This window comes from Desulfitibacter alkalitolerans DSM 16504 (genome assembly GCF_000620305.1).
Lineage (GTDB): Bacteria > Bacillota > DSM-16504 > Desulfitibacterales > Desulfitibacteraceae > Desulfitibacter > Desulfitibacter alkalitolerans.
The window spans coordinates 207,533-265,203 of record NZ_KK211104.1 but is presented as its reverse complement, the minus strand read 5'-3'; the positions used below and the strand labels follow the sequence as shown (position 1 = coordinate 265,203).

Sequence of the window (57,671 nt, the reverse complement as noted above, 5' to 3'; positions counted from 1 at the left end):
AATCAATGCAATGGTAGACACGATTGTTATGTTTTACGACTATCTTCTCCGACATGAAGGCATGGAAAACCAGCTATCAGAAAAACTAGCGAAGTTTGTTAGGGATCCAGGCAGAAATTACAGGAGTTTCCTACATGGAATAGCGGAGAACAGGAGGATAAAAAGCCATATCCTAAAGCTGCCGGTACCAAGGATGCAGCTCCGAACCATTAGCAAGGAAAATGCCACAGTACTTCTCAATTCCTGCACAAACTTAAGAGACTACCTCCTGCTGTATCTACTGTTTGAGACAGGAATGCGGATTGGTGAAGCCCTTTCCCTATGGCTTGAAGATTTCGATATGGCAGGACTGACCATTACTCTGCATGATAGGGGAGAACTGGAGAACCAGGCAGAGATCAAGACAGTATCAAGCCCACGAAGGCTAGATTGTACACAGGAATTGATGGATTTATTCACAGAGTATATCTGTGAGCACCATACCGCTGAAATCCATACCAATCATGTATTCCTCAAACTTAAGGGAGCCATGAAAGGAAGCGCAATGGATTACACAGATGTGGATAATCTCTTTCGAAGTCTGCGCAAAAAGACCAGCATCAGAGTGACGCCTCATATGTTTCGCCACACATCGCTTAGCCTGCTTTATTCGGCGGGATGGGAACCGGAAATGCTCAAGCACCGTGCAGGACATAAAAACATTTACACAACATTAGATACCTATGTCCATCCTTCAGAAGAGGAAGTGGCAGAAGCGTTTAGGAAAGTAACAGAGAGCCTCAAAATCCCCTCCATGGGAAGGGAGGCTGGTCAGTAATGAAAACAGCAACTCGTACCCAATATGAGTTATTTGATGAAAGATACTATCGGATGATTCAATATCTGTCATCAGAAGGAGATTACTGGAAAGATAATGATAGATGGTACATGGATGCCGAAAGTTTCAAGGAGGCTTTAATACCCGTGATAAAGTCAGGTCACTGGCTTCTTTGTGACTTCAGTTCATACAAAAATGAGCGATTAAAAGTAGAAATGAAATACTTCCTACTCTACTCTATGAAGGATGGGATTATCGAAGCTATCAGTGTCTATAAGAACTACCGGCAGGCGATAGCAAACATAGGAAAACTGCTGTCATCAATAAGGAATGTAACAAGCTTTAATGGGCTGAACACTTATGACAGGGAATTAGAAAATGCAGGACTGAATGACACAGAAAGCTACAGATATCTGCAATTAAAGCATGGAGCTGCCAAGTTCATCACGGATTACTATGGTGACCGTGATGAGCTAGAAAAGGATGTCTGGCGTGCCGCCCGTATTCCAGGCACAAAAGTATCAGCGGCAGGAAAACGCGAGAAGGTCAGCATAAGCTTCGAGAATATACCAACCTATTACCGTGAAATGACAAAGCGCTTTATGAGCCGCCTTGTCATCAAACGAAGCTGGTCCTATTGCACAGAAATGATGATGTATATCCGATACTTTTTTAGGACTTTTTATGCCCATAGATATACAGATGGCTTCCTTGAGAGACTTGCAAGGCAGGACATTGAAAAATACTTAGGCTGGGTTGCCGGTGACTATGAAGGTAAAAACGCTACATTTCGCAGCAAGGCAGTCTCGTTTATCCGGCAGTTTATTGACTATATACAGCTTGCTGAGTACCCACAAGCACCGAAGAAGGATGTAAACCGACTGATATTTGAAGATGATATACCAAAGCGTGAGCGGTCAGCAGATACCATGGGAAAAGTAAAATATGTGCCAGAACCAATCAGATGGCAACTAGATGTCTGCATTGGCGAGATAGAACCTGTAGAAATGATGCCAGTATATGTCCTGCTCCGGGAGACAGGATGGCGTGGGACAGATGTTCTGAACCTCAGATATGACAGTTGTCTAGAGCATCTGTGGAATAGCCATGACAAAGAATACATTCCTTATCTGTGTGCAGAGATCACAAAGACAGGGATACCACTTTTAAAGATTCCAATCCGTAAAGAAGTAGCAGATATGGTAAAAAAGATTGTGGATGATGCAGTGAAGCGCAGCACAGATGACAATAATCCAGATAAATACCTGTTCAATACCTATGAAGGGCGCTGTAAAGGGCTTCCATTAAGCAAACCAGCATTCTCAGCAGCCGTACAGCAATTGATAGACAAGAAAGGAATCCTTGACGGGGATGAAAAGCCATACCATTTCAAGGCTCATGCCCTAAGACATACGAGGGCATTAGAATATACAGAGCAGGGAATGCCCATAGGAATCATTCAGCAGATTCTAGGACATTGCAGCCTTCAAATGACGTTGCACTATTCGAAGGTCACTGAAAACATGCTGTATAGGAAATGGAAAGAGACAGAGAAACTAAACCTTCTGCATCTTGAAAGTACGCCGCCTAATGGGCATAAGGAAAAGCTAAAAGAAGAAATCCGATATGAATTTATCCGCAAGAATCTGGATGCTGTGAGAGTCCCATTCGGATTGTGCTTTAAACCAGCAAAACTGCCATGCCGCCAACAGATAAACCAATGCCTTGACTGTGCTAACTTCTGTACTAGCCGTGACAATATTGCAGAGTATGAGAAAGAGATTGAAAAAGTGAAAGAGCATCTAAAAATCAGCAAAACACTTGGGAGAAGCGAATGGGAAGAAAAGAACCGGAATTATCTTGAAATCCTTGAAAAGATGCTCTCACGAATCCAGAAGGAAGGGCTGATCCATAAAAATGGCATTCATCGGGAGGAGTGTGATGGCTGATAAAATGAAAGGATTACTCGAAAGCGATAGAAAAAGAACACAAGAAGCAAAAGCAAAGGCACTGGTTGCAATCAACCAGTTGGTTGTATCTGGGAAGAAAGTGAATTTTAATAGTGTCTATAGGTATAGTGGTATTTCAAAAAGCTTTTTATATGAAGATGTGGATATACGAAAAAGAATTGAAGAACAACGGGCATGTGATGTGAATAACGAAATGAACAAACGTGCTAAATATGACAAAACATCGCGTTCAAAGGACGTGATTATTGAAACAAAAGATAAGCGCATAGCAAAACTGGAAGAAGAAAATCGGAAGCTTCGCATAGAACTGGAACATCTTCGAGGGTTGCTATATGAATAAAAAAGTACGTTGACTACATGTAGTCGACGATATAATACCGTAGTTTCGGGGCTTTCTGCCCCGTGACCACGAGTTTTTTCTAGGAGGAATTTTCCAATGAACAGAAAGAACGGCAGCCCGCTCTATACCCCGAAGCGGGAGCCGTTAGGATATAACGATGACCGTATATACTGCACGGAACAGGAAACGCTCTGTGAAGGCTGCCCCTATCCAAACCACGGTTTTCTCTGCCGGTTCAGCGACGGCACCTGCCTGAAAACCGAAATGAACCGTATTGCCAGAATGGAGACGCCGCCATGCCGTGGGTGACGGAGGAACAGATTGCGCGGGCTAAGCAGGTGGATCTTCTGGATTACCTGCTTGCCAATGAGCCCCATAACCTAAAAAAAACCGGCCATGAATACCGCCTGCGCGACCATGACAGCCTGACCGTCTCCAACGGCAAATGGCACTGGCACAGCCGTGGCTTTGGGGGCACAACGGCGCTGAATTACCTCGTCAAGGTGCGGGGCATGGAATTTACGGAAGCGGTGCAGACCCTAGCTTATGACGTCCGTGCCGGGCCGCCGCCTCCTATTCCAGCCAGCACGGCGAAGCCACTGCCGCCGAAAAAAGCCAAGCCATTTGCCCTGCCTGCAAAAAACGTCAACAATGACCGCGCCATTGCTTACCTGTTAGGCCGGGGTATTGACCGGGATATTCTTAAACGGTGCGTGGAAGCCGGTACACTGTATGAGGGGCGCAAATATCACAACTGTGTGTTTGTCGGACAGAAAGATAAACACGGCAAGGTGCGCTTCGCCTGTGTGCGCGGGACAACCAGCGGCTTACGGCAGGATATGGAGGGCAGCGACAAGCGGTTTGGCTTTCTGCTTCCGGCCTGCGCTCCACCCGGAGAAATTGTAATGGTGGCCGAGGCTCCCATTGACACCCTCTCTATGGCGACACTGCAAAAGAGAAAGGATGCCGGCTGGGAAGGCCGCCACTACCTTTCATTAGGCGGTGTGTCGCCTCTGGCGCTGCTGCAATTCTTACAGCAGCATCCGCAGGTAAACCATATCGTGTTGGGGCTGGATAATGACAAAGCCGGTCTGGAAGCCATTGAAAAAATCAAGGCGGCGGTCTATGAAGATGAAATGCTCCGTGACCGGACGCTTTGCATCACCGTTTCCCCTCCGCCTGCAGGCAAGGATTACAACGATACGCTGCTGGTAGCAATACGGGAGCAAAAGGAACAGGAGCAAAGAAGCCGTCCGAACAGGGCGGCGCTTTCTATTTAATAAGGAAAGGAGCGCAGAAAAATGGAAAACAAGCTGCAAGTGTTTGAAAACGAAGAATTTGGAAAAGTCCGAGTTCTGGAAATCGACGGTCAGCCGTGGTTCGTGGGCAAGGATGTAGCGGACATTTTGAATTACCAAAATACCCGCGACGCATTAAAGAAGCATGTTGATGAGGAAGATAAAGCTGACGTCGCGATTCACGACGGCAGACAAAACCGCAACATGACCATCATCAACGAATCCGGTCTGTACAGCCTTATCCTCTCCAGCAAGCTTCCCCAGGCAAAAAAGTTCAAACGCTGGGTGACAAGCGAAGTGCTTCCCTCCATCCGCAGGCACGGGGCCTACATCACCGAGGAAATCCTTGGAAAAATGTTCCAGAGCTCCGAGTTTACCTCCGAGCTTTTAGACAGGCTGCTTGCGGAACGGGAGCAAAACACTGTTTTAAGAGAGCATATCGAAGCCCTTGCGCCCAAGGCGCGGTATTACGACCTCATCCTGCAAAGCAAAAATGCCGTGCAGGTCAGCGTCATTGCCAAGGATTACGGCATGACGGCGGTATCCTTCAACCAGCTTCTGCATGAGCTGGGCATCCAGTTCAAGCTGGGCGGCACCTGGCTTTTGTATCAGGGCCTTGTCGGAAAGGGATACACCTGTTCAAGAACCTATCATGTCAACGAAGAAAGAAGCGTCATGCACACCTACTGGACACAGGCAGGACGCCTGTTTTTGTACAAAACACTGAAAGAAAACGGCATTATTCCCCTGATGGAGGATTTTAATGCTGCCGGCCTGTAATGCAGAAATTTTAAAGGAAAGGAGTTTGAGAGATGCAGGAACAAGTCAATGAGAAAACCGTGGCGCTGACAGTAAAAGGCACAAAGCTGACTGGCAGGCTGTTGGCCAGGGCCATGAATGCCGCGCTGCGCAGAATGAAGCAGGCCAGGGACGCACCCCCACAGGGCAAACAAACGCTAAAACAGCTTGCCAAGCAGAATGCGGGGCTATCCAATATCGAGATTACCGATCAGAATATCAAAAGCTTTGAGCCCTACGCCCGCAAATACGGCATTGACTATGCGCTGAAAAGGGACACTGTCTCAACGCCCCCCAAATGGCTGGTATTCTTCAAAGCCCGCGATGCTGACGCCATGACCGCCGCTTTTTCGGAGTTCAGTGCCAAAACGCTGAAACGAAATGCTGCCAAACCCTCCGTGCTGGCACAGCTGAACAGGTTCAAAGAGCTTGTCAAGAACACGGTGATTGACCGTGTGAAAAACAAAGACCGGGGAGGGCCGGAGCGATGAATACCGACAATTTGCGAAAATATGTCCTTCCCAATCTTCCCTATGTGCCGGTATTCTGGTTCGCGGATAAGCTGGGTGAAGCCTGGCGGCTGGCTCCCGACACAAATGTTTTAGATCAACTGGTCGGCAGCATCAGCATACTGGACTCCGTAATGGCAAGACCGCTGCCCTCTCTCCATCCCCATGACCTGCTGGCAGGCGTCATTGGCACCGCTGCTGTCTCTGCCACGGTATATTTTAAAAAGAAAAATGCCAAAAAGTGGCGCAGGGACAGGGAATACGGCTCCGCCCGCTGGGGAACGCCCACCGACATCAAGCCCTACATGGATGAAAAGCCGGAGCAGAACATCATTTTAACAGCCACCGAGGGGCTGACCATGAACAACCGACCGAAAAAGCCCAAGTACGCCCGGAATAAAAACGTGCTGATTGTGGGCGGTTCCGGCTCTGGCAAGACGAGATTCTGGTTGAAGCCGAATCTCATGCAGCTCCACAGTTCCTACGTCATTACCGACCCCAAGGGCACCCTCATTCTGGAGTGTGGGAAGCTCCTGCAAAAAAGCGGCTACCGCATCAAAATCCTCAATACCATCGACTTTAAAAAGTCCATGCACTACAACCCCTTTGCCTACATCCGTTCCGAAAAGGACATTTTGAAGCTGGTCACAGCCCTCATTGCCAACACCAAGGGCGAAGGTAAAGCTGGGGATGATTTCTGGGTGAAAGCCGAAACCTTGCTGTATTGTGCCTTAATCGGCTACATCCACTATGAGGCACCCGACGAGGAACGCAACCTCAATACGCTTGTGGAGATGATCAACGCCATGGAGGTCAGGGAGGATGACGAATCGTTTAAAAATGCCGTGGATTTCATATTTGACGCGCTGGAGGAACGGGAGCCCCAGCATTTCGCCGTAAGGCAATATAAAAAGTATAAATTGGCGGCGGGAAAGACGGCAAAATCCATTCTCATTTCCTGCGGTGCACGCCTTGCTCCCTTCGACATCAAGGAAATGCGGGAGCTGATTGCCTATGATGAAATGGAACTGGACACCCTGGGCGACCGCAAGACCGCACTGTTCGTCATTATTTCCGACACCGACGACAGCTTTTCCTTTATCGCCGCCCTCCTGTACAGCCAGATGTTCAATCTCCTGTGCGACAAGGCGGATAACGAATACGGCGGGCGCTTGCCGGTGCATGTACGCTGCCTCCTGGATGAGTTTGCCAACATCGGCCAAATTCCAAAGTTTGAAAAGCTCATTGCCACCATCCGAAGCCGGGAGATTTCCGCCTGCGTCATTTTACAGGCGCAGAGCCAGCTAAAAGCCATCTATAAGGACAATGCCGAAACCATTATCGGCAACATGGATACCCGGATTTTCCTCGGCGGCTCGGAAAAAACCACTCTGAAAGACCTCACCGAAAGTCTTGGGAAAGAGACTATCGACATGCTCAACAGCAGCATTACCAAAGGGAACTCGCCCTCCTACGGCCAGAACTACCAGAAGCTGGGCCGGGAGCTTATGGCCATGGATGAGCTGGCGGTGATGGACGGTTCCAAATGTATCCTGCAATTGCGCGGTGTCCGGCCCTTTTTCTCGGACAAATACGACATCACTCAGCACAGGAACTATAAATACCTGTCTGACGCCAATCCCAAAAACACCTTTTCCATCGAACGCTTTCTGTCCACCAGGCTAAAAGTTAAACCCGACGAGGAATACGAGGTTTACGAGTTTGAGCCGGATAAGGATGCAGAAGCCGTACTGTAGCCCTCTCTGTTCTGTGATTTTCATGCGCAGGGAGGGCTTTTTCGTTTCACAGCCTGTCAAGGTATTCCTCCCAGGCTACCCCTTTGTCCAGCCGGAGCTTTTGGCTCCGTTTCATATTGTTATCTTTTTCAATAAATTCAAACCAAAATAAAGGAGGCATACAATCTATGGAATTTTTCACAGAAGCCATCAATGTCTTGAAAGTCCTCGTTATCGCGCTTGGCGCAGGCCTTGCCGTGTGGGGCGTCATCAATCTTTTGGAGGGGTACGGCAACGATAATCCGGGTGCGAAATCCCAGGGCATGAAGCAGCTCATGGCGGGCGGCGGCGTGGTGCTCATCGGACTGAAGCTCATTCCCCTGCTGTCTGGCCTGTTTAGTTAAGGAGCCTGCCTATGAGCTTCCTTTTTGACAAAATTACCGAATGGATGAAGGAGGCTTTAATCGGCGGTATCACCGGCAACTATCAGGGTATGTTCAACGAAGTGAACACCCGGGTCGGTGAAATCGCAAGCCAGGTGGGGCAAACGCCGGAGGGCTGGAACTCCGGCATTTTCTCCATGATTAAGTCTCTTTCGGACACCGTAATCCTCCCCGTCGCCGGGATGATATTGACCTTTGTGCTGTGCTATGAGCTGATCCAGCTCATCATTGAGAAAAACAACATGCACGACTTTGACACCTGGATTTTCTTCAAATGGATTTTCAAGACCTTTGCAGCCACCTACATCCTCACCCATACCTTTGATATTGTCATGGGTGTATTCGATCTGGCCCAGCGGGCAGTGAACGGCAGTGCCGGAATCATATCCGGCAGCCTGAACATCAACCTTGCCATGGACAGCCTGCAGACCCAATTGGAGGCCATGGAATGGTATACGCTGATGGGGCTGTATATGGAATCCGCTATTCTCAGCCTGTGCATGAAAGCCCTGTCCATCTGCATCTTCCTGATCATCTACGGACGTATGCTGGAAATCTATCTTACCACCTCAGTGGCGGCCATTCCCTTTGCTACTATGGTCAACCGGGAATGGGGCAGCATGGGACAGAACTATTTAAAATCCCTGTTTGCCGTGGCATTCCAGGGCTTTCTCATCATGGTCTGTATTGCCATTTACGCAGTTTTATTAAACAGCACGGTCTTTTCCAGCAACATCCACACAGCGATTTGGGGTGTTGTGGGTTACACGGTGCTCTTATGCTTTTCCCTGTTTAAGACCGGGAGCCTGTCGAAGACCATTTTCGGCGCGCACTAAGGAGGGGGCCAATGAGTGCAATAAAGCCTATATCCCCAATATATTTATGGAGATGATGCTCATGAGCGAAGAAAAGAATACATCCCAGGACACTGATCAAGTTTATTATCCCCGGTCTTCCAGTAAGCAGCTGCCAAAAAACTATATAACGCGTGACGGATTTCTAATCAAAGGAAATACGCATGTATCCCTTGCAGCTTCAGGAATCATTGAAGCCGCCGTCCAGGGATTTCTCCATGTGGAAGAAACAGAGGAATACAGGACCGGATAAAATCTTGCAGGAAATACCCAAACACCGGAAAACCGCCGGTGTTTTTTACTGTCTGTACCGGAGGTGGTCATTACGGAAGAATTAAAGCTTGACCTGATCAGAGTTGACTGTCACCCGAATTCTCTTTTTAAGTATGAACTGATTTACAAGGCCGGAAACGCCACAGGCATGGTGGGAGTGTACAGCTTTGATGAGGATTGGTATTACCTGTATAAAGAGGACACGGAACGATACAGAGTAAAGCGGCGCAAGGAGCTTGAAGGCATTGCGCCAGCCTTTACCTACAAGCAGCGGAGAAACAGGCAGGCAGATAAACATGACAACCAGTCCAAGCATCTTAACACTGCCGATGAAGTACCGCATGAAGTTGCTGAAAAGCTGTCCATACGTTCCCAACTGCGCAGAGCGGCGAAGAAAACGAAAAGTGATATATCCTCTCCGACAAAGAAATCCGGCTTTGAGCGTTAGCTTTTTACCACCTCATATCAATGTGAAGAAAAGTAGGTGAATCCATGCCATTTGTACCTGTACCCAAAGACCTTTCCAAGGTCAAAACCAAGGTTGCGCTAAACCTTACCAAGCGCCAGCTCATCTGTTTCGGCGCGGCTGGGGCTATCGGCGTTCCTGCCTATCTTCTGACGCGCGGGACGCTGGGCAGTGAGGGCGCGATGCTTCTGATGATCGGGCTGATGCTGCCGTTGTTCTTTCTCGCCATGTACGAAAAGGATGGACAGCCCGCCGAAAAAATACTGCGCAACCTTCTCCGCACCCGGCTCTGGCCGGGCAGGCGTCCATATGTAACAGAAAACCTGTATGAAATCATCGAAAAGGAGGGAAAAGCCTTTGCCAACCAAGAAAAAACAGCCGACAAGGCAAAAAAAGCGCCTGCCGGGAAACGTCCGTCAAACCAAAAACAGAAAAGCCTTGCAGGGAAAAAAGACAGCGCCAAAGCCGTCCGGTAACACGGGCGGCTTTGCTGCTTCTGTAAGGATGAAGCTGTTTGGCCGCGCCGACGCACCGCAAACCGCCCAGCAGTCCATACCTTACAGGGAAATGTACCGGGACGGCGTCTGCCGCGTCACCGACCGGCTGTATACCAAGACCATTGTCTTTCAGGACATCACTTACCAGCTGGCCCAAAACGAGGATAAGACGCAGATATTCGAGAACTACTGCAATTTCCTCAGCTATTTTGATTCCTCGGTCAGCGTCCAACTTTCCTTTATCAACCAGTACGGTAACCTGAAAGAATTTCAGCAGTCCATCGACATTCCCGAGCAGGAGGACGAGTACAACTCCATCCGCCGCGAGTATGCCGATATGCTAAAAAACCAGCTTGCCAAGGGCAATAACGGGCTGGTCAAAACTAAATTCATCACCTTCGGAATCGAAGCGGATTCCCTCAAAGCCGCCAAGCCCCGCATGGAACGGGTGGAAGCGGATATTCTCGCCAATTTCAAAACCATGGGCGTCAAAGCCCGTACCTTGAGCGGCCTTGAGCGGCTGGAGGTGCTTCACGGCCAGTTCCACCCCGACGGTCAGGAAAAGCTGCGGTTTTCGTGGGAGGATATCCCCAAAACCGGACTTTCCACCAGGGACTATATCGCCCCCACCAGCTTTGATTTCCGGGACGGCAAGACCTTCCGCATGGGGGAACACTACGGCGCGGTCAGCTTTTTATCCATCCTGGCCCCGGAGCTTACCGACCGAATGCTGGTGGATTTTCTGGATTTGGATACGGCTGTCACCGTAAATCTGCACATCCGCAGCATTGACCAGGCGGAAGCCATCAAGACCGTCAAGCGCAAGCTGTCCGACCTCGATAAAATGAAAATTGAGGAACAGAAAAAAGCCGTAAGAAGCGGCTATGATATGGACATCATTCCTACTGACCTTGCCACCTACGGCAATGAAGCCAAAACACTTTTAGAGGATTTGCAGAACCGCAATGAACGTATGTTCCTTGTTACTGTCCTTGTACTCAACACGGCAAAAAAGAGACAGCAGTTGGAAAACGACATCTTTCAGGCGGCAGGCGTCGCACAGAAATACAACTGTGCCCTGAAACGCCTTGACTACCAGCAGGAGCAGGGACTGATGAGCAGTCTCCCAGTAGGACTGAACCAGATCGAGATCAAACGTGGACTCACCACCTCGTCGGTGGCGATTTTTGTACCCTTTACCACCCAGGAGCTGTTCCAGCAGGGAGAAGCCCTGTACTACGGTCTGAACGCCCTCTCCAATAACCTCATTATGGCCAGCCGCAAACGCCTGAAAAACCCCAACGGCTTGTTTTTAGGCACTCCCGGCTCCGGCAAGTCCTTTGCCGCCAAACGGGAAATTGTCAATGTGTTCCTCTTAACCAATGACGACATCATCATATCTGACCCGGAAGCCGAATATTTCCCTCTTGTCAACCGGCTGGGGGGCCAGGTGGTCAAGTTGTCGCCGGTATCGGCACAGTACATCAACCCCATGGATATCAACCCGGATTACAGTGATGATGAAGACCCTTTGACCCTGAAAAGTGACTTTATCCTCAGCCTGTGCGAACTGATTGTGGGCGGCAAGGAGGGCCTGCAGCCGGTGGAAAAAACCATCATTGACCGGTGTGTCCGCCTGGTCTACCGGGAATACCTTGCAGCCCCATCCCCGGAGAAAATGCCCATCTTGCAGGATTTGTACAACCTGCTCCGCAAGCAGACCGAACCGGAAGCCCAGCACATCGCCACTGCGCTGGAAATCTATGTTACAGGCTCTTTAAATGTGTTCAACCACCGTACCAACGTGGACATCACAAACCGGTTGGTGTGCTATGACATCAAGGAGCTGGGCAAGCAGCTGAAAAAGCTGGGAATGCTGATTTTGCAGGATCAGGTGTGGGGCCGTGTGACCGCCAACCGTGCCACTCACCGCACCACCTGGTTCTACCAGGACGAATTCCACCTGCTTTTGAAGGAAGAACAGACCGCCGCCTATTCGCTGGAAATCTGGAAGCGGTTCAGAAAATGGGGGGGCATCCCCTCGGCGCTCACGCAGAACGTCAAGGATTTACTGGCTTCCCGTGAAATCGAAAACATTCTGGAAAACTCCGACTTCATCTATATGCTGAACCAGGCAGGCGGCGACCGGCAGATACTCGCAAAGCAGCTGGGCATCTCCAACCACCAGCTGTCCTATGTGACCCATTCAGGAGCCGGTGAAGGCCTGCTGTTCTACGGCAATACCATCATACCCTTCATTGACCGCTTCCCCAAGGATACGGAGCTGTACCGCATCATGACCACAAAGCCGGATGAAGTGAAGGGCGCATGAGTCTGATCCTTCAAATATAAGCAACAGGAGGTGTTTTAATCTATGAACGATACTACAACCCAAAGCGCGCCGCTTTTGGAAAATGAGCATGTAAAGGAGCTTTTAGCCATCCTGAAAGAAAACAGCGTAAGCGCTAAGGATTTTCTGGACGTCATCGGTTATGTGGGCGCAATGGAACGTCAGCTTGACGCGGCAGTGGGCGAGCTTTCAGCCATGCGCCGGGAGCTTGCCGACATGCGGGAAGAAAAAAATCATCCGGTCAGGACTTCCCTGCAAAAGGCAATCCAGGCGCTGGAAAACAAAATTACCGAAACAAGGGAACGGCTGGAAGCAGTAAAAGCCGGCATCATTGAGGGCTGTAAAAATGCCGTGGCTGCTTTTAAGGAAAAAGGCATAGCGGCGCTGGACGGCCTTGCGTCCCTCTTTCACATCCGGCAAGGGCTGGAGAAGGTGCAGGAAAGCATGGACCGTAATATCCGTTATGATGAACAGTCCATGAAAAAGATTGCGGCTGTCAGCGCCGAGTACCATGAGATCGGCAGGCATGTGAAAAATATGGGCCGTGCGGTTCAGGGAAAAGAGGCGATCCAGGAAGCAAAGCCCATGGGCAAGCTGGCAAAGCTCATACAGGCTCCCTACCGGCTGGATCAAGCCTGCTCAACTGCTATCAAACGACAGGCAGCTTCGGCCCTTGACAGTCTCGGAAAGCTGGAACAACGCTCTGTCATGCATCGTGAAAACCAAAAAGAGACGGGAAAGAATGAGAAGAAGCCGTCCATCCTGAAAAATCTGCAAGCGCTCAAGGAGCAGGCGGCACAAACGGCGCAGAACACTCCTGCCCCCCAGCGGAAAAAGGCGGAGGTCAGCCTGTAAATCTGCATCAGGGCGTACCTGCCGCCCGGTGCCTTGCAACGGAGGTGAGAAAGCAAAGTGTCACGCAAAGACAGATTTCAGGCAAAGGATAAGATTACCCACAAAATGACCCGCGACGGGCTGGTGGAGGTCAACGCCGCCACTGGCGAAAAAAACCGCATCAGCCGGCGAGGGCAGGATTTTAATTTGCAAAAGGGCAAAGCACCGCAGCAGGAAGCACTTGCCCATGAGTCCGGCAGACCGGACATTGCGCGCCTCCGTCATTCCTCACAGCACAAAAATGTAGAGCAAATCAGACGTATGGAACCGACACCCGGTGCAGAGCATCCGGCAGGTACAGTCGGTCAGTCCAACACTTCCCTATATGCAGTTCAAGGAATACCGGGTGAGCGGATGCCCGACCGGACAGGGAAAAGTGGGTTGCATCCAAAAACTCAGGCTAAAGCGAACGGGAAGCAGCAGTCGCAGAATATTTACCAGACAGATACATTTTCTGAAAATCCGGCTGATGCTTCCCTTCATGGCCGGCTGCATTTTGAAAAGGAACAGACCGCTGCGACCGATAAGCCCGCACTGCAACAAGGAACGGCATATTACCAAAGGTTTAGCCAGGATGCGGCCCGTCCACCAGACGGACAGCCTGTGTCCCAAACAGGCGGCATCGGCGTGAAGGAGACTCCGCCGCCCATGCCGTCCCCACAGGACGTTCCGACTTCGCATCAGACAACCCCATCCGCTAAATCCTCCAGTAGAGCTCCAAAACCGGGCAAGCTCCAATTTTCCCCAGAGGAACAGTCCGCTTCCGGGAAAAAGCTCGCTAAGGCACTGCGAAAAGCTGAAAAAATCGACAAAAAAATGGAACAGGCGCGGTACAGGCTCCCAGAAAGGAAAAAAATCAGGGCAGAACGTGTTTTTGATGAAAAGCAGAAGAAGCACGGTCACAAAATCCGCTTTGAAGCTGAGGTCAAAGCCCGACAGTCCAATTTCAAAGGCGTGCTTCCGCTCCGCCCTGTAAGGGCCGGCGCGAATTTATCCATGAGTTATGCCCACAGCAAGCTGTTTCAGTCCGAACAGGAAAATACGGGCACAGAGGCCGCCCACAAGGGGGAACTGCTTGCCGAAGGCGGACTGCGCACAGCCTACCGCCTGCATAAGACCGCGCCCTATCGCCGTGTGGCGAAGCTGGAGCGGCTTTCGGCAAAACACAATGCCAAACTAGCCTATCAGAAGCTGCTGCATGAAAATCCCCGGCTTAGAACCAATCTGCTGTCCCGGTTTATACAGAAACAAAAAATCAAGCGCCGGTACGCAAAAGCGGCGCGAGAATCCAAACAAGCGGCACAGTTGATGAAACAAGCCGGTGCAGCGGGCGGTAAAATTATTAAACTTGCGTCGGGCTTTGTACGCAGTCATCCGATGGTGATCGGCGGGATCGCGCTGCTGCTCCTGATGGTATTTTCTTTTTCAACGCTCCTTACCTCCTGTACCAACATGGCAATGGGAGGGTTTTCGTCCGTCCTGATGTCCAGCTACACCGCCGAGGATGAGGATATCGACGATGCGGAGCTGACTTATACGGAATGGGAAACCAACCTGCTAATGCGGATTCAGAACGCGCAGGCGGAACACCCCGGCTATGACGAGTACCGGTACAATGTAGACGATATCAGCCACAATCTATTTGAACTGATGGCCTACCTCTCCGCGAAATACCAGGACTTCACTTTTGCCACCATAAAAACTGAGCTTCAGCGGATTTTCAACGAACAGTACCGGCTTGAATTTGTGGCGCAAACAGAAATCCGCTACCGCACCGAAACCCGAACCGACCCGGAAACCGGAGAGAGCTATACAGTGGAAGTGCCCTATGAATGGCATATCCTTAATATCAACCTTACCTCCAAATCCTTCACCGATGTGCTTCAGCCGAATATGAACGCCGACGAGCGGGAAATGTACGGCCTGAATATGCAGACAAAGGGCAACCGGCAGTATATTGCAAGTCCCTTTGACTTTGACTGGATACCCCATGTTACCTGTTATTACGGCTGGCGAATCCATCCTGTCACAGGCGCAAAGGATTATCACAAGGGCATCGACATCGGCGTTCCCGTAGGCACGGACATTTTGGCAGGGCATGACGGGAAGGTAATCCAGGCGGCCTTTGACGCAGGCGGCTACGGCTACTATATCGCCATCGAAGGCAAGGACGGGCTGGTTTCAAAGTATGCCCACTGTGACCGGCTGCTTGCAAGCGTCGGACAACAGGTAAAAAAAGGCGACGTAATTGCCAAGTCCGGCAACACCGGGCGCTCCACAGGGCCGCACCTGCACCTGGAGGTACTGAAAAACGGACGGTATCTCAATCCGCTGTTCTTTGCCGAAACTCCGGACAGCGCAAATGACCGTCAATAACCGATAAAAGGAGGAATTTTAGACTATGAACCCCAGAATACAAAAAGTGATGGGAGAAATCGAGAAAACGAAAACAAAAATCGCGGAATTCCAGGCCCGTTTACGGGAACTGGAGCGGCAGAAAACCGAGTTGGAAAACGCCGAAATCGTTGCCATATTCAGAAAGGAAAAAATGACGGAGGATGAGTTCGCGCGGTTTGTCAGCGCCATGAGTGCAAAATCCGTTCCCAACAAGGAGGACAACCATGAAGAATAAAATGCTTACCGTTTTAGCGCTCATGCTTTTTATGAGCGCATTTTTACTGCACATGACAGCATATGCCTCCGGCTCTGCCGATACTAAGGCCCCGACACTCACCGCCAGACTTTCCGGTGAAACCCTCCATATCGAAGCAAAAGATGAGGATTCCGGTGTAGAGGCAGTCTACATTGACGGCCACAAGGTCAGCTACCCCGCAAAGGGAGTGCTGGATACCCCTCTTTGGACCTATTCCGGAACCGGACAGTATGTTTCGGTCTATGCGGTGGACCTTGCGGGAAACCGGTCGGGAACCGTGCAGGTAGAGAACCCGTATTACAAGGCTTCGTCAGCTGCCACGAATACATCGGCGGCATCTACCCCGAAAACCACGGAATCCGCTGTTCCGGCACAGACTCATCCCTTTACGCCGGAGGGCACCGGTACGACGGTCGATAATGCCACGGATGGCGATGGCAAGGAGTTTTTCACCATCACTACACAAGACAAGAATGTCTTTTATCTCATCATAGACCGCCAGAGGCAAAGTGAAAATGTCTACTTTTTAAATGCTGTCACAGAGGATGATTTGCGCTCCCTTGCCAAAAAAGGGAACAGCAATAGTGGTGTGAGTGCCGTGCCTACGCCTCAGACCACCCCCAAACCGGAAACAACGTCCAAAACCGAACCCAAATCTCAGCCGGAAAAGGGCGGCGACAGTACGCTGATCTTTGTACTGCTGGCAGTTATAGCCGCAGGCGGCGCAGGATATTACTTCAAAATATATAAGCCGAAACACCAGGCTGTGGATACGGACGAAGATGAACCCGAATATGAGGAGGAAGATACGCCCTTGTCCGGCGAGACAGAGCCAGGGGACGATTTTCTGCTTTCTGATGATGATTTAGGAGAATTTTCAGGGGACGATCCGACCGCACCAAAAGAAGAATAACCCTACGGCGATACGCGAAGCTGCGGGCTGGAACTATTATCCTGAGTATGCTACAATATTTTAACAAGCAGGTGATGAAAATGAACAATGGAGATATTGTCGGCAAGATACATGATTCCATGTATAGTCAGCTTCAAAAGGACGGCGTGGCTTCGCCCGTTCAGGTGCTGATGGATTTAGGCGTATTATCCGCTGGAGATTATGAAAGCTGGCGTTTCGGACGTGTGGATTATCTGGAACGGGTATGCCGCGTGAACCTTCATAAGCTGACTTTCATTATGAAGGAAATCCGCGCCTATGCCCGAAAAAACAACCTGAAAGCGTCGTGGACTTTTTACAAGCAGTGGGGACGCAAGGGGAAAAAGCTGTTGGCCAAACTGCGTTTTTCCAAATCCGGTGACGAAAACATCGAGAAAATGTACGCCACCCATTATATTTCCCCAAAACGCATATCGGAGTGTCAGAGGAATGGCGCCAACGCCTGTGACATCACAACACTCCCCGATACCCAGACCGAATAGCGTATACCATAGGCGAAAGCGCCGGTAATTTGCAAAACAGGCAGATTACCGGCGCTTTTCTCATGCACAGAAAGAAACGGAGGGATTACATTTTGAAACTGATTATCGCGGAAAAAAGCAGCGTAGGTCAGGCCATCGCTTCCGTCCTTGGCGCAACGGAGCGCGGGGACGGTTATCTGGAGGGCGGCGGCTATCTTGTGTCCTGGTGCGCGGGCCATCTAGTGGAGCTTGCACAGGCAGAGACTTACGATGAAAAGTATGGCAAATGGCGCTATGAGGACTTGCCCATCCTGCCGGAACACTGGAAATATGCCGTGTCCCGTGAAAAGGCAAAGCAACTGAAAGTCCTGCGGGAACTGATGAAGCGTCCAGATGTGGACTGCATTGTCAATGCCTGCGACGCCGGACGGGAGGGTGAACTGATCTTCCGGCTGGTATACGAATACTGCGGCTGCAAAAAGCCCATACAAAGGCTCTGGATATCCTCCATGGAGGAAAGCGCCATTACCGGGGGCTTTCGCAACCTTCGTCCCGGCACGGATTACGACCGGCTCTACCGGGCTGCCCTGTGCCGCTTACAGGCCGACTGGCTGGTGGGCATCAATGCCACAAGGCTGTTTTCGGTGCTGTACCGCCAGACACTCAATGTGGGACGCGTCATGACGCCAACCCTGGCTCTGCTCGTACAGAGGGAACAGGAAATTGCCGCCTTTGTCAGGGAGCCCTTTTATACACCGGAATTAAATTGCGGTACATTTATTGTTTTGGGCGAAAAGTACAAGGACAGGAAGGCCGCTGAAAGCATCCATAGCGCCTGCAACGTCAAAACCGCCGTTGTAAAATCCGTGGAGCGGCAGGAAAAAACCGTTGTGCCGCCCAGGCTCTACGACCTCACCACACTCCAGCGGGAGGCAAACCGCCTGTTCGGATTCACCGCCCAGCAGACGCTGGACTATATGCAATCGCTCTATGAAAAGAAGCTGGCCACCTATCCCCGTACCGACAGCAGATATCTAACCGAGGATATGGCGGCGGGACTTCCCGCCCTTGTGGAAACTGCGGCGGCTGTACTGCCTTTTATGAAGGGTATCGTTCCTAACGTTGACGCCCGGCGTGTGGTGGACAACAGCAAAGTCACCGACCATCATGCCATTCTTCCCACCGGGCAGATCAAGGACAGCGATCTTGCCGCTCTCCCTGCTGGTGAACGGAACATCCTGTTCCTTCTGGCCGTCCGGCTGGTCTGCGCCGTAGGTGAACCTCATCTCTATGCCGAAACTGTTGTAACGGTGGACTGTGAGGGCCATTCCTTTACGGCAAAGGGCAAAACCGTCCTGCAAGACGGATGGAAGGCCATTGAATCGGCTTACCGGGCTACGCTGAAAAACAAACCTGATAAGGACGGCGAGGACAAGGCGCTGCCTGAGCTTTCCAAGGGGCAGGTGTTTGAGAATGTTCGTACTGCTGTAAAAGAGGGCTTTACCTCACCGCCCAAGTCCTACTCTGAGGATACGCTGCTCAAAGCAATGGAAACAGCCGGATCAGAAGATATGCCGGAGGATGCCGAGCGCAAGGGCCTGGGCACTCCCGCCACTCGCGCCAGTATTATTGAAAAGCTGGTCAAGACCGGCCTGGCGGAACGGAAAAATAAACAACTGCTGCCCGCAAAAAAAGGCGTCAGCCTGATTGCCGTGCTGCCCGAGATCATCAAGTCCCCAGCCCTCACCGCCAAATGGGAGCACCGGCTGAAGCAGGTGGAGCGCGGAGGGCTTTCCGACGCGGAATTTATGGCAGGGATTGCAGAGCTGACGGTTAGCCTTGTGAAAAGCAACAGCGCGCTGAATCCAGACTTCATGAGATTGTTTCCTGCACCGGTGGGAAGCCGCAGTGAAGCGGTGGGCATCTGCCCACGCTGCGGCGGCAAGGTGTTGGAGGGCAAAAAAGGCTTCCTCTGCGAGAACCGGGACTGCGGCTTTGCCCTGTGGCGGGATAACCGTTTCTTTGCCTCTAAGAAAAAAGACCTCACAAGAGCTATTGCCGCCGCACTTCTTGAAAAGGGACTCGTTTCCCTGTCCGGGCTTTACAGCGAAAAGACCGGCAAAACCTATAACGCCGTGGTTATCATGGAGGACACTGGCAAATACGTCAACTTCAAACTGGAGTTTGAGAAGGGAGCTAAAAAATGAGTAAGCGTAGAAGAAATCAGGGGCGCGTATACCCTTTGCTGAAAGACAACAACCTCAAGAACGCAGAAATGAGCTTGGAGGGCAACTACAATCAAATCGACGGTATCCTGGAAAACGCCCCCTCCCGCGATGCAGATTTAACGGACGGCCAGACCTATGACGATTTGCGGGAGCTGGCCCCGGAAACCTTGCCGGAGGAAAAGCGTTCGGTGCTGGAGCGGCTGGAGCAGGCACGGGAACGTCAAAGGGCTGCCGCCGAACCGGAGGATGGTTGCCGGTCGATGGAACGATGACAGTTGCCCTGCCGGAACGTGTCGTTTATATACTCTTGGTAAACGGCATGTTCCGCGATCATTTGGAAGGAGGAAGCATACAGCTTGAAACTATTAAAAAACCGAATCTTTTTAAGCGCCCTCTGCCTTGTACTGGCGGCGGGCATTTCTTTTTTTCTCCTGCCGCGCTTATATGGGGATAAAAGCGCGACGGTAACGGTGCTGCGGGCGGCCCAGGACATTCCTGCCGGAACGGAGCTTACCAAGCAGCACCTTGTATCCGTGGAAGTGGGCAGCTTCGGCCTGCTGGAGGGCATACTGAACGACCCGGCGCAGATTGTGGGCAAGGTGGCGCAGACCGCCATTGCCAAGGGGGACTATTTCTTCCCGCAGAAGCTGGGCAGCTATCTTGCCAACGAACAGCTTGACCGCATCGCAAAAAACAACCAGCGCCTTGTTACCGTCAGTGTTTCGAGCATCGCGGCGGGGCTTTCCTCTCATCTTCGGGCCGGCGACATTGTGACGGTAGCTGTGTTTATGGAAAAAGCGTCCGATGGGAAGGCTTCCGCACCCCAGGTCATTGTTTACCCTGAGCTGAAAGGGCTGGAAACCTACAGTGTCGAGAACGCCAGGACACAGGACACCGCAAAGATGCGGGAGCAGCAAAAGGACAGCCAATCGGCAAACAGCGATCCGGTGGCCAGGGCCGTGACCCTCATTGTCACCGAAGCCCAGGCGGAAAAGCTCATTCAGGCGGAATACACCGGCAAGCTGCATTTAATCTTTGAGAAACGGGGTGTGAGCCATGGGCAGTAAAACCATTGCCGTTTGGGGAGGCAAGCACAGCGGGAAAACCACCTTTGCCGTGAACCTGGCCTGCGCCCTGTCAAAACGGGACGTGCTGGTGGGGCTCATTTCCTCCAATCTCACCTATGGAGAGCTTCAGACCTTTTTCGGTCAGACGGTTCCACCGAAGAAAGGCCTGTTTGAAGCGCTGGGCGCGGAGAATCCTAACATCGGGGAAATGTTCACCGCCTGTGGAGAAAGCAAAAATCTGTTTTTCCTGTCCGTACCCACCCGGTATTCCGGCCTGCTTTGCGACACCGTGACTCTGGAGGATGCAGAGAGAATGCTTGATGCCGCTTCCCTTGTGTTTGATGCCCTGATCGTGGACACAAGCGCGGAAGTCAACAATCCGGTTTCCGGTGTGGGCTTGTGGCTTGCCGACACCGTTTTTACCCTGCACAGGCCGTCCATTGCTGCACAGATGTGGTATATAGCCGTCTCTGATTTTATACGGGAGCTGCACCTTGGAGAAAAGCAGACCCATATCCTGCTATCCCCCAACGGTGAATTTGACGAAAAGACCTACCGCCATATGACGGGGCTGGCCTTTGCTTACGAGCTGCCCCATATCCGGCGGGCCGCGGAGCTGGAGAACGCTGGGACGCCCCTGTATTTCTTCCGTGACCGTTCCTGCAAGCGTTACGGAAAGGTGCTGGAACAAATTGCAGGCAGGATTGGAGGCGGGAAGCCATGAACGGCAGATTTTCAGTTAATGACCTGATTTACCGGGCCAACAAGCGGCGCTCCGACACAGGGGAAAGCGTCCCGGCCAGGGATTACGGCGAAATCCTCGACAGGCTCCAGCGGCTGATTGCTAAAAACCACTCTGCGGAGCTGGCGGAGGTGCTGTATTCGGAGGAGGCTGAAGGAAAGCTGAAAGACCTTATCATGCGCTATCTCAACAGCGAACAGCTGGTAGCTCGGGATGTGCGCAATATCTCCGAGTTGACAGACGCCATCTATTTTGATATGGCTGGTATGGGCCTGTTGTCCCCGTACTTGCAGGACAGCGAGACGGAGGAAATCAATGTCAACGGCTCCGGAGGCGTATGGGTGCTGTATAAGGATAGAAAGGTGCGCCTGAACGAAACCTTTGAAAACCCGGAAGCCTGCGCCAATATCGTGCGGAAAATGAGCCGGTTCGGGAATGTCATTCTGGACGGCTCCAAGCCCATCGGGGACAGCTTCATTGCCAAAGGCATCCGCATGTCCGGGGCAATCATGCCCTGCGTTGACCCCGACGCCGGGGCCATTGCCTCCGTCCGAAAGCAAAAGCCATCCTATATTACGCGGGAAAACCTTATCGGCTGGGATACGGCCACCGCCGAGGAACTGGACTTTCTGACCCTGTGCGTCAACAACGGCGTTTCCGTTGCCATTGCCGGAGCCACCGGCAGCGGCAAGACTGCGGACATGGGCTATATTCTGAGCTGTGTACCCTATGAAAGGCGCATTGTCACCATTGAGGATACCCGTGAGCTGTCTTTAGCCCAATATGATGAAAACGGCGTGATGCTAAACGATGTGATTCACCTGCTCACCAAGGAGGAACCCAATCCCGTCACCATGCTGGACTTGTTAAAGCTGTCCCTGCGGCTGCATCCCCAAGTCCTCGTCCCTGCCGAAATGCGCGGCAAGGAAGCCCTCACGGTACAGGAGGCCGGACGTACCGGACATATCATTGTCAGCACCCTCCACGCCAACGGTGCACGGGCGGCATATGACCGTATCCTGACCATGTGCTTGGAGGCCGGGACTTCACTTTCCGAAGAACGTCTCCTGAAAAACATTGTGGAAGCCTTTCCGATCATGCTGTTTAAGATGCAGCTTCCCGACAAGTCCAGAAAATACATGGAGATATTTGAAGCCACCGGCGTCAAAAACGGCGAAGTCACAGGCAACACCCTATACAAATATGTAGTTGACCACTACGAGAGAGACAAGGAAGGCAGGATTACAAAGGTTATCGGCAGCCACCGGCGCGTGGGCAATCTCTCCCCGGCCCTTGCCGAACGTCTTTTGGTGGGCGGCGTACCGCAAAGTGAAATCCGCCGTTTTTCAGAAGGAGGCGTAGCATGAACCCGATTCCTATCACCCTTATGGCTGTGTTTGCCCTCATCAGCCTTGCCTTGTTTCTCCTGCTGAAGCTGAATCCCTTTATCATGGAGCAGAACCCTTTGAAAAAGCGCCGCATGGTTTTGACAGGGACAAAACTGAAATTCACCGAACGGATAGGCCTTCACTTTTCGACGCTGTTCCGGCAGACCCGTTGTACGGCAAAGAAATTCCTTGCCATGGTGTTTGCCTCCATGGCTGGGGGCTTCCTGACAGGAGTGCTGCTGTTTGGCAGCGCGGGGCTTGCGGGGGTGATGGCTGTCTGTGTGCTGCCGGCCCCGTACTTTTACCTGACGGTGAAAAGCTCGGCGGCGGCCAGGGAGGAAATCGAAGGGTTAGAGAACACCATGAGCATCATTACCAACGCCTACGCAGGCTGTGACGACATCATCAAGGCGGTGGAAGCCTATGTGGAGGAAAAGAACCGGTATGTGCCGGTGCATTTGAGGGTTCCCACACCCTTTGATGAATTCATTACGGAGATCAGGCTGGTCAATCCCAACGTGGAGCATGGCCTGTACCGGCTGGCGGCAAAAATCAAGAACCGCTACTTTAGCGAATGGGTAAAGACCCTGATTCTCTGCTATCATGACCGCCGCTTGAAATTCGCCCTGTTTCCTATCATCCGGGCCATGAATGATGCAAAATCCATGCAGGTCGAGAGCGACGGCATGATGGTTCGAGTATGGCGGGACTACCTGATGACGGTGGGCCTGATGATCTCTATTATCCCTATGATGAAATTCGCCAACGCCGAGTGGTTTTACCTGCTGACCCAAACCATGGTGGGCCGGCTGCTGATTGTCCTCATGCTGCTGACCGCCCTCGCCACCGCCTTCTATGTCATGAAGGCCACATTACCGAACAACCGATAAGGAGGGATGCCGTTGTTTTACCAAATCATTGTATTTATTCTACTGACTGCGGCAGGAATTCTGATTTGCAGGCAGCTTTTAAAAATCCCGAAACTGAGCATGAAAAAGAACATCAAAAATGTACAGGCCGAAAAGGAAGCGATGGGCAATCGGCTGTTAAACCGCTTCATCATGCCCCTTGCAAGACCGGTTTCCCGGTTTGTTCCTCTCAATCCCGTCAAAGAAGCGAGGATGGCCTCCATACTGCGGCGGGGCGGTCTGGAGCTGACTCCGAAAGAATATTATGCCAGAGCCATTGTATGCGCGTCTTTCACCCTGCCCCTTGCGCTGCTGTTTATATTCCTCAGAGCGGTTAAGCTGGCACCCCTCATCCTGCTCCTTGCGCTGCTTGTCTACCGCCATTTTATGACCGACCTCAAAGACCGGATGAAAGAGAAAAAGAAGCGCATTGAAATGGAACTGCCGGGCTTTGTGCGCTCCATCCTGTACCGGCTGGAGGACAACCGGCACGACGGCAGCCGCCTGGTGGTGCAGGTGGATTTAATCCAGATTTTCGAGGATTATCTCAAGGTGGCAAGCGACGCTTTCCAGGAGGACGTGGCGATCCTTGTCATGGAAATGAAGGCAAAGGACATTGAAACCGCCCTGCGCAGCTTCAACGAACGCCTTGGCATCACCGACGTTTCTTTTCTGGTCAACGCCCTGATCGGCCTGTACCGGGGGGAACATCAGGGGGAGGCGCTTTCCTACCTGGCACGGGATATGGACATCAAGGCCAAAGAAGCAATGAAAAAGAAACTGGATACCCTGCCCCGCAGAGTGAAAATTGCCAGTATCCCCCTTGTAGCTATCACCATTGTAAGCCTGCTTTATGTCATTGGCTCCCACCTGATCCGTTCCATGGGGGGCCTTTTCTAATCCGTGAAAACGGGGCAATGCCCCTTTTCAAATACAATCTTAGGAGGTATGACCCATGCAAAGCATCAAAACTGTAATGAAAAATCCAGCAGAAAGGAGGACGATTTCCATGAGAAAATACATGTCAAACGCTCTTTGGAGAGCGAAAACCGCACTGATGAATCCCAGCGGCGATCAGATGACCGGCTGGCTCATCGTGGTACTGGTTGTCGTGGTAGTAGGTGCGGTGTTCATGACCCTGTACCAGGGTTCAATCACCACAATCTGGAACAGCATTGTTTCCAAAATCACCGGCTTGTTAGGCTAAGCCTGGCTTAACGGCACAATGTCATGGGAAGCAGCAGCTTCCCTTTTTCTTTTATTCAAAATCAAATTTACGGAGGTATGTACTATGTTTAAGACAATGAAAAACAAAATCCAGATGGCGGCCATGAAGGCCCAGAATGCATTGATGAACCAGAACGGCGATCAGATGACCGGCTGGCTCATCGTTGTACTGATTGTTGTAGTTGTGGGTGCGGTGTTTATGACGCTCTACCAAAGCTCCATCACACAGATTTGGAACAGTATTGTTTCCAAAATCACCGGCTTGCTGAACTAGCAGACGGCTTAATCCTTGTTCGGGAGGGAGCACACAGTTCCCTCCTTTTCCTTACTCAAAATCAAAAAACAAATTAAATGGAGGTATGTACTATGTTCAAGACTATGAAAAACAAAATCCAGACGGTGGCTGTGAAGGCCAGGAACACACTGATGAATCCGAGCGGTGACCAGATGACCGGTTGGCTCATTGTAGTGCCGTTGTAGTGGTGGGTGCGGTGTTCATGACGCTTTATCAGAGCTCTATCACCACAATCTGGAATAATATCGTTGCCAAGATCACCAATCTGCTGAAATAGCGGACGGCTTAATACTTGCCGGTTCGGGAGGGGGCACACAGTTCTCTCCACTTCTTTAATCAAAAATATATATTTACGGAGGTATGTACTATGTTTAAGACAATGAAAAACAAAATCCAGATGATGGCTGTGAAGGCTGGGAACACACTAATGAACCCCAGCGGCGACCAGATGACCGGCTGGCTCATTGTGGTGCTGGTTGTTGTAGTGGTAGGCGCTGTATTCATGACCCTGTATCAAAGCTCTATCACCACAATCTGGAACAATATCGTAACCAAAATCACCGGTCTGCTCAGCTGATGAGCGTTTCAAAGGCAAATTTACAGAAACAGGAGGTGCAAGGCCAATGAACAGCAGGCACCGGGGCATACGGGGGAGATTTTCTCCCCCGTTGTCCTTTCAAAAGCTGCTTTCCGATAAGAAAGGCAGCAGCTACTTCGATTTAATCATAAAAACTCTTGTAGTGCTATCGCTCATGGTTACGGTCATGAGCTTTTTAAGCGTTTTTACCACATATCTAAACCTGAACCATGTCTGCCGCCGCGTTGTCCGTGTGGTAGAACTGGAGGGGCAGGTTTCCGACCGGGCCTATGACGTGTTTTACAGGCTCAAGCAGCAGACCGACCTATCGCCGGAAATGACCGTTGAAAATGTATCATATTGTGAGGATCAGAAAATCCAGCTGCGGGATACCTTTACCGTCACCATGACCTACAGCTATCCCTTTACCATTTTCACGCCAAGCTTTGCACCACCCGTAGAAATACGGATTCCCATGAAAGTCAGTATTACCGGAATGTCGGAAAAATATTGGAAGCTCGCAGAGTGAGCACACCGGAAAGGAGGTTAATGCCATGGGAAAAATCAAAGGGATACTGAAAAACTGCAGGGGTGACGCCTTTGTGTTCATTCTTATTCTCGTCTTTTTTATTCTTACGTTATCGGCCATTTTAATCGAATATTTCCGCATGGAAAGCCTGTACCAGCAGGTGGAATATGTGCTCCAGCGGGGTGTAAACAGCTCCGTGGAGTACGCCATGCGCGACGAATACCGCAGGGACGGCTATGCCCTGCTGGATACGGAGGCCGCAGAAGAAAAGCTGTATGAGTACCTGCATGAAAGCATGGGGCTGGATTCGGAGATGAACAAATATGCCGGTGAGGAATGGAACTACCGGCTTGAAATTCAAAGCATCCATGCGACGGAAAGCCCGCCCCGGCTGACGCTGGACGGGGAGCTTAGAACCCGCAGCATTTTCAGCTTCCTGACCGGAGAAGTGCGGTTTCCCTTTAGCATATCCAGCGTCAACACGCGAATTACGGAAGGAGGTTCCGAATGAAACGAAAATATTTGTTAGTCCTGCCGCTGATGTTTGTCTGCTGCCTGCTCTTTTCCACCAAGGCGTTTGCCGCGTCAGACAGCGATATACAAATCCATGTGGCTTCCCCCATAGACAGCCTGACCAATGAAAGCGGTGTGGTGGCCGTGGAGCAGTTCCCGGCTGAAATCCCCATCAGCGTCACGGCGTCCACCGGAGCGCTGACGGAAATAAAACTGGAATACGGCGGCGGGGGCCGGATGATACCGCCCGATTATACCCTGGCGGTGGAAAGCAAGGAAAAATGCGGCCCCTATACCATTACGGCAAAAACCGACCAGGGGGCTATCATGACGGTTACGGTCAACGTGGTGTTTCAGGTTCGGGCAACCTACGACACCCGATACCGCACCATCGGCATGAACGTGACCAGGATTTATGAAGGCGATACGCTTTTAAAGTCCTTCCCGGAGCCCCAGCGCATCGACCTTGTAAACGCCAATACCGTAGCCGATTATGAGCAGGAACGCATTGCCGCCTGGATCGGCAGACAGGACGGCGGCACCTATACCTTAAAAGGAAGCCTCGTGGTGAAAATTCACAATATCTCAACAGGCGAAGTTTACGGTATCTATGATACAAACACGGATTTTGAAGCACTGACCACCCATTACGGATGGACGAAAAAAGCACTGGTTGCCTTTGAAACCATGCGGAATACAGCGCTGTCCTATCAAGCCCCGGTAAAAATAGATATAGACGCGACCTGGTGCGACGAGAGCAAGAAAGAGGTTTACGGTACGCTCACCGCTCAGGACAAAGGAGTACCGATACTGCTCTATCCCTATCAAACCACATCCGTTACTTTTGCGAAAGATGATATTCCCTTGTCCCGAAACTTCATCTATTGCGGCCTTGAATGGAATTACACGCCGGAAAGCACCGAATATACCGATGGAGAAAGCAAAACCCAGACCAGTATTATACAAAAAATCAATTACAAAATTCCGATGACAAACTTCTATTTCAAGTTCAAGGCCTGTGACGGAAACGACCTGTCGGTTGCCATCCGCGCCCCTGCTACGGTATACCGGGGGGATAGCTATTCCTTTACCGTGATTTACATGAACAGCGGGAAAAGTCCGGCCTATGACGTATCCCTCAAAGGCACGGTAGACAGCGTTTTGATCAAGGAAATCCCTGCTATACAGGATTTTTCACCCAATGAGAGCAAGACCTACACCATAAAGCGCACAGCCGACACTAAAGCCGATGTGATACACTTGTGGGCAAATATCGGCGTACCGGATGGTTTTATCGACGCCAACCTTTCCAACAATACAGCCATGGCAGACATCAGAGTGATTGACAAGCCTGCTCCGAAGCCGACGAATCCACCGGGACCGAAGGACAATCCGGATAATCCTGTCCCTCCTGATGACAAACCTGAGCCGAAAAAGATGTGTAACCTGTCTGCAAGCATTCTTGCACCACCGACTGTATATGAGCATGAGACTTACAGCTTTACAGTCAGCTTCACGAACAGTTCCGATAAGGAGCTTACAAACGTGATGTTACAGGGGACGAATAACGATTCTGCTTTGGAACAAATTCCGAAGACCTGCAGCTTCAAACCCCAGGAAACAAAATCATTTACAATCACAGACAAGGCAGGGAACAAGGGCGAAGTGTACAGGCTTTGGGCAAATATCGGTGTCCCGGAGGGCTTTATAGATGAGAATCCAAGCAATAACACCGCAACTTCAAAGATCACCGTTATTGAGAGAACACCTAACAAGCCGACAAATCCTGATAATCCACCGGATAAACCGGATAAACCGCCCAAAGAGCCTGATAAGCCCCCGGTGAACCCCGACAAACCGCCGGTAAATCCGGACAAACCTCCTGTAAACCCGGATAAGCCACCGGTTAATCCTGATGTACCAAAAGGAAAGCTGTGCGATTTATGGGTTAACATATCTTCTCCACCAACGATCTACGAACAGGAGGAATACAGCTTTACAGTTTACTTTACCAATGATACCGACAAAGCGGTGACAGGAGCAAACCTAAGTACTACGGTTGATAATACGGCAGTTAAGGAAGTAACCTCAACAGCAAGCTTTGAAGCACATGAAACAAAGACTTTTGTTGTCAAAGGAAAAGCCGGAGAGAAGGGAACAACCATCAAACTCAGGTCAGCTATTTCACCACCGCAGGAATATACGGATACAACCTTAAGCAACAACACGTCCGATGCTGAAATTCCGGTGATGGAACGTCCCTATGACCTGGATGTGCAACGGATAACACCCGACCAATACAAGAAAAACCAGACAGTCATCAGCACCATCAAGGTGTCCAACAAAGGAAGCAAGGACTTTACGCCCGGACAAAAGGTTTCCGTCCTGTTTGAAATCCCGGAGCTTTCACTTAAAAAGCGTGTCGATGCCATGGTTATGGAGCAAAACACCTGGAACGTCGTCTCGGTCAGATGGGATACGCCCAATGTCCAGGCCGATAAGTACATCACCCTGATTGCCACCATCAATCCTGACCGGAATTTAAATAATGAAACATCTTTTGCCAATAATACCTACACCCAAAAGGCCGTCATCAAAAATGTCACCTATGACGAGCCGGAGGAAAGCCGGACGCTGCCCGACCCGCCGCAGAGGAAGGAACAGCCCAGGGTGACATGGTGGGAACAGCGGTATGAAAACGGCAAATTTGTATGGCATGAGTATTATGCCGAGCTAAAGGTAAGCGCAGAACTGGATTATGCCACAAAAGGCAAAGGATATCTCAAGTCCGGCTATGGCTATTCCATCAAGGTCATCGCCTCCGTCAGCACCAACTACGACAGGCCGGAGCTGATTACTGCCCCGCAGACGGCAGAGGTATATCTGCCGGAATACCGCTATAATACCGCCATTCCTTTAGTAAAAGAAGACGGCCTGTTTGTTTTCAAGGAGAATCCCGCATCTCCCTTTAAGTACCGGAAGCAGTATGTCCCCATCTGGTTCCCCGACGACAAGGACTACACCGTACAACTTCTTGTCACCGATGTACATACGCCGGGCGGCACCCTGTCCCGGTGGATTACGGGCGGACAGCTTGCCATTCCTGTAATGGACAGCATGTATTCCGACGACGTGACGGGAGGTGACTGGTAATGGTGCTGCTGTTTTGCGCCATCCCCCTCCTGTGGGCGGCGGTTACGGACTTGAAAAAGCGGATCATTCCCGACTGGACATGGATTGCCATTCTCCTGACCGGGCTTGCATCCGATTTTTTGCTGCCTGCCCCGGTCCTGTATGAACGAATCGCGGGATGCCTTCTGCCAGGGCTCTGCCTTTTATTCCTTGCCATGAAATACAGCGGCGTGGGCGGCGGCGACATCAAGCTGACGGCAGCCATGGGTTTTGCTTTCGGGCTGAATACCCTTGCGGCCATCCTCCTGCTTGCCTTGCTTCCTGCCTGCATTTACGCAAAAGCGACAAAGCAACGGAGTGTGCCCCTGGCCGTCTTTTTATGTGTCGGCGCTTTCAGCTTTGCCGTTGTCGTATTTGTTTTCAGCCGGATTTGAGGATGAAATGGAGGTGCTTTTTATATGGCTGATGAAAAACGGATGATTGAAAATTATGAAGTGAAACATGCCATCCACCTTTCAGGCGGCGAGGTGGTGCTGGCTGAGGATGCTTCTGCCGCCGAGCCGTTCATGGTGTGTGACTGCTCCTGGGATAACCCGTTCAGTGTGGATGTATATTCCAATATTGCGGTCAGCGCCGATTATCTGGAAGTCATGAAAGAATTTTTAAACCGGACAGCAAAGCGTGTTGAGCTTATTGAAAAGGAACGTGCCCTGCGCGGTGTTTCCAATATTCCCTTGACCGCCGATGATTGCATATCGGGCAGCCGGGGATGGAATTACGAAAACCGGCTTATCGTCATTGCCCCGGGAAAACTCACACCCGCAGCGCGCACTGCCGACCATCAACTGCTGCTTGCCACGGGCGGCAACGGCTGCGATCCGGATGCACGGGGCACTGCTGTTTTCTGCACGAACCTGTTCACCGGCAAAGCGATGCGTTGGGAACGGTATTACATAGCCGGCGTGATCCGGCCCGACCGTATGCCGGAGTGGGCGGCGGAAAAGCTGTCGGCGCTTCAAAAGGCGGAGGGAAAGCAATCCGTGCTTGGGAAACTGGATGCCGCAAAGAAAACCGCCGCGCGGGTCAATCCCACACCGAAAGAACCTAAACACAGAAAGCCGGAGCGTTAATCCGGTTCTTTTCCATGTGAGAAAGGAGGCACACAATGGCTGATAAGGCCAACAGCACAAAAAATCAGGTGAAGGAAATCACCGACCGACTAGAACAGGGCGTTAAAGACCTGTTTATCGGTGAAAAATATTTGTCCTACCTGCAAACCATGTCCCGGTTCCACCGCTACAGCACCCGGAACACCCTGCTCATTTATATGCAGAAGCCCGACGCCACGCTGGTGGCAGGATACCAGGCATGGCAATCCAAATTCGGCAGGTATGTCAAACGCGGCGAAACGGGCATCAAAATCCTTGCTCCCACGCCCTTTACCGTTACAAAAGAACAGCAGAAGCTTGACCCGGATACCCGCCGTCCCATACTCGGCGCAGACGGATTGCCCGTCACGGAGGAAGTGGAGGTGCGCATTGCGCGCTTTAAGGTCATTCCCGTATTCGACGTATCACAGACAGACGGAAAACCTCTGCCAAGCCTGGTGGAGGATTTGACCGGCGACGTGAAGCACTATGCGCTTTTTCTGGACGCTCTTAGGGCCGTATCTCCGCTGCCCATCCGGTTTGAACCACTGGAACCCGGCACGGACGGCATCTGCCGCATGGGAGACAGTATCGCCATCCGTACCGGAATGAGTGAAATCCAGACCGTTTCGGCAATAATCCACGAGATCGCCCATGCCAGGCTCCACGATTTGGAGCGTTTGCAGCAGGAGGACGAGACAGCAAAGCCAAAAGACCGGCGCACCGAGGAAGTAGAGGCCGAAAGCGTTTCCTATGCCGTGTGCCAGTATTACGGCATTGAAACCGCCGCCAACAGCTTCGGGTATCTAGCCGAATGGAGTAAAACCCGTGAATTAAAGGAATTGAACGCTTCGCTGGACATTATCCGCAAAACGGCGGCGGAGCTTATTGACAGCATTGATGAAAATTTCCGTATGCTTGCCAAGGAGCGAGGGATTGATCTTACACCCAAAGAGCAGGACGAGACCGCGCCGGAGCCGTTGCCTGTGCCGGATGCTCCTGTTTCAGGCCAGGAGCCTTCACCCGCGGTAGAGCCCGAATTAAAGCCCAACCAGCATATTGAGGAAATCAGCGGCGTGGAGTATATCGTCACCGGCCCCGCACCGTCATACACACCAAAGCCTGAAAAGCAGTATGAATTGGGCTACGGTCATATGGGGAACGGCCTGACCGTCTGGAACCGTTTGGAGGAAAAGGACGGCGATTACGTCACCGTGGCGCATATTGCCACTGACCGCAGTGTGACGTTCTATGACAAGGATATGCCGGATGATGTGAAGGCTCAAATCGAGGAAACCGCTCGTACCACCGAAATGAGTGTGTCTGCTACGCAGGATGCACCGGTTTTCTCCGTACCGCCCGTTGCCGGCACACCAGAACAGGCAGCACCGCATCAGGAGCAGGATGCGCCCGTCGAACCGGAAACAGACGATTTCTTGCCCGACCCCGCTATCGAGCTGTCCGAGCGCGACCTGTACGGCTACACCGACCCCTCCATGCTTCCGCTGCTGAAAGACCGGGCGTTGGCGCTGTATGACGCCGACCATACCGTTTACATGCTGTACCCGGACAACACCGAGGCCATGGTTTTTGAACGGGACGAAATCGTCGGACATGACGGGATTTTCGGCATTGAGGCCGGGGAATGGCAGGCATCGCGGGAGTACGCTATGTTAAAAGACGCCTCCAGAAACAGTGAAGCATCGCGGGAAGCAGGGCTGCTGTACGGTGACAGGGACTGCTTTGGTATCTTTCAGTTAAAGGGCGGCGAGGAACTGCATTTCCACCGTTTTACACCGCTGGAACAGCTGAAAAAAGACGGCCTGACCGTAGACCGGGCCAATTACGAGCTGGTCTATGTCGCGCCCCTGTCGCCTGACGATACGCTGGAAGGCATCTTTGAGAAATTCAACCTGCACCATCCCGCTGACTTTCGGGGACACAGCCTATCGGTCAGCGATGTGGTTTGCCTGCAACGAAACGGCGGGAGCACTTCCCATTATGTGGATAGCTTCGGCTTTAAGGAACTGCCCGCTTTTTTGGGAAATGAGAAGCAGCCGGAACTTGACCCTGTAATGGAGCTTGCTACCCGTCTTGATAAATTTGCCGAGAATTTTGACACTTACGGCTACCGCGATGATGTGGAAGACAAAGAGGAAAATATCCGCTCCATAGCGCGGGATATTGAAAACGGCGAGCTTTCCGGCATGAAAGAAATGCTGCAATATGCCATCGAGGAAGAAACCGATGTGCCCGAAGCTACAGCCCTGTTACAGCAGCTTGCAACCTATGAAAAGCCAAAGGAACCGGAACCCGCTGCTCCCACCGTCTCCGAACTGGAGGAACAGGCTAAGCCCGGGAAGCAGATTTCTCTCCTTGACCTTGCAAGAGCGGTCAAAAACGAACAAAAACAGCCCGGACGCACGGAAAAGCCCTCCATCCTTGCGAAATTGCAGGAAGGTAAAAAAGCAGTTTCCCAGGGAACCGACACACAGAAAACCGCGCCAAAGCGCGACGGAGAACGGGAGGTATGAGAATGGAAAATCAACCAGTTTATAAACAGGATGCAGATTATGCAAGACAACAGGATGAGCTTGCCCTTTACCGGGACAGCAACCGTATAAATGGAGCCTGTGCCCAGGCAATCGAACAAGCCATAAAAGACAGCAACTATGCTCTCTACCGGTATGATTTAGATAGCGCTGCACAGAAGGTTATTGCGGAATACGGCGCGGAGCGTGTAGCCTGGGTATTGGCTGCCACCTTGCAGAATCTGGAGCATGACGGGCGTTTTTCCCGTTACAACAAGGATTGGGGTAAAGGCTTTTCCATACCCAAAGAAAGAAGCATTTATTATACGATAAATACCCACCCCACCGTACTGGACGGATTTATTGACGTGGCGCGGAAAGAGTTTGCTGCACTGGAAAAATCCGCTCCGAAAGCTGAAAAAAAGACCTCCGTTCTAAATCGGCTGGAAGAAGGCAAAAAGGCTGCCGTACAGGAGACAAGCAACCGAAAGGCACTTCGAAACGCGACAGCGGACGGGAGGTGTAATAATGGGCTTTACCGTAGAAGAAATCAATCTCATGTGTGTCTATGACACAAGCGACAGAGGCAGACTGCTTACCGGGATACGGGAGAGCCTGCCTCATCTGTTGGAACCGGAACTGAAAGAACTGGCGCAGGGCATAATCGGCAGGTTGGAAGCCATGACTGACCGGGAATTCGCCGCCCTTGTCCTTGCTCCGGACTATGAATGATAGAAGAAACGGAGGTGTAGCACGATTTGGCTACGAAATTTCAGATGTATTCCCAGCTGGCGGAGCAGCAGGCCCGGCAGATTACGCAGGGGCGCAGGAATTGGACGCGCTTTCTGGACACGGCGGCAAGGCTGTACCGGTATTCCTTTGCCGACCAGCTGATGATTTACGCCCAGCGCCCCGACGCCACGGCCTGCGCGCCTATCGAAACCTGGAACAGCCCCATGAACCGCTGGGTGCGGCGCGGCGCAAAGGGGATTGCCCTTATGGATGACAGCGGCGACCGCCCGGCACTGCGGTATGTCTTTGACATATCGGATACCGAGCCCGCACGGGAGGATGCACGCGTCCCCTTTTTATGGGAGCTTCGAGAGGAACATCATGCGCCCGTCATGGAATACCTTGCAAAAACCTATGACAATGTGGAGAACGATTTGGGTACTTCCCTTTACAACATTGCATCTCAGCTTGCAAGGGAGTATTATGACGATAACGCCCGTGAAATCGGGTACATTGCGGAAGGCAGTTTTTTGGAAGACTATGACGAGCTTAATCTTGAAGTGGCTTTCCGGGAAGCGCTGACCGTCAGCATTGCCTACAGCCTGATATCCCGCTGTGGCCTGAACACGGAGGAATATTTTGAGGACGGGGATTTTCAAAAGGTTTTTGAATTTAATACTCCTGCCGCCGTTTACGCGCTGGGCACGGCGGTCAGCGACCTGTCCGAACAGGTTTTAAAGGATATCGGGGCTGTTATTAAAAAATATGAAAGGCAGAAAGCCGCCGAAAGGAGCGCCCAATATGAGCAAAGAGATAGAAACGGACAACAGCCGTCCGCTGACCTACAGCCAGGCAGGAGATTATCTGCTTCCCGATCTGATTCTGGAAGAACAGGCTTCACCGGTGACGGAGGAGACAATCGGCAAATACGGACGGATGCGGAAAAACTTCCTGAAACAGCACCGGGCCATGTCGTACAATTCCCTGCTTCTCGGAGAGAAGCTGTATCACCACCTGCGGGAGATCGACCGGACAGCGAACGAGAGAATGGAACAACTGATGAAGGAGCTAACCGGGAAGAACCCGCCCCCGGACAAAACGACAGATCAGATGGGCTGGGTGAGCCACATGAACAGTCTGAAAGCCCAGGCCGAGGAAACCATTTTGAACGAACTGATTTACAATTAAACGAAACATCGGAAGAAATACCGCCCGAGCAGGAACCACCTGTACCGGGCGGTATTTCTTTGCCCAAAAAGGAGCCGGAAGCCGCTGCGGAAACATATTCCCAGGTTGGGAATACGTCCAGTGAACCGAGGCCATCTGCTTCCATTGCCATCCCCCCACTGACCGATACACTGATGGGCTCCTTCCTCTCAACCGTTGAGCTGGACGCAATTCTGCGGGACGGCGGCAACGAGAGAAACAGTATCTTGCATATAGCCGCCTACTTTATGAAGGATAAAACGCCCGCCGAGAACGCGGAATTCCTGGCGCGGGAGTATCGTAAGGGCAGCAAGGGCTTTCAGTTTGGCGATAAGCAGATAGCCGTCTGGTTTGATGAAACCGGCCTGACCCTGGGGCGCGGCAAGTCTGCTCTTCAGGCCCGCGACAGCGTGCATATCACCTGGGAACAGGCCGCTGTCCGTATTCGAGAGCTGCTTGACGCGGGTCAATATGTTGCCCATGACGTATTTGACGAGGCCGTGGACAACGAGCATCATGAGCTTGCCGAACGGCTGCTGTTCTTTTACCGCGACGATCTGCGGGATTTCCGCGAAATGCCGGAAGCCTGGCGTTCCAAAACAGGCGGCTTTCCCGCCGACGCCGCACAAGTGAAGGAACTGCTTCTCGACAAGGGAGAGCTTGGGGAATACAGTCTGATACTGGAACGGCTGGAGGAAGATATTGCGGCCCTCTCTACTGACCAGGACGCGCCCAAACGCCTGTGGCACAGTCCGTCGCGCCTGTTGCAGGATGTACGGGATTTAGGCATTCCACCCCTTTCTTTTCCGGCAGGCGAACCGCCGTCCATAGGCTTCATGCCCTTTATCACCGAGGACGAGGTGGACGCTTATCTTTTACGGGGAGGCTCCTACCAATCGGGAAAATACCGGATATTATCCTACTTCCTGCACAATCACACCCCGAAGGAACGGGCGGATTTCCTGAAAACCGAGTATGGGCAGGGCGGCCAATCCCATGCCCTATCCGGTGCGGACAACAGCTGGGCCGACAGTGAACCGGGAAAAGGCATTATTTTAAAGCGCGGCGGCTTTTCCAATCCCTATGATATCGTCAAGCTTTCCTGGAGCGCCGCGGAGAAGCGGATCGGCAAGCTGATTCAGGACGGGCGGTATATGACCCGCGCCGAGCTTGACCGTATTCCCGAATATGAGAAGGATATGCTGGCCCGGAATGTGACCAATTTCTATTATAACCTGCCCGAGGATATCAAACGGCCATACCCTTCCTCTAATGACATTTGGGACGACGAAGGCAGGCGCGCCGTCCGCGCCATGCTGGACGATCCGGCAAAGGTGGCGGAGCTCCTTACCGCCATGAAGCCCATTCTGGACGGCACCCATCCGGATGACCGGTACTATGCCACAAGACGGACAGGTTTTGAAAACCTCACCGCTTACCAAAACGGAACCTACACCCTGTTTCCCGGCTTGGACGGCCTGACAGCGCCGGAAGCCGCCGCACAACGGCGGACTTCCGAGCCGGTATCCCAGCCCTATGCCCAGCTGTCTCTGTTCGACCTGCCGCAGCCCATTCTGCCAGGCGTGGAGGAACAGCGGGCGGTTATCGAAGAAAACCAGCGGAGCACGGAGCCGTCTGCTCCCTCCAGCACCGAGAGCATTTCACAGGAGGAAATCGACACCCTTTTGCTGGGAGCCGTGGAGACGCCAGAGCAGTATGACCGCATCATCAGGCAGTTCACGGAAAATCCCCGCTCAAAGGAAGCCGCACAGCTTGTCAAAGACATCTATGGCGACGGAGTGTACCTTATGCCTCGCACGGATGGGGCCGAAGGCTATTTAGGTCTGCTGGGAAGCGATACCGGCATCACGCTTTCCAAGGGCGACCCAAAAACCGTCCCCCTGGCCCAGCGGAGGCCCGTCGTATCCCTTGATTTGCCCTGGGTGAAAGTCCACCGGCGTGTCTCCGAGCTTGTGCAGGCGGGGCGCTTTCTGGAAGCCAGAGAGCAGCCCCATGTTTTTTATAGCCCCAAACAGCATATTCCCTACCGTGCGGGAGACGCCATTGACGCGCTTTCCGCCGACAACATCCATGTCCGGCTGGTAATCGACCGGGTAGATAAAGACTATGTGTATTACACTCTGCCCAGCGAACCCGAACAGGAGCCTGTGGAAATGTTCCGCTCCCGGTTTGATGGATATCTGGACGATGGGCGGTACACCGTTTTGCAACCGGATACAACGCTGTCAGAACAGGAAGCAGACCTCACCAAACCAACACCGGGAGAACAAGCTATCTCTATGGAGCCATCACCACCGCATAAGGAGCCGGATGCTGCGGGTGTTCTGTCCCAACCGCAATCGGAGCAGGCACAGGAATCATCGGAGGCCACCGCTCCTGGACGCGTGTATGCCGTGGGGGACACGGTGTATCTGGAAAGCGACAAGCCCTACATCATTGACCGCATCGGAGATTATGATGTCAGCCTGCAAGACCCGTCCTTGCTGTATCCCATCTTCCGTGCGGAAAGCCGGGAAAGATTTGAACAGCTCCTTGCCCGCAATCCGAAGAATAAACCATTTACCGACTATCTGACCGCCGACCTAGACAATGCACACGAAGATTTACGGGATGTGCTGGAGAACGGCCTGCTGGCTGGACCTGACGGGGATGCGCTGGCAAGGCTGTTTCAGGACGGTGCGTCCAATTCCGATATTGTGGACTACCTTTCGCGCACCCTTTCCGGGGAAGCAGAGACAATGACGCTGAATACCGGAGAAACCGCAGACTACTTTGCCCAGGCCGCCGGACTTGTCATTGATGTGCAGAGCAGATTTATTTCCCGGTACAGCTTTGCCTGGGGAGAGATTGCGCCCGTCCTGCGGGGGATTTATGAGCGGGAACCGGAGCTTTTTGGGCGTTCCGGGCAGGAAAAGGAAACTACCCCGCAACAGGTGGAAGCTCAACAACAGCCGGAACCCCAACAGCAAACCAAAGCCCTGCCGGAAACCGGGCCTTCTGCTGCTCCCTCCGATACCCGCAAGCCTGAAAAAGATTTTTTACTGACCCGTGAGGAAATTGCCTATATCCGGGAGCGCTTGCAAAACCCCACCCCCGAGGACATCGCCCGCATTGATGCGATACTGGCGGCTGCGCAGAAAGCTGCCGAACGTGCGGAAAAAGAAGCGGACACACACAGAACGGAGCCGCACGCACCGGCTGAAAACGAACTACCGGAGCATGACCGCCCTTCCCGTGACACTACGGATGAATATATTTCGGCGGAGCCGTCAACTGAATCAAAAGGTGCAACAGTGCTGCCGGACGAGCCGCCCGAGCCCGAAATCATCCAGGCCGATATTGATGCAGCCCTGATCCGGTGGAACGGCAGCCTGGACAGCAAAATACTTGTCTACCAGTATATGCAGGCCAGCCCCCGCGCGCGGGGAACCGCCGCCTTTTTAAGGGAGGAATACGGCGGCGATTTGCCTGCTTTCCTTGTCACCAAGGAGGGCGCGGAGCCGGTAAACCTTTCATGGCCCGTGGTACAGCGCAGTATTGCGCGGCTGATGGAGGAAGAACGCTTTCTGACGCCGGAGGAAGCTGCCTACGCCCAGCGGGAGTATACAGACTTTGCGAACGAGGAGCTGCCGGACATCGACGAGCCGGAACCGGAGCAGAGCCTGCAGCCCATACTGCCGCCGAAAAACTTCCGCATTACCGACGACCATCTTGGCGAAGGCGGCCAGAAAACAAAGTTTGGCTATAACCTTGCAGCCATCCGCACCCTGAAACAGATCGAAGCCGAAGGTCGCCATGCAACTCCCGAGGAACAGGAAACCCTATCCCGCTATGTGGGCTGGGGCGGTATCCCCCAGGCATTCGACGCCGACCGGGACGGCTGGCAGAAGGAGTACGCCGAACTCAAAGAGTTGCTTACGCCCGAAGAATACGACATGGCAAGAGCCTCCACCTTAAACGCCCACTACACTTCTCCAACGGTCATCAAAGCCATCTATGACACGGTGGAACGCCTTGGCTTCAAAACCGGCAACCTGCTGGAGCCGGCCTGCGGTGTGGGCAACTTCTTCGGACTTCTGCCGGAGAGCATGAAAAACGCCCGGCTGTACGGCGTGGAGCTGGACAGCATTACGGGCCGGATCGCAAAGCAGCTTTACCCGAATGCCGATATCCGGGTGACGGGCTATGAACAGACCAACATGCCCGACGCCTTTTTTGACGTATCCGTAAGCAATGTACCCTTTGGCAACTATCCTGTCATGGATAAAAGGTACAAGCAGAACTTCCATGTCCATGACTATTTTTTTGCAAAAACCTTAGACCAGGTGCGCCCGGGAGGTATCGTGGCCTTTGTCACCAGCCGGTACACCATGGACAAGAAAAACCCGGAAGTACGCAAGTATATCGCACAGCGCGCCGAGCTTTTGGGTGCCGTCAGGCTTCCTAACAATGCGTTCGAGGCCAACGCCGGCACCGAAGTCACCACCGACATCCTGTTTTTGCAGCGTCGTGACCGGCTCATGGATATAGAACCTGACTGGGTGCATTTGGGCGTGACGGAGGACGGCATCCCCGTCAACCGCTATTTTGCCGAGCATCCAGAAATGGAGCTGGGTACGATGGAATACGACGATATGATGTACGGCGACCGCAGGGAAACCACCTGCCGCCCCGTTCCCGGAGCCGACCTTGCTCAGCAGCTCCGGGAGGCCCTGTCGAATATCCGGGGGCAGATCACCGAGGCGGAGCTGGACGACATTGAGGGTACTCTGGACGAATCCATCCCGGCAGATCCCAATGTGCGCAATTTCAGCTACACCGTTGTGGATGACCGGGTGTACTACCGCGAAAACTCCGGCATGTACCCCGTGGACCTTCCCGCTGCGACACTTGACCGCATCCGGGGCATGGTGGAACTGAGAAATTGCGTCCATGAGCTGATCGACCTGCAATTGGAGGAGTTTGGCGATAGTGAGATCAAAGCGAAGCAGGCAGAACTGAACCGCCTGTACGACGCCTTTACCGCCGAGTATGGACTGATTAACGCCACAGCCAACAGCCGGGCCTTTTCCGCGGATTCGGCCTACTTTCTCCTTTGTTCCCTTGAAATACTGGACGAGGACGGAAACCTTGCGTGCAAGGCCGATATGTTCACCAAGCGCACCATCAAGCAGAAAACCGTCATCACGTCGGTGGATACGGCAAGCGAGGCGCTGGCGGTATCCATCGGGGAGCGCGCCTGTGTGGATATGGACTTTATGCAGCAGCTGACCGGGTTCTCCAAAGAAAGGCTGATATCCGACCTGGAGGGCATCATATTCCGTGATTTAGGAGAGCAGCCGCCCGAGAGCGTACCGAAAGCCTTTTATGATCTGGATAAGCTGCCCTTTGTCACCGCCGATGAGTATCTTTCCGGCGATGTGCGGAGCAAGCTGCGTCTTGCCAGAGCTTTAGCCGAAATGCGCCCCGACCTTGCACCACAGCTTGCCCCCAATATTGAAGCGCTGGAAAAAGCCCAGCCCAAAGACCTGGATGCTTCCGAAATTTCCGTCCGTCTCGGTTCCACCTGGGTGGATAAGGAATACGTCCAGCAGTTCATGTTTGAGCTGTTGCAGCCCTCCTACAACCTACGCAATAATCTGAAAGTCAACTATTTTGAATACACCGGCGAATGGCAGGTGGCGGGCAAAAACCGCATCCCCTACAACAACATCCTGGCCACTGTCACCTACGGCACCGAGCGCATGAACGCTTACCAGATCATTGACGACACGCTGAACCTGCGCGATGTGCGGGTATATGACATCAAGTATGAGGACGGCAAGGAAAAGCGCGTCCTGAACAAAAAGGAAACCACCCTCGCCCAGCAGAAGCAGGAAGCCATCAAGCAGGCGTTCAAGGAGTGGATATGGAAAGACCCGAAGCGCAGACAGACCCTTGTAAGACTGTACAACGACCGGTTCAACTCCACAAGGCTCCGGGAATATGACGGCAGCCATATCAATTTTTCCGGCATTTCTCCCGACATTACCCTGCGGACACACCAGATGAATGCCATCGCCCATATCCTCTACGGCGGGAACACCCTGCTGGCCCATGAGGTTGGCGCGGGCAAGACCTATGAGATGGTGGCCGCCGCTATGGAATCCAAGCGGCTGGGGCTCTGCCAGAAGAGCCTGTTTGCCGTACCCAATCACCTCACAGAGCAGTGGGCGTCGGAATTTCTGCGGCTGTACCCTTCGGCCAACATCCTTGTGGCAACGAAAAAAGATTTTGAAATGCGAAACCGCAAGAAATTCTGCGCAAAAATCTCCACCGGCGATTATGACGCGGTAATCATAGGCCACAGCCAGCTTGAGAAAATCCCCATGTCCGTAGAGCGGCAGGAACGTCTTCTTAGGGAACAGATTTGGGAGGTCATGGAGGGCATTGATGAGTTAAAGCGCTCCCGTGGTGAGAACTTCTCCATCAAGCAGCTGGAAAAGACCCGCAAATCCCTGGAAGCACGGCTGAAAAACCTGCTGGAGGGGAAGCGCCGGGACGATGTGGTCACCTTTGAGCAGCTGGGTGTTGACCGGCTGTTCATAGATGAAAGCCATTTTTTCAAAAACCTCTTTTTATACACCAAAATGCGCAACGTGGCGGGACTATCCACCTCCGACGCGCAGAAATCCTCCGACCTGTTTATGAAGTGCCGGTACATGGACGAGTTGACGGGCGGCAAGGGCATCATTTTCGCCACAGGTACGCCCATCAGCAACTCTATGGTCGAAATGTATACCATCCAACGGTATCTGCAATATGACCTGCTGGTAAAAAAGAACCTGACCCATTTTGATGCCTGGGCGTCCACCTTCGGGGAAACAGTGACGGCCATTGAACTGGCCCCGGAGGGCACCGGCTACCGGGCGCGGACGCGGTTTTCCAAGTTCCACAACCTGCCTGAGCTTATGGCCATGTTCAAGGAAGTGGCGGATGTCAAAACTGCCGATACGCTGGACCTGCCAAGGCCAAAGGCCAACTATGAAACCGTGGTGGTCAAGCCCACTGAATTGCAGAAGGAAATGGTCAAGGAGCTTTCCGACCGGGCCGCTGCTGTCCATGCCAACCTGGTTGACCCTACCGTGGACAACATGCTGAAAATAACGTCGGACGGGCGTAAAATCGGCCTTGACCAGCGGTTGATGAACCCCATGCTGCCCGACGATGAAAGCAGCAAGGTCAATGCCTGCGCGGAAAACATATACCGGATATGGCAGGAAACCAAAGCCGACCGTCTGGCCCAGCTTGCCTTCTGCGACTTCTCTACCCCCAACAAGGACGGGCGTTTCAATGTCTATGACGATATCCGCGACAAGCTGATCGCCAAAGGCATACCGGAGGATGAAATCGCCTTTATCCACGACGCCAACACCGAGGACCGCAAAAAGGAGCTGTTCGCCAAGGTACGGCAGGGTAAGGTGCGCATCCTGTTCGGTTCCACCTTCAAAATGGGGGCCGGAACCAATGTGCAGGACCTCTTAATCGCCCTCCACGACCTCGATTGCCCCTGGAGGCCCTCTGATCTGGAGCAGCGCGCCGGTCGTATCGTCCGGCAGGGCAACTCAAACCCCGAAGTCTATATTTACCGCTATGCTACCGAAGGGACATTCGACGCCTACCTCTGGCAGACAGTGGAAAACAAGCAGAAGTTTATCTCGCAGATCATGACTAGCAAATCTCCTGTCCGTGCCTGTGAGGACGTGGACGAAACCGCACTGTCTTATGCGGAAATCAAGGCGCTTTGTGCCGGAAACCCACTCATCAAAGAGAAAATCGACCTGGACATTGAAGTGGCGCGTCTGCGCCTGCTCCGGGCTGACCATCAAAGCCAGCATTACCGGCTGGAGGACAATTTACTGAAATACTACCCCGAAAACATCGAAGCCGCCAAGAGCCGGATTGCAGGCGCGGAAAAGGACATGTCACGGTATATGGAAAACCTGCCGAAAGCCCCTGACGCACAGACAGAAGCCTCAGATGCTCCCGAAACAGGTGCATCCGAGGTCGGTTCCCATGCAGCACCGTCCTTTCCTACCATGACAGTGCTGGGTGTAGAGTATACGGAAAAGGAGCCTGCGGCAAAGGCTTTGCTGGAAGCCTGTAAGACGGTTGTAGGAAAAGAACCGGCGAAGATCGGCTCCTACCTGGGCTTTGACATGAGCCTTTCCTTTGACAGCTTCTACAAAAAGTTCAATCTGACCCTCAAGGGAGATTTGAGCTATTCCGTGGAGTTGGGTATGGACACCTTCGGCAACATGACCCGTATCAACAATGCCCTGCGGGTAGATATTCCGGAAAGGCTGGAGACCTCTAAAAACCAGCTTGAAAACCTCTACCAGCAGGTGGAGGATGCAAAAAGAGAGCTGAAAAAACCCTTCGCACAGGAACGGGAACTGGCCGAAAAAGAAGCGCGCCTGGCCTTCCTCAATGCTCAGCTGAACATCGACAGCGGGCCGGAGCGCGTTATGGAAATGACGGAATCTGACCTGCCCCATCTGGCCTATGCCAAAAGCGCAAAGCCGTCCATTCTGGAAAATCTGCGTTCCGGTACATCTGGCGGCAAGTTAAAGGTTTTGTCTGATAAACTAAAAAACCATGACGTTACCCTATAGGAGGGATGCTGATCTGACTATATAAAATGGTTCTCCATCGTCAAAATAGCCGCCTGTGCGCTTTCTTGCGCCGGGCGGCAATCTCTTTTTATATCCAAAAACAAAAATACATTCACGAAAAGAATAGAAAGGCGGTGTTCTACCCATGCCGGAGAGAAGCAAAAACATCAACTTGCATTTTATGGTCAATGAGCAGGAACGCGACATGATTAAGAGAAAAATGGAACTGGCAGGTATCCGCAATATGAGAGCCTATCTTTTAAAAATGGCCGTGGATGGTTACGTGGTGCAGCTTGATCTGTCAGAGGTGCAGGAAATGGTGACCCTGCTGCGAACCGCGACCAACAACATGAACCAGATTGCCCGCCGTACTAATGAAACAGGAAACTTGTACGCTGCTGATATTGAAGATTTGCGCGGACATTATAACCGGCTTTGGGAACAGACAAACGGGATTCTCAGAAAGTTATCCGAGCTATAGCATATAAAATGAGGGAAAATGGCATATTTCCAACATGGGAATATGTCGCTTTCTCCGTGTTTCATTCTTCTGTATTCTCACATAATTCATTTGTTTATTTATTATCTATCAACCTTCCCATTATTTCTTTCATTGGAGCTCCGTCAAATTGCAATAGTAAAAATACAGATTTTGGTGTATAATATAATGAAAAGGGATTGCAATTTCGGCCATTGATAGCATAAAGGTTGTTCCAGACATCCAGTGTGAGATACCGCAAACAAGCATTAAAACATATATCGCAGCGCGTAGCATGGAGAAAGTGAGGTGAGGCGCATGATTTATTCCATAGACGAATTGAGAAAGAGGATAGCGCCGGTGGCGGAGAAATACAACCTGCGCGCCGTGTACCTCTTTGGTTCCTATGCCCGGAACGAAGCGACGGAAAGCAGTGATGTAGACGTGCTGGTTGATCGGATGGGTTCCAAAGTGAAAAGCCTGTTTGACATGGGCGGTTTGTACAACGACTTGTGCGACAGCATCGGAAAGGAAGTTGATTTAATTACAACACAGACTTTAGAGCAGGAAAGTACCCAGCAGCGGACGCCATGGTTCGTTGAAAATGTACGAACGGAGATGATAAAGATTTATGAATAGCGGAGACCGACAGAGGATATTGCATATCCAAAACTATTGCCGGGACATCGCGGGCTTTATCCAGAGATTTGGAAAGGACTATCAGTTGTTTATACAGGATAGGGCGTATTTCAATGCAGTATCCATGTGCATTTTGCAGATTGGGGAATTGGCAAACGGCCTTTCGGTTGAGTTTCGCGAGGAAACCAAAGAGCAGATGCAATGGGGTCTGATACGCGGAATGCGGAACTGGCTGGCGCACGCTTACACCGAGATGGATGAAAACGTCATTTGGGAAACAGCGACAAACAGCATACCGGGGCTTTTACACTTTTGTGAGAGGGTGATTGCACAGGAACACGGAAAAGATATGCCGCCTGTGGAAAAACCATCTATCCTTCAGCAGCTTGCCGAGGGCAAAAAGGCGGTCGAAACTCCTGGCTCTGAATCCCAAAATAAGAAAAGCATCGACCCGGAACGTTAGCGAACTAAATAACTGCAGACCGGAAAAGGCGGCTCATGAGAAATCGTGAGCCGCCTTTTCCGGTCAGTTTTCCATTACTCAGAGGGCACAATGTACTCCCAAGTAAAATATTCAATCGTTCAAGCTTCTTATCCAACCCTTTATTTCTTTCCTTGAAGCTCCCGTACAAAGTTCAGCAGATTTTCAAGCGCTTTGTTGTTCAGCGGTTTCAGCTCCGTGATCAGTTCATTGAGCAGTGCGGGATTTGTAGTGCCTTCGTCAAAAAAATCCTTTGGTGTCACCTTCAGGTACTCGCAGATGCACAAAAAATTCTGTATGGACGGCATGGCTTTTCTGTTTTCAATATTGTTAATATAGTTGTCGGCCTGTCCCATCGACAGGCTCATGTCCCGCGCCGATACACCCATCTGTGTCCGCAGCTGCGCCAGCCTTTCCGGTATATAACTTTCATCCATTGGTATCAACCTCCTTGCAATAGATTTTACTCTATAAAAGGAGCGATTTTGCCAATTGTGAGAGAGTATTATAATTGACATAATAGATATAAGCTACTATATTTGTAAATGTACGAAATCATATTTAGTACGGAAAGGATGAAGGACATGAAAACAGTATGTGTTACAGGGCCTCGGGAGATACCCAAAAATAAAATCGAGTACGTCAGGCAGGAGCTTCAACGTGAAATCGAGAAGGCCATTGCGGACGGATTTACCAGATTCCTCAGCAGTATGTCAAATAACGTGGATTTGGACTTTGCCGCTATTGTTGCGGAAAAAAAGAAACAATATCCCGATCTGTATGTGGAGGCGGTTATCCCTTACTCCGATCGGATAAAATCCAAAGATAGGCGGTTCCAAGAGTTGATGCCTCAGTGCAGCGGTGTCAAAGTAATCAGCCACGAACGAGACCGGGATTGCTACTTCGCCAGAAATCGTTATTTAGTCGAGAAATCGGAAAGAGTCATTGCGGTTTCAGACGGAAAACAAAAAAGCGATGCTGCACAGACCCTCCGGATGGCGGCGGCAAAGGGACTGGAACTGCGCATCATTGATATCTCGGACGAGCAGATTGAATAAAAAATTAAAAAATCAGAAAGCAATTTTTCTGCAGAACTGCCATCTTCCTTTTTATTGTGGAAACAGATCGACCTTGATGGTATAATAATCCAAAAGGAGGGGTGTTATGGGAATTTTAGCGGCGGCGGGCTTTGAACTGCTGATCGGCGCAGCGGTTGGCATTGTAATCTTTATCATTGGCCTTTTTCTCAAACAGATTATTGTTTTTGACAGTATTGCACTCGGCGTTATTGCAGGCTTCGCAGCACATGGTGTGCTGCACGTTCACATGGTGCTGGCGATTGTAATCGGAATTGCGGTTTTTGGAATTCTGCTCGGGCTGCAAATGACAAAGCCGGGCTTTTGGATTATTGGCATCCTGCTATCCATCCTTTGGGGTTTTATTTTTGGGGCTGTGGCATGGAGCATCACAGAACGCAACCTCTTTTGGACATACTGCATCTGGATAGTCGGTGCGTTGGTTATCCTGCTGCTGCACCTATGGTCAAGGAAGAACATGGACATATAACCGTAAAAAAATCATATGAAAAAAGAGGCGCTTGTTTCCGATTTGATCGGTATCGAGCGCTTCTTTTTTTAGAAAGGAGGGCTCCTATGGCAACCACCTATTTCAGACCCCGGCATATCGACAAAGGCAGGAGTATATTGGCGACATTGAAGAAAAGTCTCGACTATGGAAAGAACCCAAAAAAGACGCGGGACGGCTTGCTGATTTCCACGTATATGTGCGATCCTGCAACGGCTGACGCCGAGTTTCTGCTTGCCAAACGCCAGTATTATTATATTACCGGACGGGAACAGAAACGGGACAGAAATATTCTTCTTTACCAGATCAGACAGGCTTTCAAGCCGGGGGAAATTTCACCCGAAGAAGCGAACCGGATCGGCTATGAGCTTGCCATGCGTTTTACCAAAGGCCGCCATGCCTTTATCGTAACAACCCATGAGGATAAACACCATATCCATTCGCATATTTACTTCAATTCCACCACCCTGGACTGCACGGGAAAGTTTGATGATTTTCTTCATTCCGGTCGGGCCATTCGCAGGTTAAGCGATACAATCTGCATTGAGAACGGACTGTCTATTGTTGAAAATCCGAAGCCGAGTAAGGGAAATTACGGAACGTGGCTGGGTGATGAAAAGCCTCCTTCCTTTCAGGAAAAATTGCGCCGGGCCATCGACGCCGCACTGGAGAAAAAGCCCTCCGATTTTGAAGCGTTTCTTTCTCTCATGGAAGCATCGGGATATGCGGTCAAGCGTGGTAAGCACATTAAGTTTACCGGCCCCGGGCAGAAACGTGGAACCCGGTGTGATACCTTAAAAGGTGACTACACCGAGCAAGCAATCCGGGAACGGATCGAAGGTATCCGCATGGTGGTTTCCGGCGGCGGCAGCGCCTTTGAGCCAGCTACGGCAAAGGTTAATCTGCTGATTGATATTCAAGCAAAAATCCAGGCAGGAAAAGGCTACGGCTACGAACGTTGGGCAAAGATTTTCAACCTGAAACAGGCAGCGCAGACGTTAATCTTTTTACAGGAAAACGGCCTAACCGAATATGCCGCTCTGGAGAAAAAAGCGGCAGAAACGACCGCAGCTTTTAACGCTCTTTCCGAAAAAATTAAACAGGTAGAAACCCGCATGAAGGAAATTTCTGAGCTGCAAAAACATATCTCAAATTACAGCCGGACACGGGAAGTTTATGTTCAATACCGCAAGGCTGGCTATAGCAAAAAATTCCTTGCTGAACATGAGGGAGAAATCATTTTACATCAGTCGGCAAAGAAAGCATTTGATGCTTTGGGGCTTAAAAAACTTCCCTCCATCAATACGCTCAAACAGGAATACGCCGCGCTCCTTGCCGAGAAGAAAAAGCTCTATCAGGGCTACCGTCAGGCCAGGGAAAATATGAAAAATCTGCTGACGGTGAAAGAAAATACAGACCGGCTTTTACGCTATTCTCCATCCGCGCCGGAGCAAGAAAATTTGCGGTGATAGGCTTCCCCTCATCTTCCCTTTTCCAGCATGTAAAAAGCGTCCAGGTCGGGACGCGCAGCAGCGCCGCAGGCGCTTAACAGACGACGCGAAAGCGGAGGTCTGACGGGGATTGGGGCAGCGCACCAACAAGCAGAGCGGAGCCAGTCCGACCGGAGGGAGGAATGAGTGCAGCGTGCCTTTGTGGACACAAAGGCCCTGCTTGCCGTTTTGTGTAGCCCTGTAAACCGTTTTGTGTAGACGTGTAGCCCTGTAAATTGACTTTTACACCATATTCATATAAAGTATAATCAAAAGAATTAAGGGGGTGTTGACAATAACTCTACAACAACTAAAATACGTTTTATCCGTGGCTGAAAAAGGTTCTATCTGTGAAGCCGCCAAAGCTCTTTTTATTTCACAACCTAGCCTCTCTAATGCCATAAAAGATTTGGAAAATGAACTAAAGCTTTCTCTTTTTGTAAGAACTAATCGAGGTATTACGCTAACAAACGACGGTGCAGAGTTTTTAGGATATGCCAGGCAGGTTATCCAACAGACAGACATGTTAGAAGAAAAATATCTGACAGGCACTCCTGCAAAACAGCGATTCTGCATTTCAACGCAACATTATACATTTGCTGCAAATGCTTTTGTTGAACTAGTTAAAGAGTTTGGTGGAGCGGAATATGAGTTTACTATCCGAGAAACAAAAACCTTTGAAATAATTGAAGATGTTAAATTGTTACACAGCGAGCTTGGCATTATTTATCTGAGTGAATATAACGAAACCGTTATACGCAAGATACTTGACGAGTCTTCCATTGAATTTTATCCGCTATTCACCGTAAAACCACATGTATTTCTTTACAAAGCTCATCCACTTGCAGGCTTAGGTTTAATCAATTTAGAAGATTTAGACGAATATCCCTGTCTATCTTTTGAGCAAGGTGCATATAGTTCATTCTACTTTTCGGAAGAAATATTAAGCACCCGTAACGTAAAAAAGAGTATTCGGGTAAGCGACCGAGCAGCAATCGTGAATTTTTTGATCGGATTAAACGCCTATACTATATCAACGGGAATATTTCCCAAATATCTACATGGTGAAGACATCGTTTCTATTCCTTTAAACATTAATGAACAGATTAGGGTCGGCGTACTAAAACATAAGGATTTGACGTTAACCCATTTAGGCGAAATCTACTGGGATGCCCTTAAAAATATTGCCAAGCAAATATAATATGAGATTTTTGCAAATATGGCCTTATATAGCTTTTAGCTATGTCAGGCCATATTTTATTGGTATTATTTATGGCGAGAAAATTGTGTTATGATTAAATAAAACAAAAGGAAGATGAATTTATGAGAGACGAAACCAAATGTTTACATGCAGGATATACGCCGCAAAACGCGGAACCACGCGTTTTGCCAATTATTCAAAGTACAACTTATGTATATGATTCCACAGAAGAAGTCGCCGCAGTTTTTGATGACCCAATGAAAAGTCTGATTTACTCCCGGTTTGGAAATCCGACTGTAATGGCGGTAGAACGTAAAATTGCTGATTTAGAGGGCGGTATTGGAGCTTTATGTACAACATCAGGGCAAGCGGCACTCTTATTATCTATTCTGAATATCTGTTCTGCCGGGGATAGTATTATCAGTGTTCCTGAAATTTATGGCGGAAGCATAAACCTGTTTTCTTTCACACTCAAACGGTTAGGCATTGAGTGTATTTACGTCAAACAGGACGCAAGTGATGAAGAATTTCATGCGGCTTTTTGCCCAAATACTAAGGCAGTTTTTGGAGAAACACTGGCAAATCCTGCATTAACTGTACTGGACATTGAGAGACTTGCTCAGATTGCTCATGCACATCATGTGCCGCTTATTGTGGATAATACTTTTGCAACTCCTATTTTGTGCAAGCCGTTTGAGTTTGGTGCGGATATTGTCGTGCATTCCACAAGTAAATATATGGACGGTCACGCGGTACAAGTCGGGGGCGCTATTGTAGACAGTGGAAATTTTGACTGGAACTCTGGAAACTTCCCTGACTTAACCGGGCCTGACGAATCCTATCACGGAATTTCCTATACAGAAACCTATGGAAAAAGCGCCTATATCATAAAAGCAAGAATGCAGCTTATGAGAGATTTCGGCGTATACCCTGCCGCCCATTCTGCCTTTCTGCTCAACATGGGTCTGGAAACCCTTGCAATTCGTATGAAACAATACTGTGAAAATGCAATGAAGGTTGCTCACTATCTGGAAAGCTCCGATTATGTGGAAAAGGTAATATATCCGGGTTTGGAAAGCAATGCTTCCTATACTTTGGCTCAAAAATATCTAAAAGGTGCAAGTGGTGTCATCTCTTTTGTGATTAAAGGCGGTAAAGAAAAAGCAATTCGATTTATGAATTCTTTACTTTTGGCATCAAATGAAGTACATGTTGCCGATATTCGCACCTGTGTTTTGCATCCGGCAAGTGAAACACACAGGCAATTAACTGATGAACAGCTACAGGATGCGGGTATCCATCCGGGAATGGTACGGCTTTCTGTTGGGCTGGAAAATGTAGACGATATTATTGAGGATTTAAATACTGGCTTTATATCTATACAGTGAGAATTGACTATTATAGAAGAGTATATAACTTTGCGACAGCGCTTTTATAAAAGAAACAGAGGCGTCTGAATAATACTATGCCAACCAAAGGTGTGAAAAAAATAGTTGGTTTATGCGTGTTTTTGAAAGACTATTGAACCATACCACTTAAAATAAGGCGCAAAAAGAAAGGATATTTATGGTATGGATATACAAACAATCTCTAGTTTTATTATTTATGCAATTATAAATGCTTTCACACCAGGTCCCGGCAACTTGCTCGCCCTTAATACTATAGTGCGTGTAGGTTGGAAAAAAGGAAAAAACTTATTGTTGGGTATTTTTACGGGATATTACGCTGTACAAGTTTTGTGTGCCATATTAGTGTATGGGATGCAAAGATTTTTAAATCCTGTTATAGCCATAATGAAATATGTTGGCGCCGCCTACATCTTATGGCTTGCAATACATATTTTGTTAAGCAAACCAGACTTAAACGGAATGAGCAGCAAGCCGTCCTTTTGGACTGGGTTCGTTCTGCAATTTGTCAATGTGAAAATTTATTTATTTGGAATTACAGCATTAACAGGATATGTATTGCCTTTCTATTCGCTTTTTGGTGCGTTACTGTTATTTGAAATAGTTATTGCGACAATTGGTACTATTGCGACTTTGACTTGGGCCACTTTAGGCGGCGTATTTCAAAGAACATATATAAAACATTACCGTATTATCAATATTATTCTGGCTCTGGCTTTATTGGAATGTGTTGTTAGTTTGCTATTACTGTAACCAACTTTACTATAACAAAAGCAAAGTGTTCATATCAACAATATAAACGATCTTTCTAACACGTTTTAGTACAAAATAGTGCACTAATATTTTAAAGGGTATTCTATTGGCCGATAGATTGAAATTTTAAAATTACTGCCAATCTAAAATTGGTAGGAATTAAATGCGCGCTTTTAAGGGCCTTCCAATGCCAGTTATGCGATTGGAGGGCTTTTATGCGCGCAAAAACCTTGCTCTGGCTAACGGAGGGGCCGCCAAGTAAACATGGCGGCTGGATGTAGCCGCAGTTCCCTTCTTTAAAAAATTAAAAAAAGCAATAAAAATTTCACGTGCGCTTTGCACACATTTTTCATTCGACACCTTTCGGGCTTATCCCCGTAAAGGTGTTTTTTGCGCCCTTTTTTGACCGTTTCTTTGTCGGACAAGCTCCGATACCACTTCGGGCCACCTTGGCCCGAAGTCCAGTTTCGATGCCGCTCCCCGCCGCCTCCATTTAGATTCGCCATCACCAAAAATCGAAATGGAGGAAAGCCATATGGCAAAGATCAATCTGCGGGATTATTACCCGTTTTACAATGCTGACCTTTTTATTGATATACCCGATGAAGTGGCGGCTACCTTAACAGAAGCCAAACGACTAGAGCGAAACTATATCCGCCGTATGTTCTGGAACAAAGCTCAATATTCGCTTGATGCGGGCGACGGTATTGAGCATGACGCGCTTTTTGTTTCTCTCTCCCCCTGCGAGGTTTATGAGCGCAAGGTAACGGCGCAGGAACTCCATGCCGCTCTCGATGCGCTCCCCAACAAACAGGGCCGGAGGGTTTATGCCCATTACATACTTGGCATGAGCAAAACCGAAATTGCGCGTACCGAGGGTGTGAGTGAAAAGAATGTGCGTCAATCCATAAACCGCGCTCTTCGCAGCATGGAAATATTCTTGAAAAACCGTTTGTGATACGGGTCGATTTTGCATCAAAAATCTCATGGTTATTGAGAGAGGAATTTACTTCGGGCTACGTTGGCCCAAAGTCGGGACTTCTCCCGTGCTGTTTGAAAACTGAATAAAAAGATACCCGGATACGAAGGGTGTGTGTGCCAAGTGACAGGCCCGCCATGACCTCCATTGCCAGAGAATGGGGAGAGCGACAAGGCCCATGCCACAGGCGGGTCGAAACTGGCCCCGCCAAATAAAGCACACAAGCCTTGACACTTGCGTTCAGTCACAGTCCGAGCGTTGAAGCGGCCATTAGGCCGTGAGCCGTCGCAGGCAATGAGGACGCCTCGCCATCAGAATGGGGAGAGGTGAAAATCCTATGGGGTGGATAAGCCGCCGCCCGTCTGGGTTATCTGTTTTGAAGAATATCATCAGGAGGAGGCCGCGCCGGGCCTTACTGTCTTACGACAGGCCGACGCTTTCCGGCGCGGCGCTCCGCCTATTTTACAATAGGAGAATCGAAATGGAAAAAGACATGATTTTAGATATGATGCTGACCGAGCGATGGAGCAACAACGCTTGCCGAGGCTATGTCATATGGACTATGGAAAACTGCGGCTTCAAACCTGATGATATTCAGCGCGTAGTGATGGAGTTGTATGAGGTTTTTGATTTCAAGTCCATCGAAGAAGCCGACGAGCATTACCGTAACAGTCCCTATTGACTTCGGGCCGACTTGGACTGAAGTGTGAGGCAAGATCAAAGGCCAGCATTTGCAATTTGCAAAGTGCTGGCTTTTCGTGTTTCCTCACAGGACAATCAGGAAACTAAACATATATTTTATGGCTTTGAAAAGGAGGCGCAGAGTGATGTTGAATCAAGAAGAAATCAACATAATGCAAAGCGTAGATATTGCCACAGTAGATAAAGCGCAGTTAGCAGATGTTAGCGGCATAACATTTGACAACAGCCTGTCAAAAGGAGAACGCGCCGCTCGGATTTTGGCACAGGTGAAAAATCCTTATTGCTTCCGTCTTGGGGATACAGCGGTAAAAATTGAGTTTTCAGATGATGGGCCACCCCTGCAAGATATGATTGCCAATTTTCTGATACGGCAAAAAAGTGGTCTATAACAGGCCGCCCCCACTTCGGGCCAACATGGCCCAAAGTAGCATAAACACGCTGTTTTAGCGGCTCGACTACATTGTTCGCATTATGCCCAAATGGTATAATATAGGTGTAATGTGATAGGAAGGAGGATACATGGCACGCACAAAAAACAGGGGAACAAATATCGCCGTTTCCCTATTCTCAAAACAAACTCCCAAATGGCGGTTAGGAAAATATCTAAGGCTTTCCAAAGACGATTTCAAGCGTGGCAATGCTAAGGACAAAGATAAGGAAGTTAGCGACAGCATAGAAAATCAACGGAAAATACTCAACGAGTTTGAGCAGATGAACGTGGATGAATTTGAATGGTCGGAAGAATACAAAGACGATGGCTTTACCGGAACAGACGCCGACCGCGATGATTTTCAAAGACTATTGTCCGACATTCGCACTGGGAAAATCAACTGCGTGATTATCAAAGACCTTTCGCGCCTTTCCCGCGACTATGTTGAAGCGGGCATCCTGATTGACAGGCTGTTTGTGCAGATGAATGTACGGTTTATCAGCCTGCATGAACGGATAGACAGCTACAATGACCCGGAGAGCGTTTCCAGTATGGTTGTTCCGATAACAAACGTGATGAACGACCAATACTGCTATCAGACCTCAAAGAAAATCCGGCAGGTGTTTGACTACAAAAAGCGTAACGGTGAGTTTATCGGCTCCTACGCTCCCTATGGCTACATCAAAGATCCCAACGACAAACACGCCTTGCTTGTAGACCGTGAAGCCGCCGAAGTGGTAAAACAGATTTTTGCCATGTTTCTAAACGGTATGGCGGTTAGGGCAATCGTAAACCATCTGAACGACCACGGCGCTATGTGTCCGTCCCTTTACAAGCAGAGCCAGGGCCTAAAGTACAGTTGCCCCAACGGACAGGCAAAGCCGATGTGGAGTACCATAACAGTCACCAACATGCTGAAAAATCCTGTTTATGTCGGGGATATGGCGCAAGGCCGAAACCGTGTCAAAAGCTACAAGATACACAAAATCGAGGCCGTACCCGAAGAAGATTGGATTGTCGTTCAGAATACCCATGAGCCGCTTGTTGACCGGGAAGCCTTTGAAAAGGTTAAGCAACTGTTAAAGCGCGATACCCGTACCGCGCCAAAGCAAAAGCAACTATACTTGTTCAGCGGCTTTCTCCGCTGTGCGGATTGCGGCAGGGCAATGTCACGGATAGCAAGTAAAGAACTGTATGTTTACTATCAATGCGGCACATACAAGAGCCTTTCAAAAAAAGCCTGCACCATGCACTCGATTAAAAGTACAAGGCTTGAAGCGGCTACGTTGTACGCCATTCAGCAACAGGTACACCTTGCGGTCAGCTACTCCGCTATCGTTTCCCAAATCAATATGGCCCCGCTTAAAAAAAGCCAGTCTGTGCGGCTTGAACAGCTGATTTCCGCAAAAGAAAAGGAGCTTGCCAAAATCATGCGATACAAGCAAGGGCTTTATCAGGACTGGAAAGACGGTGTCATTACGCACAATGATTACCGCCACATGAGCGAAGATTACGAGCGGCAAAATGAGGCCATCAGTGAGGTCATTGCCAATCTGAAAAAAGAGCGGGACGAACTGGAAAACGGCATAGACGTTGAAAATCCGTTTTTGACTACTTTCCGAAAATATGAGAACATCGACAAGTTGACAAGGGAAATACTGATTGAACTGGTTGACCATATCAAGGTATACGAGGGCGGCGACATTAGCATACGGTTTAAGTTTGCCGACGAGCTACGCCGCATTATCGAATACATTGAAGTCAACTCGCATTTGCAGGTGGTATAACCCCACCGCTTCAACAGTTTGTTGGTTTTCCTAATATATAACGCTCATATTGTAATCAGTTGGAGAAAATATACATTTTGGAAAACAGCCGTGCGAAATGCTTAAAATGTGATAATGAATTTAATATTTCTTTCAGGATGCACATTGATTAAATTGAACAAGGTTCTTTAGCATTGAAAACTAATGAATATCACTAATTGACAAAGTAGAAAAAGTGTAATATAATAAAACAAATTGGTCGGATGTCCGAATTAACAAGTAAGGAGCTATGCCATGAATAACGAAATGGAAAAAGCGAACCAATCCCAAAAAATATTACTTGCTGCATTTGAGTGTATTTCATCAAAAGGTTATGCAAATGTATCATTACGAGATATTGCCGATGAAGCAGGGGTGGTTCTAAGCCAGCTTAACTACTACTATAAAAATAAGGAGGGGTTGTTTACAGAGGTAATAAATATGATGATGCAGAAGTATCTGCAGGAAGTAGAAAGTCATTTAAGTAAAGGAACCACTGCCAAAGAAAAAATATTATCACTTATTATGTATTTTCAGGAAATGCTAGACGAAAATCCTAAGCTTTTCAGACTATTGTATGACTTTACCAGTATGGCACTCTGGTCCGCTTCATTTGGTAAACTGCTCCGCAGCCTGTTTGAAGATTTAGCAAACTTAATAGAAAAGCATGTCCTGAATAATATACCTGCAAAAAGCAATTTACGGGGCTATACCCCTAAATCCATCGCCCGAATGCTTTTTGGTGCGATGTTTGGAACTGCCATACAGGTCATTTTAGACCCTCAAGAAAAAAAACTGCCTGAAGCGTTAAGGGCAATCGAATTAGTATTTGAGTAAAAATATGAAAGGAGACATCATTTATGTCAAATCTGTTAGAAAAGTCATTCAATATGGGGTTAGGGCTCTTTGCATACTCAAGAGAAAAAATTGAGAATATGGTGGATGAGCTTGTTAACAAAGGCGAAGTTGCCAGAAAAGATGCACAGGGGTTTGTCAGCGACCTTGTAAAAAAAGGTGAGGAACAGCGGGAAGAATTAAAGAAAATAATCAGGGATGAAATCAAAGATGGCTCTTGCTCATAAGCGTGGGTAATATTGCAATTTCTGTGTATTTTAGCCTGGCAAAACCATGTACGCATTGAGCAAGAAAATGCCTGCTCTGCCCGAACTTCTTCGGTGGATTGCTTTGATCCTGCTGTTGACTCCTTCCATGGGGCCATTGCTTATCTCGCCATAAATTAAGCTGTTTTTTACAGCTTCATAATCATCGGACAGTCCCTTCACATATTGCGCCAAAGCGTCGACATCGCTTTCACTGTATGTATGAATCAGCATATCAAGCGCACCGACATCACGGGAGTCGAATACGTTATACACGTCTTTAAGGAATTGGATGAGAATCAGGATTATCGGGTACATCTCTATTGCTTTATGGAAGAGTTGGTTTTTTTTTAGGTTTTTCCTTTTCCTCAGGTATTTCCTTTTCAGGCCCCAAAATCAGTTCGGTCACTTTTG

56 protein-coding genes (1 of these 56 cut by a window edge) are annotated in these 57,671 nt (G+C 50.2%); 54 read left to right on the top strand and 2 right to left on the bottom strand.

Annotation, left to right across the window (positions count from 1 at the left end; all coding sequences use genetic code 11):
- From K364_RS0119430 to K364_RS24855, 42 genes are all read left to right on the top strand, one after another.
- A protein-coding gene (locus K364_RS0119430) for a tyrosine-type recombinase/integrase (RefSeq protein ID WP_028306984.1) crosses the window boundary here: on the top strand, positions 1–817 show its 3' portion. It extends 308 nt beyond the left edge of the window; the window shows 817 of its 1,125 coding nt (coding positions 309–1,125); its start codon lies off the left edge, out of view; the stop codon is at positions 815–817.
- Positions 817–2,766 carry a tyrosine-type recombinase/integrase gene (locus K364_RS0119425; protein ID WP_028306983.1) on the top strand — a complete coding sequence of 650 codons (1,950 nt, stop codon included), beginning with the start codon at positions 817–819 and terminating at the stop codon, positions 2,764–2,766. Before K364_RS0119430 ends, K364_RS0119425 begins: the two co-directional genes overlap by 1 nt.
- On the top strand, positions 2,759–3,127 hold the full coding sequence (locus K364_RS0119420; protein WP_028306982.1) for a DUF6262 family protein: 369 nt from the start codon (positions 2,759–2,761) through the stop codon (positions 3,125–3,127). The genes K364_RS0119425 and K364_RS0119420 overlap by 8 nt, the downstream gene beginning before the upstream one ends.
- 96 nt (positions 3,128–3,223) lie before the next feature.
- The gene (locus tag K364_RS26450; protein ID WP_084296108.1) at positions 3,224–3,436 is read left to right on the top strand and encodes a hypothetical protein; all 213 of its coding nucleotides are present in this window, start codon (positions 3,224–3,226) and stop codon (positions 3,434–3,436) included.
- The gene (locus K364_RS0119415; RefSeq protein ID WP_028309390.1) at positions 3,424–4,407 is read left to right on the top strand and encodes a DUF3991 and toprim domain-containing protein; all 984 of its coding nucleotides are present in this window, start codon (positions 3,424–3,426) and stop codon (positions 4,405–4,407) included. Before K364_RS26450 ends, K364_RS0119415 begins: the two co-directional genes overlap by 13 nt.
- A 21-nt stretch (positions 4,408–4,428) precedes the next feature.
- The gene (locus K364_RS0119410) at positions 4,429–5,205 is read left to right on the top strand and encodes a BRO family protein (protein ID WP_028309389.1); all 777 of its coding nucleotides are present in this window, start codon (positions 4,429–4,431) and stop codon (positions 5,203–5,205) included.
- A gap of 32 nt (positions 5,206–5,237) precedes the next feature.
- Positions 5,238–5,714, top strand: a complete 477-nt coding sequence (locus tag K364_RS0119405; protein ID WP_028309388.1) for a PcfB family protein — start codon at positions 5,238–5,240, stop codon at positions 5,712–5,714.
- The gene (locus K364_RS0119400; protein WP_028309387.1) at positions 5,711–7,489 is read left to right on the top strand and encodes a VirD4-like conjugal transfer protein, CD1115 family; all 1,779 of its coding nucleotides are present in this window, start codon (positions 5,711–5,713) and stop codon (positions 7,487–7,489) included. Before K364_RS0119405 ends, K364_RS0119400 begins: the two co-directional genes overlap by 4 nt.
- 167 nt (positions 7,490–7,656) lie before the next feature.
- The gene (locus tag K364_RS0119390; protein WP_028309386.1) at positions 7,657–7,872 is read left to right on the top strand and encodes a Maff2 family mobile element protein; all 216 of its coding nucleotides are present in this window, start codon (positions 7,657–7,659) and stop codon (positions 7,870–7,872) included.
- A gap of 11 nt (positions 7,873–7,883) precedes the next feature.
- A complete protein-coding gene (locus K364_RS0119385; protein WP_028309385.1) occupies positions 7,884–8,747 on the top strand; it encodes a VirB6/TrbL-like conjugal transfer protein, CD1112 family in 864 nt (287 codons plus the stop codon).
- Between the two features lie 61 nt (positions 8,748–8,808).
- Positions 8,809–9,018, top strand: coding sequence for a hypothetical protein (locus tag K364_RS0119380; protein WP_028309384.1), 210 nt, complete (start codon positions 8,809–8,811; stop codon positions 9,016–9,018).
- A gap of 63 nt (positions 9,019–9,081) precedes the next feature.
- Positions 9,082–9,486 (top strand): hypothetical protein, encoded by a 405-nt coding sequence (locus K364_RS27415; RefSeq protein WP_242841753.1) that lies wholly within the window; start codon positions 9,082–9,084, stop codon positions 9,484–9,486.
- Between the two features lie 44 nt (positions 9,487–9,530).
- The gene (locus K364_RS24900; RefSeq protein WP_035270261.1) at positions 9,531–9,980 is read left to right on the top strand and encodes a PrgI family protein; all 450 of its coding nucleotides are present in this window, start codon (positions 9,531–9,533) and stop codon (positions 9,978–9,980) included.
- Positions 9,862–12,333, top strand: coding sequence for a VirB4-like conjugal transfer ATPase, CD1110 family (locus K364_RS0119365; RefSeq protein ID WP_028309383.1), 2,472 nt, complete (start codon positions 9,862–9,864; stop codon positions 12,331–12,333). The genes K364_RS24900 and K364_RS0119365 overlap by 119 nt, the downstream gene beginning before the upstream one ends.
- A 42-nt stretch (positions 12,334–12,375) precedes the next feature.
- The gene (locus K364_RS0119360) at positions 12,376–13,206 is read left to right on the top strand and encodes a DUF6674 family protein (protein ID WP_028309382.1); all 831 of its coding nucleotides are present in this window, start codon (positions 12,376–12,378) and stop codon (positions 13,204–13,206) included.
- Positions 13,207–13,263: 57 nt separating this feature from the next.
- Positions 13,264–15,621, top strand: coding sequence for a M23 family metallopeptidase (locus K364_RS24895; protein ID WP_051534242.1), 2,358 nt, complete (start codon positions 13,264–13,266; stop codon positions 15,619–15,621).
- A gap of 25 nt (positions 15,622–15,646) precedes the next feature.
- Positions 15,647–15,877: a DUF4315 family protein gene (locus tag K364_RS0119350; protein ID WP_028309381.1), complete on the top strand. Its 231-nt coding sequence runs from the start codon at positions 15,647–15,649 to the stop codon at positions 15,875–15,877.
- Positions 15,867–16,811 carry a DUF4366 domain-containing protein gene (locus K364_RS24890; protein WP_051534241.1) on the top strand — a complete coding sequence of 315 codons (945 nt, stop codon included), beginning with the start codon at positions 15,867–15,869 and terminating at the stop codon, positions 16,809–16,811. The genes K364_RS0119350 and K364_RS24890 overlap by 11 nt, the downstream gene beginning before the upstream one ends.
- An 80-nt stretch (positions 16,812–16,891) precedes the next feature.
- Positions 16,892–17,332, top strand: coding sequence for a hypothetical protein (locus tag K364_RS24885; protein ID WP_051534240.1), 441 nt, complete (start codon positions 16,892–16,894; stop codon positions 17,330–17,332).
- A gap of 92 nt (positions 17,333–17,424) precedes the next feature.
- A complete protein-coding gene (locus K364_RS0119335; protein WP_028309380.1) occupies positions 17,425–19,518 on the top strand; it encodes a DNA topoisomerase 3 in 2,094 nt (697 codons plus the stop codon).
- A gap of 35 nt (positions 19,519–19,553) precedes the next feature.
- On the top strand, positions 19,554–19,811 hold the full coding sequence (locus tag K364_RS0119330; protein ID WP_242841752.1) for a DUF4316 domain-containing protein: 258 nt from the start codon (positions 19,554–19,556) through the stop codon (positions 19,809–19,811).
- 84 nt (positions 19,812–19,895) lie between these two features.
- Entirely contained in the window at positions 19,896–20,606 is a 711-nt protein-coding gene (gene cpaB, locus K364_RS0119325) for a Flp pilus assembly protein CpaB (RefSeq protein WP_028309378.1), read from the top strand.
- On the top strand, positions 20,596–21,330 hold the full coding sequence (locus K364_RS0119320) for a CpaE/TadZ family protein (protein ID WP_028309377.1): 735 nt from the start codon (positions 20,596–20,598) through the stop codon (positions 21,328–21,330). The genes cpaB and K364_RS0119320 overlap by 11 nt, the downstream gene beginning before the upstream one ends.
- The gene (locus K364_RS0119315; protein WP_028309376.1) at positions 21,327–22,715 is read left to right on the top strand and encodes an ATPase, T2SS/T4P/T4SS family; all 1,389 of its coding nucleotides are present in this window, start codon (positions 21,327–21,329) and stop codon (positions 22,713–22,715) included. The genes K364_RS0119320 and K364_RS0119315 overlap by 4 nt, the downstream gene beginning before the upstream one ends.
- Positions 22,712–23,626 (top strand): type II secretion system F family protein, encoded by a 915-nt coding sequence (locus K364_RS0119310; RefSeq protein ID WP_028309375.1) that lies wholly within the window; start codon positions 22,712–22,714, stop codon positions 23,624–23,626. The genes K364_RS0119315 and K364_RS0119310 overlap by 4 nt, the downstream gene beginning before the upstream one ends.
- 12 nt (positions 23,627–23,638) lie before the next feature.
- Entirely contained in the window at positions 23,639–24,544 is a 906-nt protein-coding gene (locus K364_RS27410) for a hypothetical protein (RefSeq protein ID WP_242841751.1), read from the top strand.
- 55 nt (positions 24,545–24,599) lie between these two features.
- Positions 24,600–24,851, top strand: a complete 252-nt coding sequence (locus K364_RS0119300) for a hypothetical protein (protein ID WP_242841750.1) — start codon at positions 24,600–24,602, stop codon at positions 24,849–24,851.
- 84 nt (positions 24,852–24,935) lie between these two features.
- Positions 24,936–25,145: a hypothetical protein gene (locus K364_RS0119295; protein WP_028309372.1), complete on the top strand. Its 210-nt coding sequence runs from the start codon at positions 24,936–24,938 to the stop codon at positions 25,143–25,145.
- A 388-nt stretch (positions 25,146–25,533) separates the two neighbouring features.
- Positions 25,534–25,743 (top strand): hypothetical protein, encoded by a 210-nt coding sequence (locus tag K364_RS0119285; protein WP_028309371.1) that lies wholly within the window; start codon positions 25,534–25,536, stop codon positions 25,741–25,743.
- A gap of 46 nt (positions 25,744–25,789) precedes the next feature.
- The gene (locus K364_RS0119280; protein WP_028309370.1) at positions 25,790–26,272 is read left to right on the top strand and encodes a DUF4320 family protein; all 483 of its coding nucleotides are present in this window, start codon (positions 25,790–25,792) and stop codon (positions 26,270–26,272) included.
- A gap of 25 nt (positions 26,273–26,297) precedes the next feature.
- A complete protein-coding gene (locus K364_RS0119275; RefSeq protein ID WP_028309369.1) occupies positions 26,298–26,783 on the top strand; it encodes a hypothetical protein in 486 nt (161 codons plus the stop codon).
- Positions 26,780–29,938 (top strand): DUF8195 domain-containing protein, encoded by a 3,159-nt coding sequence (locus K364_RS0119270; RefSeq protein WP_028309368.1) that lies wholly within the window; start codon positions 26,780–26,782, stop codon positions 29,936–29,938. The genes K364_RS0119275 and K364_RS0119270 overlap by 4 nt, the downstream gene beginning before the upstream one ends.
- On the top strand, positions 29,938–30,351 hold the full coding sequence (locus tag K364_RS0119265; protein WP_242841749.1) for a prepilin peptidase: 414 nt from the start codon (positions 29,938–29,940) through the stop codon (positions 30,349–30,351). Before K364_RS0119270 ends, K364_RS0119265 begins: the two co-directional genes overlap by 1 nt.
- Before the next feature lie 24 nt (positions 30,352–30,375).
- Positions 30,376–31,047, top strand: coding sequence for a hypothetical protein (locus K364_RS24875; RefSeq protein WP_051534239.1), 672 nt, complete (start codon positions 30,376–30,378; stop codon positions 31,045–31,047).
- Between the two features lie 35 nt (positions 31,048–31,082).
- Positions 31,083–33,599, top strand: a complete 2,517-nt coding sequence (locus K364_RS25855) for a YodL domain-containing protein (protein ID WP_051534238.1) — start codon at positions 31,083–31,085, stop codon at positions 33,597–33,599.
- 2 nt (positions 33,600–33,601) lie between these two features.
- Positions 33,602–34,168, top strand: a complete 567-nt coding sequence (locus K364_RS24865) for a DUF3849 domain-containing protein (RefSeq protein WP_051534237.1) — start codon at positions 33,602–33,604, stop codon at positions 34,166–34,168.
- Positions 34,125–34,328 (top strand): transposon-transfer assisting family protein, encoded by a 204-nt coding sequence (locus K364_RS0119245; RefSeq protein ID WP_028309366.1) that lies wholly within the window; start codon positions 34,125–34,127, stop codon positions 34,326–34,328. Before K364_RS24865 ends, K364_RS0119245 begins: the two co-directional genes overlap by 44 nt.
- Before the next feature lie 765 nt (positions 34,329–35,093).
- Positions 35,094–35,516 (top strand): TnpV protein, encoded by a 423-nt coding sequence (locus tag K364_RS26435; protein WP_330392584.1) that lies wholly within the window; start codon positions 35,094–35,096, stop codon positions 35,514–35,516.
- A 173-nt stretch (positions 35,517–35,689) separates the two neighbouring features.
- A complete protein-coding gene (locus tag K364_RS25850) occupies positions 35,690–44,209 on the top strand; it encodes an SNF2-related protein (protein ID WP_242841756.1) in 8,520 nt (2,839 codons plus the stop codon).
- Between the two features lie 145 nt (positions 44,210–44,354).
- Positions 44,355–44,690, top strand: a complete 336-nt coding sequence (locus tag K364_RS0119230; RefSeq protein WP_028309364.1) for a plasmid mobilization protein — start codon at positions 44,355–44,357, stop codon at positions 44,688–44,690.
- Positions 44,691–45,005: 315 nt separating this feature from the next.
- Positions 45,006–45,326, top strand: a complete 321-nt coding sequence (locus K364_RS0119225; RefSeq protein WP_028309363.1) for a nucleotidyltransferase family protein — start codon at positions 45,006–45,008, stop codon at positions 45,324–45,326.
- The gene (locus tag K364_RS24855; protein WP_084296098.1) at positions 45,319–45,789 is read left to right on the top strand and encodes a HepT-like ribonuclease domain-containing protein; all 471 of its coding nucleotides are present in this window, start codon (positions 45,319–45,321) and stop codon (positions 45,787–45,789) included. The genes K364_RS0119225 and K364_RS24855 overlap by 8 nt, the downstream gene beginning before the upstream one ends.
- 140 nt (positions 45,790–45,929) lie before the next feature.
- Here K364_RS24855 and K364_RS0119215 read toward each other — a convergent pair whose 3' ends face one another.
- Positions 45,930–46,244, bottom strand: coding sequence for a helix-turn-helix domain-containing protein (locus K364_RS0119215; protein ID WP_028309362.1), 315 nt, complete (start codon positions 46,242–46,244; stop codon positions 45,930–45,932).
- 147 nt (positions 46,245–46,391) lie between these two features.
- Here K364_RS0119215 and K364_RS0119210 point away from each other — a divergent pair, with 147 nt between their 5' ends.
- The 12 genes from K364_RS0119210 to K364_RS24850 all read left to right on the top strand — a co-directional run bounded on the left by K364_RS0119210 (position 46,392) and on the right by K364_RS24850 (position 57,239).
- Positions 46,392–46,865: an SLOG family protein gene (locus K364_RS0119210; protein WP_051534235.1), complete on the top strand. Its 474-nt coding sequence runs from the start codon at positions 46,392–46,394 to the stop codon at positions 46,863–46,865.
- A 106-nt stretch (positions 46,866–46,971) separates the two neighbouring features.
- Complete coding sequence (locus tag K364_RS0119205; protein ID WP_028309360.1) at positions 46,972–47,373, top strand: hypothetical protein; 402 nt, start codon at positions 46,972–46,974, stop codon at positions 47,371–47,373.
- Positions 47,374–47,459: 86 nt separating this feature from the next.
- Positions 47,460–48,860: a relaxase/mobilization nuclease domain-containing protein gene (locus K364_RS0119200; RefSeq protein ID WP_028309359.1), complete on the top strand. Its 1,401-nt coding sequence runs from the start codon at positions 47,460–47,462 to the stop codon at positions 48,858–48,860.
- A 316-nt stretch (positions 48,861–49,176) separates the two neighbouring features.
- Positions 49,177–50,082 carry a LysR family transcriptional regulator gene (locus K364_RS0119195; protein ID WP_028309358.1) on the top strand — a complete coding sequence of 302 codons (906 nt, stop codon included), beginning with the start codon at positions 49,177–49,179 and terminating at the stop codon, positions 50,080–50,082.
- A gap of 122 nt (positions 50,083–50,204) precedes the next feature.
- Positions 50,205–51,470, top strand: coding sequence for an O-acetylhomoserine aminocarboxypropyltransferase/cysteine synthase family protein (locus K364_RS0119190; protein WP_028309357.1), 1,266 nt, complete (start codon positions 50,205–50,207; stop codon positions 51,468–51,470).
- Between the two features lie 183 nt (positions 51,471–51,653).
- Positions 51,654–52,241: a LysE family transporter gene (locus tag K364_RS0119185; RefSeq protein WP_028309356.1), complete on the top strand. Its 588-nt coding sequence runs from the start codon at positions 51,654–51,656 to the stop codon at positions 52,239–52,241.
- Positions 52,242–52,776: 535 nt separating this feature from the next.
- Entirely contained in the window at positions 52,777–53,199 is a 423-nt protein-coding gene (locus tag K364_RS0119175) for an RNA polymerase sigma factor (protein ID WP_028309355.1), read from the top strand.
- 502 nt (positions 53,200–53,701) lie between these two features.
- On the top strand, positions 53,702–53,902 hold the full coding sequence (locus K364_RS0119170; protein WP_028309354.1) for a hypothetical protein: 201 nt from the start codon (positions 53,702–53,704) through the stop codon (positions 53,900–53,902).
- A 145-nt stretch (positions 53,903–54,047) separates the two neighbouring features.
- The gene (locus K364_RS0119165; protein WP_028309353.1) at positions 54,048–54,311 is read left to right on the top strand and encodes a DUF6870 family protein; all 264 of its coding nucleotides are present in this window, start codon (positions 54,048–54,050) and stop codon (positions 54,309–54,311) included.
- A 130-nt stretch (positions 54,312–54,441) separates the two neighbouring features.
- Positions 54,442–56,139 carry a recombinase family protein gene (locus K364_RS0119160; RefSeq protein WP_028309352.1) on the top strand — a complete coding sequence of 566 codons (1,698 nt, stop codon included), beginning with the start codon at positions 54,442–54,444 and terminating at the stop codon, positions 56,137–56,139.
- Between the two features lie 285 nt (positions 56,140–56,424).
- Positions 56,425–56,994 (top strand): TetR/AcrR family transcriptional regulator, encoded by a 570-nt coding sequence (locus K364_RS0119155; protein WP_028309351.1) that lies wholly within the window; start codon positions 56,425–56,427, stop codon positions 56,992–56,994.
- A 23-nt stretch (positions 56,995–57,017) separates the two neighbouring features.
- Positions 57,018–57,239, top strand: coding sequence for a phasin family protein (locus tag K364_RS24850; RefSeq protein WP_051534234.1), 222 nt, complete (start codon positions 57,018–57,020; stop codon positions 57,237–57,239).
- A 30-nt stretch (positions 57,240–57,269) separates the two neighbouring features.
- Here the strand turns inward: K364_RS24850 and K364_RS26430 are convergent, their stop codons facing one another.
- Positions 57,270–57,629 carry a transposase gene (locus tag K364_RS26430; RefSeq protein WP_277995617.1) on the bottom strand — a complete coding sequence of 120 codons (360 nt, stop codon included), beginning with the start codon at positions 57,627–57,629 and terminating at the stop codon, positions 57,270–57,272.
- Between the last annotated feature and the right edge of the window lie 42 nt (positions 57,630–57,671).

Coding starts and splice junctions, on each gene's coding strand:
- K364_RS0119425 (WP_028306983.1), top strand. CDS start 817: ATGAAAACAGCAACTCGTACCCAATATGAGTTATTTGATGAAAGATAC.
- K364_RS0119420 (WP_028306982.1), top strand. CDS start 2,759: ATGGCTGATAAAATGAAAGGATTACTCGAAAGCGATAGAAAAAGAACA.
- K364_RS26450 (WP_084296108.1), top strand. CDS start 3,224: ATGAACAGAAAGAACGGCAGCCCGCTCTATACCCCGAAGCGGGAGCCG.
- K364_RS0119415 (WP_028309390.1), top strand. CDS start 3,424: ATGCCGTGGGTGACGGAGGAACAGATTGCGCGGGCTAAGCAGGTGGAT.
- K364_RS0119410 (WP_028309389.1), top strand. CDS start 4,429: ATGGAAAACAAGCTGCAAGTGTTTGAAAACGAAGAATTTGGAAAAGTC.
- K364_RS0119405 (WP_028309388.1), top strand. CDS start 5,238: ATGCAGGAACAAGTCAATGAGAAAACCGTGGCGCTGACAGTAAAAGGC.
- K364_RS0119400 (WP_028309387.1), top strand. CDS start 5,711: ATGAATACCGACAATTTGCGAAAATATGTCCTTCCCAATCTTCCCTAT.
- K364_RS0119390 (WP_028309386.1), top strand. CDS start 7,657: ATGGAATTTTTCACAGAAGCCATCAATGTCTTGAAAGTCCTCGTTATC.
- K364_RS0119385 (WP_028309385.1), top strand. CDS start 7,884: ATGAGCTTCCTTTTTGACAAAATTACCGAATGGATGAAGGAGGCTTTA.
- K364_RS0119380 (WP_028309384.1), top strand. CDS start 8,809: ATGAGCGAAGAAAAGAATACATCCCAGGACACTGATCAAGTTTATTAT.
- K364_RS24900 (WP_035270261.1), top strand. CDS start 9,531: ATGCCATTTGTACCTGTACCCAAAGACCTTTCCAAGGTCAAAACCAAG.
- K364_RS0119360 (WP_028309382.1), top strand. CDS start 12,376: ATGAACGATACTACAACCCAAAGCGCGCCGCTTTTGGAAAATGAGCAT.
- K364_RS0119350 (WP_028309381.1), top strand. CDS start 15,647: ATGAACCCCAGAATACAAAAAGTGATGGGAGAAATCGAGAAAACGAAA.
- K364_RS24890 (WP_051534241.1), top strand. CDS start 15,867: ATGAAGAATAAAATGCTTACCGTTTTAGCGCTCATGCTTTTTATGAGC.
- K364_RS24885 (WP_051534240.1), top strand. CDS start 16,892: ATGAACAATGGAGATATTGTCGGCAAGATACATGATTCCATGTATAGT.
- K364_RS0119320 (WP_028309377.1), top strand. CDS start 20,596: ATGGGCAGTAAAACCATTGCCGTTTGGGGAGGCAAGCACAGCGGGAAA.
- K364_RS0119315 (WP_028309376.1), top strand. CDS start 21,327: ATGAACGGCAGATTTTCAGTTAATGACCTGATTTACCGGGCCAACAAG.
- K364_RS0119310 (WP_028309375.1), top strand. CDS start 22,712: ATGAACCCGATTCCTATCACCCTTATGGCTGTGTTTGCCCTCATCAGC.
- K364_RS0119300 (WP_242841750.1), top strand. CDS start 24,600: ATGCAAAGCATCAAAACTGTAATGAAAAATCCAGCAGAAAGGAGGACG.
- K364_RS0119295 (WP_028309372.1), top strand. CDS start 24,936: ATGTTTAAGACAATGAAAAACAAAATCCAGATGGCGGCCATGAAGGCC.
- K364_RS0119285 (WP_028309371.1), top strand. CDS start 25,534: ATGTTTAAGACAATGAAAAACAAAATCCAGATGATGGCTGTGAAGGCT.
- K364_RS0119280 (WP_028309370.1), top strand. CDS start 25,790: ATGAACAGCAGGCACCGGGGCATACGGGGGAGATTTTCTCCCCCGTTG.
- K364_RS0119275 (WP_028309369.1), top strand. CDS start 26,298: ATGGGAAAAATCAAAGGGATACTGAAAAACTGCAGGGGTGACGCCTTT.
- K364_RS0119270 (WP_028309368.1), top strand. CDS start 26,780: ATGAAACGAAAATATTTGTTAGTCCTGCCGCTGATGTTTGTCTGCTGC.
- K364_RS0119265 (WP_242841749.1), top strand. CDS start 29,938: ATGGTGCTGCTGTTTTGCGCCATCCCCCTCCTGTGGGCGGCGGTTACG.
- K364_RS24875 (WP_051534239.1), top strand. CDS start 30,376: ATGGCTGATGAAAAACGGATGATTGAAAATTATGAAGTGAAACATGCC.
- K364_RS25855 (WP_051534238.1), top strand. CDS start 31,083: ATGGCTGATAAGGCCAACAGCACAAAAAATCAGGTGAAGGAAATCACC.
- K364_RS24865 (WP_051534237.1), top strand. CDS start 33,602: ATGGAAAATCAACCAGTTTATAAACAGGATGCAGATTATGCAAGACAA.
- K364_RS0119245 (WP_028309366.1), top strand. CDS start 34,125: ATGGGCTTTACCGTAGAAGAAATCAATCTCATGTGTGTCTATGACACA.
- K364_RS26435 (WP_330392584.1), top strand. CDS start 35,094: ATGAAAGGCAGAAAGCCGCCGAAAGGAGCGCCCAATATGAGCAAAGAG.
- K364_RS25850 (WP_242841756.1), top strand. CDS start 35,690: ATGGGCTCCTTCCTCTCAACCGTTGAGCTGGACGCAATTCTGCGGGAC.
- K364_RS0119230 (WP_028309364.1), top strand. CDS start 44,355: ATGCCGGAGAGAAGCAAAAACATCAACTTGCATTTTATGGTCAATGAG.
- K364_RS0119225 (WP_028309363.1), top strand. CDS start 45,006: ATGATTTATTCCATAGACGAATTGAGAAAGAGGATAGCGCCGGTGGCG.
- K364_RS24855 (WP_084296098.1), top strand. CDS start 45,319: ATGAATAGCGGAGACCGACAGAGGATATTGCATATCCAAAACTATTGC.
- K364_RS0119215 (WP_028309362.1), bottom strand. CDS start 46,244: ATGGATGAAAGTTATATACCGGAAAGGCTGGCGCAGCTGCGGACACAG.
- K364_RS0119210 (WP_051534235.1), top strand. CDS start 46,392: ATGAAAACAGTATGTGTTACAGGGCCTCGGGAGATACCCAAAAATAAA.
- K364_RS0119205 (WP_028309360.1), top strand. CDS start 46,972: ATGGGAATTTTAGCGGCGGCGGGCTTTGAACTGCTGATCGGCGCAGCG.
- K364_RS0119200 (WP_028309359.1), top strand. CDS start 47,460: ATGGCAACCACCTATTTCAGACCCCGGCATATCGACAAAGGCAGGAGT.
- K364_RS0119190 (WP_028309357.1), top strand. CDS start 50,205: ATGAGAGACGAAACCAAATGTTTACATGCAGGATATACGCCGCAAAAC.
- K364_RS0119185 (WP_028309356.1), top strand. CDS start 51,654: ATGGATATACAAACAATCTCTAGTTTTATTATTTATGCAATTATAAAT.
- K364_RS0119175 (WP_028309355.1), top strand. CDS start 52,777: ATGGCAAAGATCAATCTGCGGGATTATTACCCGTTTTACAATGCTGAC.
- K364_RS0119170 (WP_028309354.1), top strand. CDS start 53,702: ATGGAAAAAGACATGATTTTAGATATGATGCTGACCGAGCGATGGAGC.
- K364_RS0119165 (WP_028309353.1), top strand. CDS start 54,048: ATGTTGAATCAAGAAGAAATCAACATAATGCAAAGCGTAGATATTGCC.
- K364_RS0119160 (WP_028309352.1), top strand. CDS start 54,442: ATGGCACGCACAAAAAACAGGGGAACAAATATCGCCGTTTCCCTATTC.
- K364_RS0119155 (WP_028309351.1), top strand. CDS start 56,425: ATGGAAAAAGCGAACCAATCCCAAAAAATATTACTTGCTGCATTTGAG.
- K364_RS24850 (WP_051534234.1), top strand. CDS start 57,018: ATGTCAAATCTGTTAGAAAAGTCATTCAATATGGGGTTAGGGCTCTTT.